The sequence below is a fragment of the Parapedobacter flavus genome, from assembly GCF_035818675.1.
GTDB classification, from domain to species: domain Bacteria; phylum Bacteroidota; class Bacteroidia; order Sphingobacteriales; family Sphingobacteriaceae; genus Parapedobacter; species Parapedobacter flavus.
This window is the reverse complement of the sequence record NZ_JAYKZZ010000006.1, coordinates 173,015-230,685: the sequence shown is the minus strand read 5'-3', so window position 1 is coordinate 230,685 and position 57,671 is coordinate 173,015. Positions and strand designations below refer to the sequence as shown.

Here is a 57,671-nt window from a genome sequence, read left to right as displayed (position 1 = left end):
GCACCCGACGGCCCGGCTCCGAAGACTAAGACATCAACCTGTTCTGAAATCATATCGATAAAATGGTGTACAAACCGTCCAAACTTAGACAAACTTGCATTTAAAAGCAAGTTTATCTAAGTTTGCAACCGCTTTAATTGTACGCATTTCCGACTAAATGATAGAACTAACGAACCCGATTGCCCTGGCCGATTTCCATGCGGTGCTTTTTGATGACGAAAAAATCAAATTAGCCGGCAGCACATCGGACAAGGTCAGCCAAAGTCACCATTTTTTACACGATTTTGCCAAGGACAAGATTATATACGGCGTAAACACGGGCTTTGGCCCCATGGCGCAATACCGTATTGCCGATGCCGACCAGACGCAGCTGCAGTACAACCTCATTCGGAGCCATGCCGCCGGCATGGGCGAGATCATGGATCCGCTCTATGCGAAATCCATCCTCCTGGCCCGGTTGCATACCCTCTCGCTGGGTTTCTCGGGGGTGCACCCCTCCGTGGTGGAACTCATGCAGGAGATGCTGAACCGGAACATCCTGCCGGTGATTTTCCAGCACGGTGGCGTGGGCGCCAGTGGCGACCTGGTGCAGCTGGCCCACCTCGCGCTCAACATGATCGGTGAGGGCGACGTGCTCTACCGCGGTAAGCAGGTACCTGCATCCCAGGCCTTTGCCAACGAACGTTTACAGCCCATGCAGGTGCACATCCGCGAGGGCCTGGCCCTCCTGAACGGCACCTCGGCCATGACGGGTATCGGTATCGTCAACGTCATCTTTGGCAAGCGTCTGCTCGACTGGTCAGTAGCCTGCTCGGCCATGATGAATGAGCTGGTGAGTGCCTACGATGACCACCTCTCCGAAACGCTTAACGCAGCGAAAAAGCACGATGGCCAACGGCAGGTGGCGGCGCGCATGCGCGAAATCATCGCCGACAGCAAGCTTATCCGGAAACGCCCCGAGCACCTGTACGACCGGAAAGTGGAGGAAACGATATTCAAAGATAAACTACAGGAATACTACTCCATCCGCTGCGTGCCGCAGATTTTGGGGCCTATCTGGGATGCCGTGCAGCACAGCACCATCACGCTGATTGAAGAGGTGAACTCGGCAAACGATAACCCCATCATCGACGTGGCATCGGCAAGCGTGTACCACGGCGGTAACTTCCATGGCGACTACATCGCTTTTGAGATGGATACGCTGCGTATCGCCATCGCCAAGCTAACCATGCTGATGGAACGGCAGCTCAATTACCTGCTCAACTCGTCGCTGAACGGCATCCTGCCGTCATTCGTGAACCTGGGCAAACTGGGGCTCAATTTCGGCATGCAGGGCGCCCAGTTTACGGCGACCTCCACAACAGCGGAGAACCAGACGCTGGCCACCCCCATCTATACGCACAGCATCCCCAACAACAAAGACAACCAGGATATTGTGAGCATGGGCACCAACTCGGCATGGCTCACCAAGCGCGTCATCGACAACGCTTACGAGGTGCTGGCTATCCAGTTGCTTACGCTCGTGCAGGCTGTCGACTCGCTCGGCTGTACGGACCGCCTTTCGTCGAAAAGTAGCAAGATTTATGCAGACATCCGGTCAATTGTGCCTATCTTTAAAGAGGATATGGTACTCGCGCCTTACCTGGCGGCGATAAAAGACCATGTAAAAGCAAACGACTGATGGACGGCAAACGATATGCATTGGTGACCGGCGGGTCGCGCGGCATCGGCAGGGCGATATGCGTGGCCCTGGCCCGCGATTTGGGCTACCCCGTCATCATCAACTACCAATCGAACAGCGAAGCAGCAGCGGAAACCCGCAGCCTGATTGCGGCAAACGGCGGCGAGGCTGAACTGTTGCCATTCGACGTGAGCAACCGCACCGAAACCCAGGCGCAGCTGGCCACATGGAAAGCAGCGCACCCCGATGATCGCATTGAAGTGATTGTGAACAACGCGGGCATTACGCGCGACGGACTATTCATGTGGATGGAAAGCGAAGATTGGGATGCCGTGCTCCAAACGAGTTTGAATGGTTTCTACAACGTTACCAAGCCGCTGATCGAAGATATGCTACGGCAACGTTACGGGCGCATCATCAACGTGGCCTCCGTATCGGGCGTGAAAGGCACACCGGGGCAAACCAACTACTCCGCGGCGAAAGCCGGCCTTATCGGCGCCACCAAGGCGCTGGCGCAGGAGGTGGCCAAGCGCAAGGTAACGGTAAACGTGGTGGCACCGGGTTTCATCGAAACCGACATGACCAGCACACTGAACACGGAAGAATTGAAGAAATTAGTCCCGTTGAACCGCTTTGGGAAAGCGGAGGAAGTAGCCGATCTGGTCTGTTTTCTCGCTTCGAAAAAAGCATCGTATATTACGGGGGAAGTGATTAATATCAACGGAGGGATTTATTCGTGAAGGAACGTCGCGTGGTCATCACCGGAATGGGCATCTACTCTTCTTTAGGGAAGAACCTGGAGGAAGTGCGGGATTCCCTATACCACGGCCGCTCGGGCATCGTGTTTTCGCAAGACCGTAAGGACTTCGGCTACCGCTCGGCGCTGATGGGCGCGGTGGTGCGGCCCGACCTTACCAAAGCGTTGTCGCGCCGGCAGCGCATCAGCATGGGCGAAGAAAGCGAATATGCGTATGTAGCTACGCAGGAAGCGCTGCAGCATGCCGGAATAGACGAAAGTTTCTTCGACGAGCGCGTGGTGGGGCTGGTGTATGGCAACGACAGCGTATCGCAGGCGGTGATGGAATCCATCGATATTGTGCGGCAGAAGAAAGACACCACCTTGGTGGGATCGGGGGCGATTTTCAAATCGATGAACTCATCGGTGACGATGAACCTTTCGACCATTTTCCGCATCCGCGGCATCAACATGACCATCAGCGCGGCCTGTGCCAGCGGCTCGCACGCCATCGGCCTCGCTTATTTGTTCATTAAACAGGGACTGCAAGACTGCGTCATCTGTGGCGGCGCCCAGGAGACCAACAAATATGCCATGGCCAGCTTCGATGGCTTGGGCGTTTTTTCCGACCGTGAAGACGACCCCACCAAAGCATCGCGCCCATTTGATCAAGACCGCAACGGCCTGGTGCCGGGAGGTGGCGCGGCCACCATCATCTTGGAAGACTACGATACGGCGGTGAAGCGCGGCGCCCCGATTCTGGCCGAAGTGCTCAGCTATGGCTTCTCGTCCAACGGCGACCACATCTCTACGCCCAACGTGGAAGGCCCCACCGAAGCCATGAAAATGGCCCTGCGGCAAGCGGGCCTCTCGCCGGCCGACATCGAGTACATCAACGCCCATGCTACCTCTACGCCCATGGGCGATGCCAATGAAGCGCGCGCCTTGACGCAACTGTTCGGGTCGGGGCCCATGGTCAGTTCCACCAAGTCGATGACCGGCCACGAATGCTGGATGGCGGGCACCAGCGAGGTCGTTTATTCGCTTCTCATGGCACGGCATGGATTCATCGCGCCCAACATCAATCTGGAACAAGTGGACGAAACAGCGAGCGGTCTGAGTTTGGTAAAAAATACCATAAACCAAAATTTTAATGTATTTTTGTCAAATTCTTTTGGATTCGGCGGAACGAACTCCGCATTAATTGTAAAAAAACGGTAACAGGGCATCCATGAGCAGGGAAGAGATTATTGATATTACCAATCGGTTTTTGATCGAGGAGTTCGAGGTGGAGTCCGACGTGATCCGACCCGGTGCGGACTTGAAGGAATCATTGGATCTGGACAGCCTGGACTACGTGGATTTAGTGGTCCTCATTGAGTCCAACTTCGGCATTAAGCTGGAAAGCAAGGATTTTACCAACGTAAACACATTCGACAACCTATACGACTTAATCGGCAGCAAGATACATGCGATTGCCTAATCACAACCAATGGCTGAATGGGAAGGAAAATCGAGGGGTACCGTTTCCGGATACAAAATATTTATTTTCCTGATTAAGCACACAGGGATATCCGTCGCCTATTTCTTACTCATCTTCGTTTCCCTTTATTATTTCGTCAGCTCGCCGCACCAAACGGCATCGATATACCGCTATTTCCGGCACCGCCACAACCAGGGGTTCTTCCGCAGCATCATCAACACCTACCGCAACTACTTCGTTTTCGGGCAGACCATCATCGACAAGATTGCGATTACGGCAGGCCTGGAACATAAATATACCTATGAATTTGATGGCATCGACCACATCCGGCAATTGGCCAAAGACAACAGCGCGGGCATATTGATCAGCGCCCATGTGGGTAATTTCGAGGTGTCGCAATATTTTATGGGCGAATTTGACAAGCAGATCCATTTGGTGACCACCGATGAGGAGCGGCGAGCCATCAAGTCGTACCTGGCCAACATCATGGCCAAGCCCAAAACGGAGTTTATCGTGGTGAAGGACGACCTGTCGCACGTGTTCGAAATCAACCGGGTTATCGACGAGAAGGGGATGATCTGTTTCACGGGCGACCGCTTCGTGGAGGGGAGCAAGACGATGACGGCCAACTTCCTGGGGAAAGAAGCCCATTTCCCGGCGGGGCCGTTCCTCATCAGCTCGCGGTTGAGTACGCCGGTGCTTTTTGTGTATGTGATGCGGGAGCGCAATCGCCATTACCACCTGTATGCGCGCACGGCTACATTTACCCACCGCGATGCGCAGTCGTTGCTGCAAGCTTACGTGCAGAGCATGGAACATATATTAACGAAATACCCACTGCAGTGGTTTAATTATTACGATTTTTGGAAACCATGAAGCGCGTTTTAGTTGTTTATTATACCCAAACAGGGCAGCAGAAGGAAATCCTGGATCGGTTGCTGTCGCCCCTCGTCGCCGATGCGGAGGTCGAACTGACGTACCATCGCATCACGCCCGTTTCCGACTACCCCTTCCCGTGGGATGGGCACAGCTTCTTCGACGCGTTTCCCGAATCGTTCTTGCAGCTCCCCTGCGAACTGGAGCCTGTTGATGAGACTATCCTGCAACAGGATTACGACCTCATCGTGCTGGGCTATCAGGTGTGGTACCTTTCGCCATCGATTCCGTTCAACGCGTTCCTGAAAAGTGAGGCTGCCAACCGGCTACTGCGGGGTAAGCCGGTCATCACCGTCATCAACTGCCGTAACATGTGGGTAATGGCGCAGGAAAAAGTAAAACGCCTCTTGCATGCTGTCGGCGCGGACCACGTGGGCAACATCGCACGGGTAGACCGCCACCTCAACCACGTGAGCGTGATTACGATCGTGCACTGGATGATGAGCGGCCGGAAAGACGCGTACCTGAGCATCTTCCCCAAACCGGGCGTCTCGGACAAAGATATTATGGAATCCGACAAATTCGGGGGGCCGATATTGGCGCACCTGAAGCGTGGCGATTACCGTACGCTGCAAACGGAGCTGCTCGAACGGGGAGCCGTGATGATCCGCCCGGTGCTCGTATTCACCGATAAACGGGCCAATACGCTATTTGCCAAATGGGCCAAGCTCATCCGCAGCAAGGGCTTGCCTGGCGCAGCCGCGCGGCGGCCATGGCTCAAAGCGTTCAACTACTACCTGCTTTTCGCCATATGGATACTCGCCCCGATTGTCGGTTTATTATTTTTAATACTACATTTGCCGTTCCTTTCTTTCATTAGGAAAGAAACGAAGTACTATAAGTCTGTTCATTTTAAAATGCCCCGGTAATGCCGACCGTATATATCAATGCGATTGCCACCTTTCTACCCAATGATCCGGTTTCGAACGACCGGATGGAAACGGTATTGGGGGTGATCAATGGAGCGCCCTCACGGGCACGCGCCATCGTGCTGCGCAACAACCGGATTATCTCGCGGTATTATGCCATCGGCACCGATGGAAAACCCACACACACCAATGCGGAACTCACCGTGGAAGCGATAAATCGCTTGGTCGAACAATCGGGGGTTTCCAAATCGGCCATCGATGTGCTGTCGTGTGGCACGTCCACGCCCGACCAGCTATTGCCCTCGCACGCCAGCATGGTGCACGGGCTATGGAAAAACAAGCCGATGGAGCTGAATGCCGCTTCCGGCATCTGCACCTCGGGCATGAACGCGCTCAAGTATGCCTACATGACCATCGCCACCGGCGGTGCCCAGCGTGCGGTGTGTACGGGGTCTGAGCGGGTATCCTCGTGGCTGCGAGCCGACAAATTCAACAACGAATCCGAAAAGCTGGTGGCCCTGGAGCAAAACCCCATCATCGCCTTTGAAAAGGATTTCCTCCGGTGGATGCTTTCGGACGGGGCCGCCGCGATGCTGCTCAGCGACCAGCCGAACGACCACCGCACCTCGCTCGCCATCCGCTGGGTGGATGGGATATCTTACGCCCATGAACTGGAGCCCTGCATGTATGCGGGGGCCGTTAAGGTAGATGGCAAGCTGCTCCCCTGGAGCGATGCCTCGCCGGAAGCGTGGCTCGAACAATCGATGTTTGCCATCAAACAAGACATCAAGCTCCTGGAATCGTACGTCATCCCCAAAGGGGTGCAAAGCATCCAGGAAGTACTGCGTAAACACCGGTTGGATGCCAGCGAAATCGACCACTTCCTGCCCCATATCTCGTCTTATTTTTTCAAGGACCGATTGGTTGAAGCGTTTTCCGCGGCGGGTGTACACATCCCCGAAGAGCGGTGGTTCATCAACCTGGATAAAATCGGCAACGTCGGTTCGGCATCCAGCTACCTCCAGCTGGAAGAGCTTTTTAACACGAAAACCCTCAAAAAGGGCGAAAAAATACTACTATCGGTTCCCGAAAGCGGAAGATTTTCTTATGTTTACGCGTTGTTGGAAGTAACCTAATGTTATGGCACTCATCTCATCGCAAGAACAGATATGCAAATTCATTCCGCAGCAGCCCCCTTTTGTATTGGTGGATACGCTGGTTGAATACGAAGCTGACCGCATCGTGTCCGCCTTCGACATCCCCCAACAGCATGTGCTGGTAAACAGCAGGGGGATGCTCACCGAAGCGGGTGTCATCGAACATTTCGCCCAAACCATCGCGCTGCACCAGGGATATGATTATTTCACGCGTAACCTGTCGCCACCGGTAGGATACATCGGTTCCATCAAGGATTTTGAAGTACACCTCCTGCCCCGCGCCGGCCAGCAATTATCGACCACCATCCATATCTTGCAGAAAATGTTTGGCGTTACCGCCGTACGCGGCGAAGTGAGGTGCCAGGGGAACCTGGTTGCCGCGGGCGAAATGCGGACCGTTATAGCCAAGGAAGGTGAATAACGCCACGACCTTTCCAGCCATCGAAGCGCTTATCCCCCATCGGCCGCCGATGGTGATGGTAGACCGCGTGGTGAAGGTGGATGGCGTGGAAACCGAAACGGCATTTTCGATTACGTCCGACTGCCTTTTCGTGGCGGACGGGCGGTTGTCGGAAATGGGCATGCTCGAGAACCTGGCCCAAACGAGCTTCGTCTTCCTCAATTACTTTTTCGTCGAGCCCGACCAGGCGTTATGGGATAAGGGGAAGGATAACCTGGGGGTGATCAGCACCATCCTCGACCTCCACGTAACGGCGCTGCCCACGGTGGGGCAGGAACTGCACACCCATACGCAGACGGAACTTGTTTTTACCTCGGATTTTTTGAAGATTTGCAATATCCAAGGAACGATTACCGTGGATGGCGAAGTGGCGCTGCAAGCAACGATGAAGATGCTGCTGCAGACCAAAGATTCAGTGAGCGACAATGAACAAGAACGAAGTACCACAGGATGACGGCAGCCTGGCCAAGAAGCACGTGCACGAACTCTGCTACGCGGTAGATGAGCATGGCCGCTATACGGCGGTACCCAGCCGGGGGTGGGAGGCAAAGACCTTGGCCCTCAACGAGTCGCTGGAGCTCATCGACGAGCGGATAGCGGCAACTAAACAGGCCGTTGCGGCAGGCACGCTGAGCCCCATCGCCTATTACATGGAACTTCACCGCATGGACCTACCCCTGCTGGCCAGCTATGTGGGCATACACCGCTGGTTCGTGAAGCGGCACTTCCAGCCTAAACGATTCGGCAAGCTGAAAGCCAAAACGCTCCAGAAGTATGCGGATGTTTTTGGCATCACCGTGGCGCAATTGAAAGCGTCTACTTTAGTTGCTCCCCTCATTAGCTAACGCATTATTTGCATTTTCTCCTGTTTAACTTTAAATTTGTCTATAGTAATTTTATCAGCATGAGTACGCTTGAGTTAAAGGATGTATTAATTAGCCGTATCGCCGAAATTGACGATGTGCAGTTTCTTAAAGCGATAAAAACCATCTTGGATACAAAAACAGAAAGCCAGATGCTAGATTTATCTGCTGCTCAGATCCAAGAGATAGAGACTTCCCGTGAAGACATCGCCGCAGGTAGGTTTGTTGACCAGTCCGATCTAGACAATGAAATTGCAGCGTGGCTAAAGGGAAAATAATATGGTCCCATAAAGCCCGCATAAAACTTTATGAGATTATGGAGTTTTATGTAAAACGCAACGGAAACGCGGTCTATTCTGCTAAACTGTATAAGCTTTTCATTAAAAACACCAAACTACTTTTAAAACATCCTAAACTTGGAACCAAAACAACTCTTGAAGGGGTCAGGGGATTAATCGTCGGTGAATACATATTCTTTTATGAGTTTATCGATGAATCACTCGTCATCCACACATTGTGGCCTTGTAAGCAAAATCCGGATGACTTAGTTATAGAATAAGCTGCTAACGTCCTGCCCGCTGGCAGTAAGTCTTTCCCTCCACGGAGAAACTGAAAATTTAATCAGAAAGTTTAAAAGCTGTCTTCTTTGCAAAAGAAATCAAATCCCAAAACGTTAAACAACTACATGGACATACCTTTTGAACACCGCCAATCTGCCCATTGCGAAAATGGGGTCATATCCAACCTGTTGAACCATCAGGGCGTTTCCCTGTCGGAACCGATGGTGTTCGGTATCGGCAGCGGACTGTTTTTTGTATACCTCCCCTTCCTGAAGGTCAACTTCGCCCCCGGCTTCAGCTACCGACCCATGCCGGGAAGCATCTTCCGGAAGCTGGCGCGGCGGCTGGGCATCAAGGTTGTGCACCAGCGGTTTTCGTCGCCCGAAAAGGCGCAGGCGGTGCTGGACCAGAAGCTCGCCCAAGGTATTCCCGTAGGACTGCAGGTGGGTGTATACCACCTCACCTACTTCCCCGACGAGTACCGGTTCCATTTCAACGCACACAACCTGGTGGTGTACGGCAAGGGTGCTGACGGCTACCTCATCAGCGACCCCGTGATGGACTATACCACGAAGCTCACCGAGACGGAGCTCCAGCGGGTACGTTTTGCCAAAGGGGCGCTGCCGCCCAAAGGACACCTGTACTACCTGGAGCGGCTCCCCGAGCGGCTCGACCTCGAGAAAGCCATCCGCAAGGGCATCCGCCAAACGTGCAACGACATGCTGGCGCCAGTGCCCATCGTGGGCGTGCGGGCCATGCGGTGGGTAGCACGGAATATCCGCAAATGGCCGCGGACCATCGGCATCAAAAAAACGAACCATTACCTCGGCCAACTGGTGCGCATGCAGGAAGAGATCGGCACCGGCGGCGGTGGTTTCCGGTTCATCTATGCCGCCTTCTTACAGGAAGCCGGTGCGCTGCTCAACAACGGGGCCCTTGCCAGGCGATCGGAAGAAATGACGGCCATCGGCGACGCGTGGCGCGATTTCGCACTGGATATCTCGCGGATATACAAAAACCGGAAATCGGGCAGCGATGTCTACGAAAAGCTGTCCGACCAGCTCCTCGCCCTTGCCGATCGGGAGGAACGGTTCTTCAAGGCGCTGAAAGAAGATATTTAAGCAGCAACCTGTTGTAAAACAGTTGATTTTTGTTACCTTGGCTAGACTTTTTCGATCCGATGAAGCCTACTATGCACACTAACCCGGTAACGAAAGACTGGAATTTGTTTTTCAACGACGACCGGGAGGGGCTGTATACCTGTTTCACACTTTTTTACGACGACTTTTACCGCTTGGGCCTGCATTGGTACAAAGATGCGGAATTGGTGAAGGATTGCATCCACAACTTGTTCCTGGAGCTCTGGAAGACGTGGAATGACCGTGGGCATGTAGCCAACAAAAAGCAATATGTCATTACGGTGTATAAACGCATCGCATACCACACGTACTTAGCCTATACGCAGGCCACGGTGTGTTCGCCGGAACTGGCGCATTTCCAAACGGACCACGAATTACCCTATGAAGACCTCCTGGTTGCTTCACAAACCGAAGAACATCGCGCAAAGCTGCTACAGGCTGCGCTTGGAAAGCTCACCAAGCGCCAAAAGGAAATCATCCAACTCCGGTTTTACGATGGCTTGTCCATTTCCCAGATTGCCCAATCGCGTGGGCTGACCGAACGGACCGTCTACAACACGCTGCATAACGCCATCAAACTGCTGCGGGAATACCTGCTGTGTTTATTTTATATGCTCCTCTATTTCCAATAGACGGTGCGTCCGCCCCGGCCTTCACCGTCGAAAACACGGAAAGCCACCGTCCCTTCGGCGGCCAGTGGCTCGGTATAGCGCATACTCTGTTCGGTGGGCTCGCTGCCGTCTACGGTGTACCGGATGGCGAATCCGGGAAGTTGCACATTGGCATGGAGTTTCCCCGATTGCTCAACGACCCCTGCCGTAGGGATGCGGTAGGCGAAGCCGCCGGCGTAGTGACTTGCGCGGGGCAACTCCCGTTTTGCTACCGTATTTAAAAACACCGACCAATCGGCCGCGTATAACTCGTCCGCTTTGCCATCATCCGGTTCGGTAGCCCAGGCGGGGCTCGCCGCCCAGGCGCGCTCGGCAAGCCCGTAAAGCTTGGGCAGCAGCAGGTACTCCATCCGCTTGGGCGAGGTGATGATCTCACTCCATAGAGGCGCCTGCAGGCCGACGATGTTGGCCCGACCTTGGTCGGTAAGCTGCTCGCCGCTGGCTTGGGTAGCCAGGCTGCGGTAATAATCGTACGGAGCGAACCGGAACGGCTTTTCGACGTCCACATAGCCACCCCAGTACTGGCCGGGTTCATAGAAGCTGCTGTTATACGCCAAATCGATATAAAAGTTGGTGACGTTGGTCAGCACCACCTGGTAACCGGCATTGGCGAGGCGGTAGGCGAGGTCGACGTTATCGCCGAGGTTATTCCATACATCGGTATGGAAGTTCTCATTCGCAAAGCGGGGTTCCACCACCATCTTACGTCGCCCGTCTACCACCGCCTTTTTCATGCCGATCTCTTCCCATCCCGACAGGTACAGGCCGCGCGATTGCAGCATGTCGTTAATCCGGCCGAAAAAGTGATGCCATAGGTCGTCCACATGGGCAACGCCGGCTGCCGATGCCATCAGCTGATGTACGGCAGGCGATTTTTCCCACACCCCATCGGGCACCTCATCGCCGCCGAAATGGATAGTCTGTAAAGGCGCTCCAGCCTCTTTGTGCATGGCGATGAGTTCGTCGACCACCTTTTCCAGAAACGCATAGCTCGATGGCAATGCCACGTTGATGATGTTGTCGTCCCAATTCTGTATGGATCGGTATTCCGACTGGTCGTCGAGGTCGCGCAACAGGTATTGCGTGGCCGCGGCGGTGTCGCCCTTGGCGATAAAGGCGCGGTAACGGGCATCCATGGATTTTATCGCGGCCCGGGCATGACCGGGTGTTTCGATTTCGGGGATCACACGGATGTGGCGCTTCGTGGCGTACCGCAGCAGTTCGATATAGTCGGCACGGCTGTAAAATCCGCTTCCTGTTGCGCTGGCCACATCGGGGCCCGAACCATACGATGGCATCAGCCATTCCGCATCATCGAGCGTATGCCCTCGCCGGGCGCCGACTTCGGTAAGCTCGGGAAGCCCCAGTATCTCCAGCCGCCAGGCTTCATCTTCGCTGAAGTGGAAATGCATCACGTTCACCTTGTGGAGCGCCAACAGATCCAGTACTTTCATCACCTGCTCCTTGGTCTGGAAGTTACGCGCTACATCCAACATCACCGCACGATGTGCAAAGCGCGGCCCGTCGGTGATGGTAACCCCTTGCAGCGTGATCGACGCCTTCTTTTCGGCCCATGCCGACGAGGGTAAAAGTCCTTTGAGCGACTGGATGCCGTAAAATGCCCCTGCGGGGGTGGTGGCCTCGATGGCCACGCCGTTGGCATCGACCAGCAGCCGATACCCTTCGGGGTGGATGCCTTCCCGTTGATGGAGCACGATGGACGCGCCGACGGGCTCATCCACCAACTTCGGGGTTTGCGTGAGCACCATCGCCAGCTCGTCCTTTAGGTACGCGGCCTCATCGGCAAATGCAGTATCGGCGTTGATGGTCACATCCGCGGCGGTCAATGTAAAGGCGTCCGCCGTATAGGCATAGCTTAGGGGCGTGGGGAGTACCGGCGGCAGCTGGGCAAGGGGCAAGTCGGCAATATCGGCGTTTTGTTCATACACCTGCGTGGCCAGCACCATTTCCAAACTGTCGGCCTGTGCAAACGGCGCTACCGCCAAGGGTAAAGATACCCCAGCCGGATGGTCGTCAGAAACCAGGTAAAATCCTTTCGGGATATCGGTGAAGTTCCGTAGCCTTCGCGACATCACGTTGATGGCTACGGTGGCGCCGGGTGCCAGGGGTTGCCACTCCCCACGCGGATAAAACCGGAAGAAATCGCCGTTGACCAATTCAATACCGGCCACGGTGGTGTCCACATCGGCCACCCGTGCCACCCCCGTGTTGAAATAAATGGACCAGCCGGTGGCGCCCAGCGTATCGGCGGTGTTGTTGGTGATGGTCAGCATGGAATGGGTTTCGTCTGTCCCCTGAGCGGGCGAGGCCACGATTTCCCATTGCAGGGAAAGTGTGGTGTTGCTGTCGCTGGTGCTTTCGGGTGAACAGGCGGCTATCGCCATTAGGGCGAGCGTAGCAAGAAAAAGATTTCGATACATCATGTGTGCTTTTTATAGTTTCAACCGGATCCGTCGTTTTTCGAGTAGCCCTGTAATGGCAATGATAACGAGCGCGTAGAGCAATGATTTCGCGACGCCGACTGCTCCCGTGCGGAAAACCTCGGGCAGTTGCCAGCCGACATACCCCAACAGGGCATAGTGGATGTAGGGCAGCAGGTAACAGGTGAGGGTACTGGTGCCGGCCGGACTGATGAAGCGGTACCAACCCGCCCAATGCTTGATATCGACGATATAGACCATGAGCGCAAATGCGGCGACGCTGATGCCTGCGCAAATCAAGGCAAAAGAAGGCGTGGCCCAGATCTTGGAGATGTTCCACTCCTGGCGGGCCAGGAATCCCAATGCCAACAAGGCAACGGCAATCATCGCCGCACGCCCCATAAACGCAGGGAGCTGTGCTTTGTATCGTCGGTATAACAGCGACAGCAGGACGCCGCAGGCCGTCAGGGCGGGCAACGCGCCATCGCCAACGATCCATACCCATGCGCGGATCGGTTCCAGTCCATCAAAGAAGGTGGATTGTGCCCCCATATTGAACAAGATGAAGCCGACGAACACCCCCACCTGTGCCCACGGGTTGCCGCGGGTCCATAAAAAAAGTAAACTCACCAGCAGGTAACACCAGCCGATAAGTCCCAATATGCCCCACCAGTGCGGGCGCAGGGCCAGCCAGCTACCGGCGTTGCCACCATCCGTTTGGAACAGCAGTGCCAACGCCGCCAACCCCACGATGCCGAGCGTTTTAAGTACCCTGGCCTTTGTCGACCGTGGCGCCGGGTAATCCAGCCACACCAGAAAAAAGCCGACGGTGATGGCAATCTGCCACAGCCATTTCGGTAGCCAGGCGGTGTCTGCATAATGGGCCAGGTTGACATGGAAAACACCCATGATCAGGAGGGCGAGCGACCGTACCACGACATGGCCGGTGATATGCCATCGGCTATCGCCCTTTTTCAACCGGCTTTGTATGGCCAACGGCACGGAAAGCCCCACGATGAAGAGAAAAGCCGGGAAAACCACGTCGGCCAGCCCCAGGCCGTCGGCTTCGGCAGGCAGGTGTTCAATCCAGCCGGGAATGCCCATCAATGTCCACGTGTCGTTCACGAAAATCATCAACAGCATCACCAACGCCCGGTAGGCGTCGATGGATAGCAATCTGCTGGGAGGTGGCGTACTCATCTGTTGGTGTTATTGGCAAATTTATTGTAAAATTCCATAAATCGTGCCCATCAGCGACTTTTCACCCGCAACGTCATAGTCGCCCGCCCAAAGGTACACCCCTTTGAAACCATTATCTTTCACGTATTCAGCCTTCTGGGTAACCAGCGGAATCCCATTGAAATAGACGCCATGGGCCTGCTCAATCATTTCTTTGTTGTGCGCCTCGCTGTCGGCCGCCAGGATATCGCGGTAGGGAACATAACTATACGAACCCCAGCTGAGGTTATTGCCGTTGTCGTCTATTTCATTGTATTGCAAACCGAACGCGGGAATACCCAATACGATTTTCTCCTTGGAGATACCATGGTTAAGCCAGATAGTGGCACCATCGACCATAAACTGGAAAGGCGAGGGCTGGCCAAGCGGTGCGCCTGGCCCTACGGTCAGTCCGTTTTCAAAGCCCCTTACATTGAGCCAGTCGGCCGCCGACAGGTCGGGGTACTCCCAATGCTGCCAGCCGGTGCCCACGGTAACGGTGATCAGCGCATCGGCGGGCAACGCAGCGCGGAGGTCGGCCAGAAACGGCCCAATGGCCGCCAGGTTGGACGAGTAGGCGCCCGAATTGATATCGGTCATCATGATGTCCACGCCATCCATCCGGCGATCGGTTACGTAATTGACCACGTTTTGCACCACCAATTCCCGCGTTGCCGGGTTAGCAATAGCGCCACCGAAATCGTTGCTTTCGTACAGTGCCCAGCCATCGAGTCCCGTAAGGCGGCCGGCAATGCCCAACAGCACCGGAATGCCGTTGATATGCGCCCGCGCCACCACCTCATCGGCCGCTTGGTTCGTCTGCCCGGCCGTCACATCGAGCCCACCATCGGGCAGCACCCGCGCACACTGGAACGCCACGTGGGTTACCGTACCCCAATCGACATCGGCAGCCGTACCACCGTCAGACAGGTAGCTCATGGCTACCGACGTATAGGGTTTCAAGGTGTAGTCGGTAGGGTTTACCAGGATGGAAGAGGTACGGCTGGTGGTTTGATCGCCGTTGGACACTTCGAGGGTAATCGTGTACTCCCCGCCCCCATCGGGCGTAAACGCAAAGGCCGTATCCGTGGACACTTCCGTGCCGTCTACCTTCCAGCTGATATCCACGGCGGCGGCTGGCGAAAACAGCAACCCGGTGAAATTGGCCGTTTCGCCCTGCGAAATAATCATCGAGGGACTGGTAAACACCCCGGTACGGTCGAATATCCGTGGATGGAAATCGGTGCTATAGGTGGTATCTCCGTTTTTTTCGCAACCGGATGCTGCAACAAGCAGGAGCAATACCGGCATCCAAAAGTTCATTCGCTTATTCATGGCTCTTCTGTTCATATCGTTTATCAATTGATGGTTTCGTTGATGGCACGCAGCAGGGATTTATCGCCTTCGGCATCCTGCAGGAGCTGCCAGATCATCACGCCGCCGGCCCCGTTGTCCATGGCGTATTGTGTTTTTTTCCGGATGGTGGGTATGCCGTTGTAGTAGACCGTGCCACCGGCAGGAAGGGTTACCTCATCGTGCTGCTCGCTCCCCGGCCAGCGGACCACGATATCGCGGAAGAACAGGCTCTCGGGCGCCCCCTCGCCAAACCCGTATCCATAAAAGGGCAACCCGATGAAAATCTTTTCGGCGGGTATGTTCCTCGTGTGATGGAAGTACTCGAAATCATTGGTGGCCATGGCGTACGGCGAATGCGGACCGCCATTGGATGGATTCCATGGCCCGGTGGCATCGTACGACATCACGTTGATGAAATCGTAGTGGGCCAGTGTCTCGTCGGCAATCTGGTCGGCATTCCAGCTGGCCAGGGCCGCGGTCACCAGCTTATCCAATGGCTTCACGGCGGCAGCGACCTCTTCCACAAACGGCGCGTAGTGCTGGTTGATGAGGGCATTTTCCAAGTCGATATCCACCCCATCAAATCCATACCGGTTAATCAGATCAACGATGCCCAGCACCAGCTTGGCCCGTTGCTGTTTCGTCTGTAACAAGGTTTCGAGGTGCGGCGGCGGACTGCCCCCACCGATGGAGAAGAACACCCGCACATCGTGGTCGTGGGCGCGTCGCACCAGCCCCTCCAATTCGGCACCTGTTTCAAAAACACCGTTGGCGTAGGGGTTCAGGAATGCAATGTTCAGGTCGGTGATCTGTTGCCAATTGACCTGCGTTTTAGCCAGCGCCCAATCGGAGGCAAACACATAACCCAACACCCGAAGGCGGGACTGCTCGGCAGGCAAGTCCGGCTGGGGATTGCCCTTGCAGGAGGCTGCCAGCGTCAGCAACGGCAACGCGAGGCATAACAAGTGTATTATTCCGCGTCCCACCATACCCTCCCGTTCCATGAGTTTGTACCGCCAAGCCGTTCTACGGCCGCTTGATAGTTTACGCCATTTTGTTCCTGCTCGGAAAGCGGATATTCAAACCGCCGCGGAGTAGTCGTTGAGTTTGACTCGCCATTGACGGGTGATGGCAGCACCGGATAGCCGGTGCGCCGCCAGTTGGCATAGGCTTCGGGCCCGTTGAGGAATAAGGCAATCCACAATTGCGTATTGATGACCTCCAGTTCGCGGCTCGGGAGCAGCGGCACGCTCTGTATGAAATTATTGATCTCCGTGTCGCTGAATGTGGGCCCGCCCGTAAACAAGCTCAACTGTTGCAGCGCGGCGCGGACGCCGTTTTGGTAATGCGTTTGTGCATCGCCGAAACCGGCACCGAAGCGTTGTGCGGCCTCAGCGAGCAGAAATTCCACTTCGGCATACGTTTGGTGGAAGAACGGTGCATCGTTGCGGATCAGGAAATTAGCGGGCTGGGCTTTCTGTTCGTTATTGCTAACGGTATGCGTGCCCACGCCGGGCACCTCAATATCGAACGGATTCTTCCAGTCGTCCCAGATATAATCGGTGGGGTTTACCCCAACGGTGCCTACAACGGCGCGCACCTGCTCGGTAATATCCACCCGGTCGAACGGCCGGTAAGGCAGGTCGATGTAATACCGGGCGATGTGGTTTAAACGGGGGTCGTTGGAATTGCGCATCTGATTGATGAGGGTGGCCGACAGCCGCGGCACCACCTCATGCTGGTTGATACCCACCGATACGCCATTGCCCCGGATATCGACGTAATCATTCTGGATGTTCTCGTGGCGCATGATGCACATCTCCGCATTGCGCTCAAATATACCATCCGTGTAGGCGTCCTGGGCTTCGGCCTGCGCTTTGGCGGGGTCGCGTTTCACGAGCCGCATGGCCAACCGTAAACGCAGGGAGTTGGCAAACTTCTGCCAGGCCGCTATGTTGCCATCATAGAAGAAATCGCCCGTTACGGGGTCTTTCGCTGGGTCCAATTGGGCGGCCGCCGCTTTCAGCTCACTGAAGAAATCGTTGTAGATGTCTTCCTGTTTGTCGTATACGGGCCGGGTAATGCCGGTGTAGGCGGCGGTGCCCGCTTCGGTGTACGGAATATCGCCGTAGAGATCGGTGAGCCGTGCGAACATGTAGACCTTCATGATTCGGCACACGGCATTCAGGTTGGTTGATTCTTCCACGCCAGTGGTCCGTTGCACGGCGTCCACGATGTTGAGGATATCGTTTTGGTAGGTGTATTCCCAAAAGGATGATAGGTAGGGTACACTTTTGATGTACATCTGCCCGTACCGGTTGGCCCAGATACCGGCAAGGTGCTGAACCAGCGGCATGGTCATCACCGTACCGAGTTTCTCGTTGATTTCCAGATCGCCCGAAAAGCGGGCTTGCACCAGCGATAGCTGGAGGCTGGGATCGAGGTTGCTCGACCGTGTCGGGTCGATATTGGTATCGTCGAATTTCGTACATGCCGCCATGGATAACACGATGGCAACGATGGATACGCTCCGATAGATTAGCTTCTTCATCTGTATAACATTAAATGTAGACATATCCGTTGTTAAAATCTAAAATTGAGGTTAATGCCCCAACTGCGCCGCGACGGCAGCGAGCCGTATTCCAACCCCTGGCCGTTGCTGTTGTTGTAATTCGAATCGGGATCGATATTGGGCACCGACTTGTAAATGATGAACGGATTGCGGCTCACCACGGCGATGCTCAGGTCTTGGATGCCCCATTGCGACACCAGTGAACCCGGCACACGGTAACTCAGCGTGATTTCGCGCATCTTGAAGTACCCCGCATCATAGAGATAAGGGATGGCGATGCCATTGCCGTCGGTATAGATGTTTGACCAATACAGCGAAGGATCTACCGCCCGGGTATTGGGCGTATAGATGGGATTGCCTTGTGCGTCCGTGCCGGTCTGCACCACGCCCTGAGGCACATACCCCCGCACATTACCCATGGCCAGCCATTCGTCTTCGGTGGCACCTGCCGCTAAGCGCTGCTCTTCGGATTGGATCCACTCCTCGCGCCCTTCGAGCGTGGAGGTGAGGCTACCGCGCGTAGCCGCGAACAGGTTGGACATGGAAAACAGGTCGGCACCGAGTTTCATATCGACGATGGCCGTAAGGCCGAAGTTTTTATAATTCATGCTGGTGTACAGTCCGCCGGTCCATTTGAATGTCCCCTGCCCCAGCAATTGGCGCTCTTCGCTCACCACGGGTGTGAGGTTGTTGGCATTGAGGATGATGTTTCCTTGCGGGTCGTATTGGTAACCATAGCCGAGTATGGATCCATACGGCGCATCCGGCATGGCCACCACCGCCACGCCCATCCAGCGGGCGTCAGACAGCGTGAGGAAAGGTACCCCTTCGGCCAGTGACTCCACTTTGTTGATGTTGCGGGCCACGTTGAAATTCAGGTCCCAATGGAAATGTTCGTTGGATATGGGCTGCGTATTCAGCGCGATCTCCACCCCTTTGTTTACGATAACGCCGGCGTTGATGACCTGCGAGGTGAAACCGGAAGAAACCGGTATGGGTACGCGGTTGATCTGGTCGCGCGAGCGCTGGGTGTAATACGTGACGTCCAGACCGATGCGGTCTTGCAGGAATTTCAGTTCCAGTCCGGTTTCAAACGACCGTGTCCGTGTGGGCTTCAAGTTGGGGTTGGGCAGCAATGTGCTGGAGATATTGCCAATGGAACGGCCCATGAAGGAGAGCGGATTGAGGGCATAGTATAAATCCAACTGATAAGGATCGGTATCGTTGCCCACCTCGGCAGCCGATACACGCAGCTTGCCGAACGAGAGGATGCGTTTGTCTATCTTGAACGCATCGGAGAATACAAAGCTTCCCGACAGCGACGGGTAGAGGTAGCTGTTGTTCCCCTGGGGCAATGTAGATGACGCATCGTGGCGGATGGTCGCATCGGCATAGAGGAACCCTTTGTACCCGGCGCTCAGCAACACATAAGCCGAGTTGTTGTGTTTACGGTAATCATTCTCGATGACCGACTTATCCGCAAAGCTGTTGGGGCTAATCACGTCGGTCATGGTCATGTTGAGAAACTCCATGGTGCTGCCCACATTGCGGATGCGGGATAGGCTGGCCCCGAGCCTGGCCGACAGGTGCCACGCGGGCGATACCTGTTTCTCCATGCTTAAGAGCACATCCGACTCGGTGGTCGAATACCGCTGGTGGTTGGCGTTCAACCGGCCCGCAAGGGAACCGGGTGTGGTACGGGGGGTATATTTCTCGAAATCGAGGAAGGTCAGGTCGGTAGCCAGCCTGCCCTGGAAGCTCATCCAGCTGGTGATGGCATAGTTGAGCTGCAGTGCACCCATCAGCCGGTCTTTCTTGGTGTCATTGCTCATCTCATTGATGATCCAATAGGGATTCAACCGGTACTGGCCACCCCCCCAATCCACGTAGGTGCCCTGGGCATCTTTGTAGTAATCTTTGAAATAGGCTTGATCCACGTTGTTGGCCAGCCCGACGAAGTTGTTGCCGATATTGCCGGGGTCGTCTGCCAGTGCCGGGCGGTTGCTCACGTTTTCATTGAGGTAATAAGCGCGCGCTTCTACCGTGACCTTATCACCGAACTTTGAGGTACCATTAAAGGTGAATGAATTGCGTCGAAGCCCGCTACCGGGCACAATATCCTGGTTGCGCAGATCGGATACCGCTAAGCGGAACGAGGAGCGGTCGGTGGCATTCGTCAGCGACAAGCTATTGGTATAGGTGGCGCCTGTTCTGAAAAAGCCGCTGATGTTATCTTTTGCCAATGCATAAGGGCGCAGTTGACCATCAAAATAAGGGATCATGAGATCCGGGTCGAGGCGCGGACCGAAATTGGAAAACAGCGAGGTGCGCGCCTGGTCGACATCATTCACCAGGTTTTGGTTGCGGCCCTGCCCGTACAGCGTTTGGTAGCCATCGAATGTGGTCAATTGGTTTTCAAACGTCATGGTACTGTTGAGCTCAATGCCGAGTTCTTTGTTGGTACCGCCCCTTTTGGTGGTGATGAGGATAACGCCATTGGCCGCCCGACTGCCGTATAGTGCCGAAGCGGAGGGTCCTTTCAACACGCTCACCTTAGCGATATCGTCGGGGTTGAGTGCCGAAATGGCGTCGCCGAGGTCGTAGCCCGCCGCAAACTTGCCGCCATCTACCTGCCCGTAGTTGGAGTTATCCATCGGGATACCATCTACCACATACAGGGGTTGGTTGTTGCCGGTGATGGTGGTGGCGCCGCGGATAATGACCCGCGACGACCCGGCGGGACCACCCGCGGTGGAGTTGATAACCAATCCGGCTACGCGCCCGGCGAGTGAATTGATGACATTGGGCTCGCGCACCTTCTCGAGTTCGGCCCCTTCCACTTCAGAGACGGCGTAACCCAACGAGCGCTCTTCGCGGGTAATACCCAATGCGGTAACCACCGTTTCGTCCAGCTCGATCATCGCATCGTCCAACACGATTTGGAGCGGCGCAGCCATATCCGTCACGGCGACCGTTCGGGTGGTGTAGCCCATCATGCGGAACCGGAGTTCGTCGCCCACCTGGGCAGCAATGGAGAAATTGCCGTTGCCATTGCTTATGGTTGAGCTATTCAGCTTCACATTGATGACGGTTACGCCTTCAAGCGGTTGGCCGCGGCTGTTCCGGACCTGCCCGTTGAGAAGCTGTTGGTGCACGGTTCCGCTTTGCCCGTCCAACTGGATAATGACCATCTCGCCGCGTAAGCGGTACCGGAACGCCAGCTGCTGGGCCAGTTTATCCAGCAGTTCGTCGAGTTTGGCGTTGCGTACCTGCAGGGTGACGCGTTGGTTGACGTCCAATTCCAACGGGTTATAGGAAAACCGGATATCGGCGCGCTGCTCAATTTGTTCAAATACGTCGCCTATGGCCACCTGTTTCCAGGTGAAGGAAAAAAGCGATTCGGTCGACTGTGCATGGCCTGTGGCGAAGAGCGCCATGAACAGGGCGAGCACTAGTTTCGGGGATAGCCGGTATCGGCAAAAATGTAACATTCTCTTCATTGCTCGTTTACTTGGTTTAATACATGATTGGGTTTATATAGGGTTAAAGGGTCATGCGAAGCTGGTTCCCGTCCATCGTAAAGTGCACGCGGTTGGAAAAAGCGATGGCATCCAGCACTTCCTGTAGCGGCCGGTTGGCAAATTGGCCCGTAAAGGCGACCGTCTGGGCTACCTCATGCGCTGCCGTCAACGACACGCCGTAGGCATCATACAGTTTGTCTTTGATTTCCGCGAAATCAGCACCCTGGAAGGCCAACCTACGGGCTAGCCACGCGGTTACGTCACCGGGGTCGAATGGGTCGACCGTCAAGGGCCGGTCTGCGGTAACATGGGTCATCTGCCCCGGGTGAAGAATGGTAGACGCCATGGACTTCCCTGCTACGATATGGTCTACCTGTACCTTGCCCGAAGTGAGCATCACTTGTGGCTGGTGTTGATCCGTATAGTTCGTTACACGGAAGGAGGTGCCCAGAGCGGTGGTCATGGTGGATGCCGTACGCACGATGAATGGCTTCTCGGCATTTTTAGTGACCTCGAAATAGGCGTCGCCTTCGAGCCATACCACCCGGTGGGCCCCGTTGAAATCGTCGGCCACACGCAACTGGCTGGAACCGTTGAGGAGGGCCGTACTGCCGTCGGGCAGGGTGAACTGCTGGCGCTCGCCGGTAGCCGTTTGCACAACCGTTGCGGGTAGTGCCTGCTCCAATGCGAACGTGATGGCGCGGTCGACCACATGATCGCGGATAACGAACAAGTACGCGCTGCCAACGAGGAGCAGCGTGGCTGCAACAGCCAACCAACGCTTCGCACCGCGCGTAAGCGTGAAGATGGGCACCCGTTGGCGCGCAGCTGAATCGGCGGTTACCTCCATTGCGGCCTGGAGCCGGGTAAGTTGTTGTTGTTTTTCACCATCGTCTACCTTCACCGCCATGAGCTGCACCCATTTCTCGGCTTCCCGGGCCCGTCCGTTAAGCTCCGGGTGGCTCGCCAGGATACCCTCCCAGTACGCAACGTCCGCGTGGTCGGTACGTAAGCAGTAGTTTACAAACCGGTCGTCGGTCAGGAAATCGTCAATCGTGTAATTCGCATGGTCCATAATTATCGCGCATTAAGTAAGCGTGTTTCTTAGCTAGTGTGGCGTTTTCGTTTTTTTTACCAAAGAATTTTGAAAAAATATCGCTTTTCTGATTTTCACCCCTTTACCCCTGATCTCAACAACTTTCCTTATTTTCGCCCCATGGACGAAATCATCCGCATAGAAGCGCTGTCTAAACGATATGCGGGCAGCGACCGGTATGCGTTGAAGGACTTATCGCTTTCCATCGGGAAGGGGGAAATATTCGGCTTATTGGGTCCGAACGGGGCGGGCAAGACGACGTTGATTTCCACGCTGTGCGGGATGATCAAACCCTCGTCGGGCGAACTCTGGTTCGGCGCACTGAATTACCGGCGGCATGCCCGCCAAATCCAGCGGCAGCTCGGCGTGGTACCGCAGGAATATGCGCTCTACCCCACCCTTACGGCCGAAGAAAACCTCTATTATTTCGGGAGCTTGTATGGGCTTGCTGGCACCGACTTGTCCGGGCGCATTGCGGACGGGCTGCAACGCGTGGGGTTATCGGAGTTCAGGAAAAAACCCATCAAGACCTTTTCGGGTGGTATGCAGCGGCGGGTCAACCTGCTGGCCGGCATCCTGCATCAGCCCAACGTGCTCTTCCTCGATGAGCCCACCGTGGGTGTGGATGTGCACTCCAAAGAGGTCATCATGGCGCTGCTCCATGAGCTCAACCAGCAGGGAACCACCATCATCTACAGCTCGCACCACCTCAATGAAGCACAGCATTTCTGCACGCGGATCGCCATCATCGATGCGGGGCACATCGTGGTGGAGGGCAAGCCCGATGCGCTCATCGCATCCGTACCGGAAGCGACCACCCTGGAGAATGTATTTATACACCACACCGGCAGCCAACTGAGAGACTATGCGTAAACTGATGGCATCGGCATATAAGGAGGTGCTGCTGTTGCTCCGCGACTGGGGTGGACTGGCCATCCTGTTTTTTATGCCGGCGGTATTGATCATCACCATTACGCTTATTCAGGAAAGCACGTTCAAGGCGGTGGGCGAATCGACCCTGCCGATTGTGTTGGTCGACAACGATAGCGGCGAAATTGGCCGGATCGTCGCCAGCAACCTCCGCGAGGCGCCCAACATCCAAGTCGTGACGGAGGTCGACGGCAAACCCATCGACGACACATACGCCCGGACATTGGTGAGCGAGGGCCATTACCAGATTGCCCTGGTCATCCCCGAAGGGATCAGCAAGGAGCTGAACGAAAAGGTGAACCATAATGTCGACCGGATTCTTGGCGAATTAGCCGTGATGGATACCGACAGTGCCCCAGCCGAAGAAGAAAAGGAGTGGAAAACGCAGGAAATTACGATTTATTTCGATCCGGCGGCGGGGCAAACCTTCCGCAACGGCGTGAAAACCAATATTGAGCAACTCCTCGCCAAAGTGGAGGTCCAGAAAATATACGATGTATTCATCGACCAAATGGAGCTGGGTGAAGACCCCGGTTTGCTGAATGGCGAAATCATCTCCTTTAAGGAAACGATTGCCCAGAAGGGGAACGATGGCATCATCCCGAACGCCGTGCAGCACAATGTACCCGCGTGGATTCTATTCGGCATCTTTTTCATCGTAGTGCCGTTGGGCATCAACCTAGTGAAGGAGAAAAACCTCGGCACGTACATCCGGCTGCGCACCAGTCCGGTATCCTATGCCATCATCCTGGGCGGCAAAATACTCACCTATACCGTGATCTGCCTCATCCAGTTTATGCTGATGCTGATGATTGCTAAATACGTTTTTCCGCTGATAGGCCTCATCGAATTTGATCCGGGTGGGCAATTCCCGTTGATGTTGCTGATCGCCTTCGTGGCCGGCCTCGCGGCCATCGGCCTGGGCATCCTCATCGGTACCGTGGCCGAGACGCAGGAGCAATCGGCACCGTTCGGCGCCATCTTCGTCATCATCCTCGCTGCGTTGGGTGGGGTTTGGGTGCCCACGTTCATCATGCCTGAAATCATGCAGAAAATATCGGCATTTTCGCCCATGAATTGGGGGATTTCGGCCTTTTACGATGTCATTCTACGGAATGGTACGGCCGCAGACATTGCGCAACCGTTGGCTTACCTGCTCCTGTTCTTTATGGTCACGTTGCTGGCAGCCATCCTTTACGACAAACGAAACAAAACAAGCTGATGGATCCGATCCTCCGACACCGCACCCGCTTCCGTGTACGTTTCAACGAGACCGACCCGTTGGGTATCGTGTGGCATGGCCATTACATTACCTACTTTGAAGATGGTCGCGAGGCATTTGGGGAGGCCATGGACATCAGCTACCGCCATATCCGCGAGCAGGGTTACCTCGCACCCGTGGTGAAGTGCGTCTGTGAGTATAAATTGCCCCTGCGCCATGGCGAGTGGGCCGATATCGAAACCGTGTTCGTGAATAACGCAGCGGCGAAAATGACATTCCGCTATACCATATTCAATACCGAACAGCAAGTGGTGGCCACTGGCGAGACCACGCAGGTCTTCACCGATGTCGACGGCGAGCTGGTGCTCACCAACCCGCCGTTCTTTGCCAAGTGGAAGGCGAAACACGACCTATGATGCGGGATGAGGTATATATCGTCGGTGATGAGGTCATCTCCCCGCTGGGGATGGGCAGTGCGGTGAATTTCCAGCGGCTGCTTGACGGCCATACGGCCGTTGCACCCGTGATGGATGTGGGTTTATGCGACCACCCGATCCATGCCGCCCGGATGGATGATACGCAATGGACTCCCCTTGTCCGCGATGCCGGGCGCTATACACGATTGGAAAGGCTGTTCATTCTGGCGCTGCAACGGCTTATCGACAGACATGGCATTCCGCTGGACAAAGGTACGCTGGTGGTTCTCTCCACCACCAAAGGCAACATCGGGCTGTTGGGCAATCCGGCAAGCACGTTTCCGCAGCAACGGGCAACCATTCCCGCCATGGCAGGAGCCATCCAGCATTATTTCGGATTTGCCAATCCGCCCATTCCCGTTTCCAATGCGTGCATATCGGGCTCACTGGCCATCGCCGTGGCGCGGCGGCTACTCCGCCATGACCGTCGCTACCAACGGGCCATCGTGGTGGGGGGCGACGAGCTATCGAAATTCATCGTTTCGGGGTTTGATGCGTTCCAGGCGTTGGACGACGGTCCCTGCCGGCCGTTTGACCGCGATCGGAAAGGGCTGAACCTGGGCGAAGCCGTGGCCGCGGTATACCTTTCGACCGAACGGGTAACCGGCGCCATGAAGATCGCCGGCGTGGGCACCTTTAACGATGCCAACCACATATCGGGTCCATCACGTACGGGCGAGGGGCTGTACTTAAGCATCACGGAAGCCATGCGCGAAGCGGCCGCGGTAACCCCCGATTTCCTTTCGGCCCATGGCACCGCCACGCCCTACAACGACGAGATGGAGGCGATTGCGTTTGAGCGATGCGGGCTCTCGGCCGTTCCGGCGCACAGCCTGAAGGGCTACTTCGGCCATACCCTTGGGGCCAGCGGCCTGCTCGAAACGGTGATGGCCATCCACTCGCTGAAAAACAACGTGCTGATCCCGTCGCCCGGATTTGCGCACCAAGGCACCAGTCGACCGCTGAACATCATTACGCAGCGCACGCCGGGGCCACTCCGCGCCTTCCTCAAAACCGCCTCGGGCTTTGGTGGCTGTAACATAGCGACAATGATTCAAAACGGGTGACCTATGGAACGACATCCCAACCGCATCCGATCTTATTGCACCATCCGCGGGCGTACCATCCGCGTAGACGGCACTCCTTTTTTTGCCGCCGACCCGGCGACACCGCTTGGCGACTTCCTCAAGTCGGCCTACCGGCAACTGGCGATCGACTATCCGAAATTCCATAAAATGGATGGCCTCTGCAAAGCCATCTTTATCGCTGCGGAGCTCATCGCCCGCGAATCGGGCCCCTACGAGCGCCATGCCCCACTCGTTTTCGCCAACCGGTCGTCCAGCTATCTGTCCGACAGCCGGCATGCCAACGATATCTTCGGGGCGGAAGACCCCGTAGCCAGTCCGGCGACATTCGTCTACACCCTGCCCAATATTGCCCTGGGCGAAATCAGTATCCGTCACCAATTGCAAAGCGAGAATGTTTTCTTTATTTTTGACAGCTATTTGCCCGAGTTTCTGGTGCCATACGCCGACGCAACACTGGAAGGGCAGCATGCGGCAACCAGTGCGCTATGTGGGTGGACGGAGGTGACGGACGAAACGTGTGACCTGCTGGTATACCGCTTGGAACCATCGGGGGGGTGGCCGCATAAGGTGGAACAATTGAAAAGATTATACAACGAAGAAGATGAGTGAACTGACACAAGAGCTGAAAACTAAAATCATTGCGCAATTGAACCTGGAGGACCTGACCGTAGACGATCTCGACGATCAGACGCCGCTTTTTGGCGATGGGCTGGGGCTGGATTCCATCGATGCGCTGGAGCTCATCGTGATGCTGGATAAAAGCTATGGCATCAAGCTTTCGGACCCGAAGGAGGGCCGGAAGGTTTTTGAAACCATCCAAACCATGGCCGACTTTATCGAGGCCAACCGACCATGAGTGCACCTGACCGGATTGCCGTTTCTGGTATGGGAGCTATCTCGGCCATCGGGGAGGACGTCGCGTCCAACTACCGGTCGCTGCATGCATCCCGCCACGGCATCGGCTCTATCCGGCAGCTGGATACCCCCCACCGGGGTAAGCTGATGGTGGGCGAAATCGCCTTATCGAACGATCAACTGGCCGAAAGGCTGGGCATTGCCGCTGGCGATGCCTATACCCGCAGCACCTTGCTGGCCCTGCTGGCTGCGAAAGAAGCTGCTGCCGCCATCGATCTTGCCGACGGCTGTCGGACCGGTCTCATCTCGGCCACCACCGTTGGTGGCATGGATGCCACCGAGCGCTATTACGACGATTACCTAGCTACGGACAAACACCGGCATTTTATCCCTACGCATCCGTGTGGTTACGGCACCGAGCAGATGGCCCGGCACTTGGGGATAACCGACTACGTGACCACCATCAGCACCGCTTGTTCATCGGCAGCCAACGCCATCATGCTGGGCGCCCGGATGATCAAGGCCGGATTGCTGGACCGTGCCGTTGTAGGCGGCACCGACTGCCTGTCGCGCTTTACCATCAACGGATTCCATTCGCTCATGATCTATACCGACAGCCATTGCCGCCCGTTCGACGAGCACCGCAATGGGCTGAATCTCGGCGAGGCCGCAGCGTACCTCGTGCTGGAGCGCGCGGAGCGGGTTACGGCGCGCGCGGAAGCCCCCCTAGCCTACCTCAGCGGCTATGGCCACGCCAATGATGCGTTCCACCAAACGGCCTCATCCGACAATGGCGAGGGCGCCTATCTCGCCATGAAGCAGGCACTGGAGGTAGCTGGGCTGGATGCTGACGCGGTAAGTTACATCAACGCCCATGGTACCGCCACCCCCAACAACGACCTTGCCGAAGGACAGGCGATGCTGCGCATCTATGGTACGGCCGAATCGCTACCAACCTTCAGCTCCACGAAAGCATTCACCGGCCACACGCTGGCCGCCGCCGGCGCGATTGAGGCGGTGTTTTCCGTGTTGGCCTTACAGCATCAGGAGGTTTTCGCTAACCTGAATTTTTCGGAGCCCATCGCGGCGCTGGGTATCGTGCCGCAAACCGAGCTACTGCCAGCAACGATAAACCACGTGCTATCCAATTCGTTCGGATTCGGGGGCAATTGCGGTTCCCTGTTATTTTCATCTGCCCATGATTAAGCCTATCTATATCCACGGCATGGCTGGCATTTCCATACAGCCAACCACCGAACCCGGCTATTTTTTCGACAGCATATTGCCGTACACGCAAAACCCCGTACCGGCATGCGACCCTGATTATAAAGCACTGATCCCCGCGCTACAGCTGCGCCGGATGAACAAAAGCATGCGGATGGCCATTTTCACTTCGCAGTTGGCTTTGCAGGACGCCGGCCGGACCACCGTGGATGCCGTGATTACCGGATCGGGACTGGGTTGCCTCCGCGACTCGGAACGCTTTGTGGAGGCCCTATTGGCCGATGAGGGGCAATCAATGAACCCCACGCCGTTTATCCAATCGACCCACAACATGGCTGCTGCGGCGATTGCGCTGGCCCTCAAATGCAAGGGGTACAACATGACCTACGTCAACAACGCCAATTCTTTCGAGTCGGCGCTGCTCGATGGCATGTTGTACCTGGGCGAGCACCCCGAGGCCACGATCCTGTTGGGGGGAGTGGATGAACTGGGGGAGCGCACCACCACCTTTTGGGACATGGCGGGTTACCTCAAGCGCGATGCACCGGCTATACCGACGTCGCTAACCGACCCGACACCCGGCGAAATCGTCGCCGAGGGCGCCACGTTTTTCGTCGCATCCCGGCAGCCGGGCCCATCGCCCATTGGGAAAGTCACCGCCGTGGAGACACGCCTCGAGACCGACGACCACACAGCCTTTGTCGGTAATTTCTTGCAAAAAAACGGCCTGGATGCCGATGCGATCGATGCCGTACTGCTGGGGTATAACGGCGACGCGCGCTACGACGGCATCTACCAGGAGGTGACGCAAGCGTTGTTTACCGGGATACCCGTTGTGGGGTTCAAGCACGTGCTGGGCGACTACGATACCGTGATTGCCGCGGCGCTGGCATTGGGCCTACAAATGCTCCGTGAGCAACGCATCCCGTCAGCACTCCAATTAAGCGGACCGCAGCCACAACGGCTCACCCGCCTGCTGGTCTATACCCAACGGCGCGGCGGGAACCACGGACTAATGCTGGTGGAAAGATACCATCAACGTAGCGACAACCGGCAGGTGGTCTGAAGCTGTAGTTCCGACAATGGCATTACTCTCCACAACTGAAAAATCTACATGCCCTTTCGTGAACAGAAAATCGATTTGCCGGGTGGGCTGTGTCGATGGTATGGACAGGCAGTCGGTGCAAGTAGGCTCATAGCCTGCTGATTGGAGCAGTTGCAAAGGGGCTGAACCCGGTTTCGCATTGAAATCGCCTCCGATAATCACCGGGTGCGGGGCATTGGCGAGCTCGTTGTTAATCGCTTTGACCTGCAATAACCTATCCGCTTCGCTAAGGCCGAGGTGTGTACTCGCCACCGTAATGGTACGTTCCTCAGAAAGTTTGACGTCGGCAATTAGCACCCCTCGCTGCTCGGAGCGCCGGCCTTCAACGGCTTCGTGGGGCAGCAAGACCAGTTTGCTGTTTTCCAGGGGGAACCGCGAAAGTATACCGACTCCGTAGGCACCACCACCGTAATCAATTGTTTTGCCGAAGGCGTAGTGTTTTAGGCCCGTTCCGATGGATAATGCGCGGAGTTGGTCCACGTCGTTCGAGCGGTCGGTTTTTTCATCAAGTTCCTGCAAAAGGACGATATCATTTCCAGCAGACATAATGACCGCGGCAATACCATCGACGTCGGGTTGGGTATCTTCCCCAGGCACATACGGGGCACAGTGGTGCACATTATATGTCATTATCCGAATGTTTAAGCGACCGCTATCGATCGTGTCGGCAACAGATGTATCGGTTTCGGAACTCGGGGCATGTTTACTGCAACCACCCCACGTGGAGGCAACGATCAGTAAGAGCAACATATAGTTAAGCATGTGTTTATTTTTTTCGTTATTAAGTAAGCCAGCATCCCATGGTCTGGATGCTGGCTGTACTACCTTACTCCCAATGCGGGTTTTGAGTTATTTTGGGATTCTTTATTCGCTCTGAATTTGGAACAGGCCACAGATAATGTTTCGCCGGGTCAAAATTGCGTCCTCCACCTTGTGCCACAGACCGCTCGTAAACAATGTCGCCGTGTTCATCCACACCGTTGTCTGCATAGGGATTACCACCCAACTCGGTCATTACAATTTCAAGTTTCGGGCCGGTTACGGGAAGTCCCATGCGCTCACCTTCTTTCCAGCGGTAAATATCGAACAGACGCATGCCTTCAAAGGCGAGCTCCACGTGACGTTCCCGACGGATCTCGGTTTCCACATCCATATTCCACGCCGCAAGTTCATCGAGGCGCATGGGGTGCATGCCAACACGCTCACGGAGCTCGTTGATTGTTTCGTCGGCCACCGATTGGTCGAATTGCCCCAGTTCGAACTTGGCCTCCGCATAAATCAGCAGGATTTCGGCATATCGTAACACAATGATATCTTTATGATCACGGTTCGTATTCAGCGCAACATCCGGGTCATTGTATTTTGTGAAATAGAAACCGGTCATGCTGTTCGCACCATTGCGATTGTTATTTTTCAGACTGGCAAACCGCGGTAGTTGGAAAACCGGCGTAGCCGTGACATTATCTCCGGGTGTGCCGTCATTGCCACCTACCCACTCGCTACCGGGCTTTAGAATCGTCATGGCCATGCGGGGATCGCGGTTCTGCCAATAATTCGCATAGGTAGGTTCGTCGCGGTTGTACAGCGGTGATAGTTCCACACTGGCATTATCACGGTAGGTATAGCCTCTTACGGCCGGCATACCGTCCGTACAGAGATAATCGTCGACCAGCAGCTTACCGGGGTTGAAACGCACGTAGTCAACCGGCTTGCAGGTTTCGCCGCTGAGGTTGTGCATGCGTACGTCCTCTTTGTACAATGCCGAAATGATGGTCTCCCGGTTGGCTGGGTTCTCCGAAATGTCGCCTTCGATTTGGAACAATTCGTGGTAATCGTCATAAAGCCAGTATTGGTTGGACTGCATGACTTGAAGGGCTGCATCCGCGGCAACATCCCACAGTTCATTTTGCAAGGCCAATCGTGCTTTTATCGCAAGTGCCCCCCATTTATTGATGCGCCCCAGGTCTTTGCCGCCGGGGATTTCCTCACCCAGCCGCTCGATGGCCCAGTCCAGATCGGCCAGTACCCATTGCACGACATCGGCTTTTGCTGTCCGCGGCCCATAGAGCGCTTCATCTTCTCCGGTAAGCACCTTGTCAATAAGGGGCACATCACCGTACAAGCTGGTCAGAAGAAAGTAGTTGAAAGCACGCAGGGCAACCACCTCTGCCGCATAGCGCTCTTTTGTTGCCTGGGGAACCGGTGCCCGGTCGTAGTTTTGGAGGAAGTTGTTGCAATGGAAGATATTCGCGTAGCTATTATTCCACCAAGTGGAAACGGGAAATCCATCGTTACTATGCTGACCCCCGGATACTTTGTTCAATCCGCCCGAAACGGCACCCCAGTAACCGCTTTCGGCACATCCTTCTCCGAGGTTGATAAGATCCTTGTTGAGGACGTCATAACAGCGGAAAGTGGCTGCCGCAAGTTGCTCTTCCGTTGCCCAGAACGTTTCGTTGGTAACCGCATCCAGCGGGAATTTATCTAGTTTGTCGTTGCATGAGCCCAATAGGCAAATCGTGAGCAGGATATAGCTATTTTGCTTTATATAATGTAGTAATTTCATGGCGTTGCATTATTTTAATGTGAGCGATAAACCGGCAATAATCGTTTTCACCTGCGGATAGGCGTCTCCCGATGTCGACCGTACCTCGGGATCATAGGCATAAAAGTAGTCGGATTTCGTGAACAGGTTATCTGCGGAAACATATACCCGGAGTCTGCTGAGCCGTACACGCGATGCCCATTTATCCGGCAACTGATAACCCACCTGCACATTTTTCAAGCGCAGGTAGGACGCGTCTTGGACCCAGTAGTCGGAAAACTCACGGTTGTGGTTCTGCGTATAATAAAGTCGGGGATATTTCGCGCTGGTGTTTTCCGGCGTCCACCGGTCGAGGTGGTACCGCTGTGGTATCGAATAGTCATTGATAAAGGCGTGGATAGCCTCGTCATAGAGATAACCATCAATCTGCCCAACACCTTGCAGGAAGAATGAAAAGTCAAACGCCCGCCAATTAAATTGTCCCCGGAGTGAATACGTGTAGCGCGGATACGGGTTGCCGAAAATGGCGCGGTCGTCGTTATCGATTCTGCCGTCGGGTACACCGTCCGGCCCGCTGATATCTCGGTATTTGATGTCACCAGGCTGGGTAACGGCCGTATAGGAGCTGATTGTAGGAAATGAGGGATCCGTGTAGCGTTGGATCGCTTCATCAAATCCACCGAAATCGGCGGCCGTAGCCAGCCCATCCGTAAGGTATCCGAAATAGGCGTTTAGCGGGTCACCCTCACGGATCAGGTTGTTGCCAAGCACCGGGGCACTTTTACCCAGTGCGATGACTTCGTTCTGTACATCAGCGAGGTTGGCCGTGAAGCTGTACCGGAGGTCACCAATGTGATCGTTCCAGCCAACGGCGATTTCCCAGCCCTTACTTTCTACCTTCCCCATATTGACTAGGGGCAAGGCTGATGTGCTGGTAAAACCAATGGTAGCCGGGTAGACCGGCTGCAATAATGCGTTATTGTTGTGCTTGATAAAGTAATCTCCAGTGAACGTCAGCCGGTTATTGAGTAGTTGAACATCGAGTCCGATATTGGTCATGCGCAAGCTTTCCCAAATCAACTGGCTGTTCCCCAAAGCCCCTTGTGCAAAGCCAACATTACGACCATCCCCTATTGGGTACGCATTTTCGATACGAGAGATCGCCGTAAGGTAAGGGTAATAGTTGCCGTCGCTGCCGACATTTTGGTTACCGAGTTCACCATAAGATCCGCGGATTTTCAGGAGCGACAACCAAGGGGCCTCTTCGAGGAACGATTCGTTGCTGATTACCCAACCCGCCGAAAAGGAAGGAAATGTACCCCAGCGCCGGTCCTTGGCAAAACGCGACGTGCCATCCCGCCGGATATTAGCCTCAAACAAGTATGTTTCCCGGTAGTTATAATTGATACGGCCAAAAAATGAGGCCAGTGCCCAGTGGGTTTCTGTGCCACTATTCTGGATGTTTTCCGTGCCGAGGTTGATCTGCTCAACGCCATCCATCAAGATATTCTGACGCGATGCCCCCAATGAGGAAATGAACCCATACTCCTGTGCATAGCCAGCCAATCCACGGAAGTAATGGTCCCCTATATTTTTTTCATAGGTAACGGTGGTATTGAGCAACTCGTTGAGGTTGTCGCTCTCGCTCAAGGAAATGGTATTGCGCAGATCGGCATTCCCGGGATATTCGGAACCGTCCGATAGGTATCGGTACATAGCTGCGTTAAACTCTTTGGTTCGGTAAATAGAGTTAGTGAAGCCATATTGGGCCGACACATCCAACCCATCGATAATATTGAGCACCGCTTTGACGTTGACCGACGGGGTTTTCGAGGTAAACCGGTCATAACCGGAATTATGAGCGACGTCAACGGGGTTACGGACCGACCCGTATGCATAATGGTTAGATGTTTGCCAACCATCGGTGGCTTCGTCGTACCAACGCACAGGCAACAGTGGACTGGCACGCTGGGCCAGCCGGAATACGCCTGCGGTGCCGGCCAGTGCGTTTTCATGGCGGTCGAATTGGATATATCCGATATTTCCATCGATTTTCAGCCGGTCAAACAATTCCGTATTAACGCGCAGACGCATGTTGTTGCGGGTACCATCATAGCTGTTTCCTACGATTAAACCACCTTGCTGGAAATGCCCGTAAGACAGGAAATAGCCCGTTTTCCCTTTCCCTCCTTGCACACTGATTTGATGATTTTGTTGTGGCGCATTCCCCTTGTATATCTCATTGATCCAGTCGGTGTTGTTATAGTCGTTGGGCGATGATCCGGCATCGTAGGCCGTAAAAGCGTCTTCTGTGTAGAGGCGCCCTAGACCAGCGTTCACACGTGCCTCGTTGGTGAGGGTCATGAACTCCCTTCCATCAACCAGTTCAGGAAGCCGTGTAGGCGTTTGGACGCCATAATGCCCGTTGTAAGTAAATACCGGAGTATCGAATTGTCCGCCGCTTTTGGTGGTAATCAATAATACACCATTGGCCGCACGCGCGCCGTAAATAGCCGATGAAGAAGCGTCTTTCAGCACACTGATGCTTTCGATTGCATCGGGATTAAGCATATCCAACCCACTGTAGGGAATACCATCAACTAAAATCAAGGGGTTGCTGCCACTGTTCAACGTAGTTAAGCCCCGCACGTTCATGCTGGTGTTCCAGCGACCGGGCTGACCAGAACCGACCTGTATAGTAAGACCGGGAAGTGCACCTTGGATGGCCGATTGGACCGTGGCAGCCGGGCGGCCCTCAAATACCTCGCTGTTTACCGTGGCAACGGACCCGGTCAGATTTACACGTTTTTGGGTGCCATAGCCCACCACAACCACTTCCGACAAATTAAGCGGTTCGGGCGACAAGCGGATATTAACGTCAACCCGGTTAGCCATCGTTATTTCCCGCGACTGATAGCCTGTATAGGAAACCACCAAAACAGCCCCTTCGGGTGCAACATCAAATGAAAAACGGCCGTCTTCGTCGGCTACCGCTGTCTGCGGGGTACCTTTGATACGGATGGTGGCTCCCGACAAAGGTTGGCCCTGTTCATTCAATACAGTACCGGAAAAGGCGGACTGTTTAACGGGGATAGCTCCTGCATGTATTGGTTGTGGTACAGCGTTGCGTGGGGTGGGCTTTACCAAGATGGTTTTATCCTTGATGGTGTAGGTAAGTCCGTGTTTTTGAAGCAGACCACTAAGCACCTGTTTGAGCTCACCCTGTTCATGGACAGTGAACTTGTTGTCGGCCGGTATTGCACCGTCTACAAATAGAAAATTATAGCCGGTTTGTTCGCGGATAGATTCGAAGATCGTTTCCATGGATACGTTCTGTTTGTTTATGGAAATGGTCTGACCGTATAAAGTGGTAGCCTTCAACTGGACGCATGATACAACTAGGAGAACGGCAATGAGCTTCATGATTAATAGACTATTAATTAATGAAATCCGTATGTGACGGATAATCGGCCTTTTCCAATAGAAAGGCCCAAACAATGCATGATTCATCGTATATTTGTACTGGTTTATGTAAGTTATAGACCGCCATCACGTGTTGACAAGTGCTGATGGCGGTTGTTACTGAACTACTGAATGTAACCGCAATACGCTAATATTTCGGTTGACGGTCCGCTTGGAATCTGATTCCGGGCGGATTTTTTTATGAAGGATAATCGTTATGCCATGGCGGTGCTACTTTTAAGGTTAAACATACTAAGGCTTTCTTATTACTGTGACCGTACGGCCCTGAATATCAAATTGCATGTTGCTAATCTCTTCGAGCATCGCTAGCACATTGCCGATCGGCAAGTCGCGAGAAACATAGCCCGTGAGTTGTTGGTCTGTTATTTTGCCGACATAGGCAATATCAACGTCATACCAGCGGGCAATCTGCTTCATGACCGCGCCTATGTCTAATCCTTTAAATCGGAACAGGTTGTTTTTCCAAGCTACAGCTGCCGCCGTATCGGCCTGGTTAATCCCTGGCCTGTCGGACCCGTTGATGAGGACGGCCTGCTGGACCGGCTGGATGGGATAGACGTACTGCCCCACGTGGATGTGGATACTGCCCTCCAATAGCGTGGTCTGGGTCTGCCCATCGTCTTCGTAGGCACTTACGTTAAACTGGGTGCCCCGCACTTCGACCGACTGGTGTTCGGTGCTCACGGTGAAGGAAATCTTTTGGTCTTGTTTGTCCCGCCGTTCGGCAATATCGAAAAAGGCCTCGCCGCGAAGTTCCACATGTCGACCCTCGGAGGAAAACATAGAAGGGAACCGTAGCGATGATCCCGCATTTAACCAAACCAGGGAGCTATCGGGCAGACGGATTTTGTACTTGCCGCCATTGGGTGTGCTGATGGTATTCCAATCGAGCGATTCGGCATCGAGTGCAACACCGATGGAGCGCCCGTTGGGGTAGCCGAGCTCGGTACCGACAATAACCAGTGTTTCCTGATCAGGTGCTAGCTCAATGGTCTGTCCATCGGCTAGTGTCAGGAAAGCCCTGTCGGCACCGGGTACGATAGGCTGCGTATCGGCAAGCTGCGGGCCATCGCCATGCGAAACGAACCGGTAATATCCCGCCAATGCAGCAAGCACCACTATAGCAGCAGCGGCGCTGGCCACGAAGCGTCTCATCTGGCTTCTTGGTCGCTGTATCCGCTGTAGCAATTGCTTTTTCAGTCGTGTACGCAACGCTTCCTCATCGGTATCGATACCCTCCCACAGCAAGGGCCCCTCATTTTTGGAAAGGAGCCACCTGTCCAACTGCGCCTGCTCTTCAGGCGAAATGGTACCGTCAGCCCATTTCTCGGCTAATTCCCTGATCCTATCGTCCGCTGGTTCATCCATGTCACACGTTTTTGTATTAATATAGTGTGTAGAACCAAGCGGTTACCCTTGGTCGGTACCGTACTTATTTCAGAAAAGAAATGGAAAAATCAAAATTGAAATTAACTGTGAAAGCGAAACCCGAAGTTTCTTTAAGGCGTTGGATAGGTGCCCTTCGACGGTTTTTGGGGATAGCTCTAGGCGCTGCGAGATTTGGTTGATGGATAATCCTTGGTTTCTGCTCAATTTAAAAACCAACTTACACTTGTCGGGAAGATTATTAACGGCCTGCTCAATCTGTCCCTGACATTCTTCAACCAGCAAGGCATCCAGGGTACTCTCTGCGGTCGTGGAATAATCTATTCCTTCCAAGTCATCGAGCCGAACAATATGCTTCCGCTTTTTGGCGGCGGCTAGGTGCGCAAAAATTTTATATCGCACGATAGCAAAAAGATAGCGGGCTACATTGGTTTTGATATCGAGTTTTTTCCTCGATCGCCATAAGTCATAGAAGGTGTCATTTACGATCTCTTCTACGTCAGCTGCCACTGAGAGTTTGGATAACGAAATCAACAAGAGACGTTTCCAATACCTGTCGTAAAGCTCTCCCAGCGCTTGTTGATCGTCATGACTCAATGCGCCGACCAATTCTTTATCGCTTAATGCTTTGTAGTCCATGTTCTAATAAAACCGCGTAGCAAAATAAGATTTACCGTTGGACTTGACAAGGTCAACGGCGAATATTCGTCAATTCCAGCAAAGTCAATAGCAAAATTAGCACTTGCGTATGAACTTAGGGTTAATTCACTGAAAAAAAAAACCATGAGGGTGACCCTGACAAAGACTCTTCCATAACACACAAAAAAACAATACCTAAAAGCTGAGGTCATGCGAAAGTTGTAACAACCTTCGCCGTTTCTCGTCCAAGAATGGTAAACTTGCATGATATTTTCACGATAAACATCGTGTAGTTAATCGTGTAGTTACTGTTAACATCGCATAGCACAATGAATAAAATCTTAATCCTCTCCGCATTCTTGGGTGCATCGCTCTGTGGAGGCAACCCTGCAATCGCCCAAAATCACATTGAATTCAAGGAATTTGAGCTTGACAACGGCCTAACCGTGGTGATGCACCGAGACAACACCACCCCTATTGTGGCCGTATCGGTGATGTACCACGTAGGTTCCAAAAACGAAAACCCCGAGCGTACCGGATTCGCTCATTTCTTTGAGCACCTACTCTTTGAAGGCACCGAAAATATCGGCCGTGGCGAATACATGAAAAAAATCGAATCCATCGGCGGTACACTCAATGCGTACACCTCGAATGACGTAACGTATTACCACGAAGTGGTGCCCGCAAACTACCTCGAAACTGCCTTGTATATGGAAAGCGAGCGGATGCTCCATGCCAAGATCGATAGTGTAGGTGTGGAAACCCAACGTAACGTGGTGAAAGAGGAAATGCGGCAGCGCATAGACAACCAACCCTACGGAACGATTTTGCAGGAAACCTTCAAACGGACGCACCTGGTGCATCCCTACAAATGGCCGGTAATTGGCTCCATGGACCACCTGAATGCCGCGACGCTCGATGAATTCATGCAGTTTTACAACACCTATTACGTGCCGAACAATGCGGTACTGTCTATCGCGGGCGATATCGACTACGACCAAACGGAGGAATGGGTGCGCGCCTATTTCGCCGAGATACCGGTAGGCACCGGCACCATCAATCGGCCAACGGTAACGGAACCGCGGCGCACGGCCGAAACACGCGATGTGGTGTATGACAACATCCAGCTGCCCGCCGTGATTCAGGCGTATAATCTGCCGCCCAAAAAACACAAGGACAGCCATGCGCTGAGCATGCTCTCTACTTACCTGACCGGCGGGAAAAGCTCGCTACTAACCAAAGAGGTGGTAGACAAACAGCAGAAAGCGGTAGCGGTGGCTGCGTTTCCGCTGGATCTGGAAGACGGCGGTGTATTCTTGCTATACGGAATTGCCAACATGGGCGTACCGGCAGACTCGCTGGAGCACGCCATCGACGAACAATTGGAGAAAGTGATTGCCAACGGCATATCGGAAGACGATTTCCAAAAGCTGAAAGCACAGGTTGAAAACGCTGTGGTAAGCCAACACGCCTCCGTTGCCGGCATTGCGGAGAGTTTGGCCAACGCCAAAACGTTTTTCGGCGATGCCAACGAAGTGAATCGCGAAATGGATAAGTACAACAAGGTATCGCGCGCGGACATCCAACGTGTGGCGAAGGAATACCTGGGTAAAAACGGGCGGGTGGTGCTGTATTACCTTCCTAAGCCTGCCGACGGCGAATAAGCAGCCAATCCGAAGCAATGACCCTAAAAAAGACAACAATGAATAAGATCAGCATATATCTCTTGGTAGCCTTGTGCAGCACGGCAACCGCCTTTGCACAAGTAGACCGCAGCCAATACCCGGAGCCTGGCCCGGCCCCGCAGATCAATATCGGTGATCCCGCCACGTTCACCCTGCCCAACGGCCTTAAGGTGTTTGTGGTGGAAAACCATAAGCTCCCCCGCGTGACGTACTCTTTGGTGTTGGACCGCGACCCTATTTTTGAGGGCGACAAAGCTGGGCTCACGTCTTTCGTGGGCGACATGCTGATGGGCGGCACCGCCACACGCAGCAACGACGAGCTGGATGAGGCCATCGACCGTATCGGCGCCCGTATCAATGCATCGTCTACCTCAGCCAATGCATCGTCGCTGAAGAAATACAACGATCAACTGCTCGACCTCTTTGCCGATGTATTGTTTAACCCTGCCTTCCCGCCATCCGAATTGGATAAGCTGAAGAAACAGGCCATTTCGGGATTGGCGGCAGCGAAGGAAGACCCCAACAGCATCGTCGGGGTGGTGCGCAATGCAGTGATGTACGGCAAGGACCACCCCTATGGGGAGACCGAAACCGAGAAGACGGTGGAAAACGTGCAGGTGGACGATATCAAAAGCTATTACCACACCTATTTCAAACCGAATATCGCGTACCTGGCCATTGTTGGAGACATCACGGCCAAGGAAGCAGAGAAGCTGGTGAAAAGGTATTTTTCGGACTGGGAACGGGGTGATGTACCCAAACATGAATGGCCCGTACCCCAGGCACCCACCGGCAACAAGGTTGTGCTTGTGAACCGCCCGGCAAGTGCCCAATCGGTCATCAACGTGGGCTATCCCTTGGTGCTGAAACCCAATAATCCTGACGTGATCGGTGTATCGGTGGTGTCCGAGATTTTGGGGGGCGGCGCTTCGGCAAGGCTTTTCCAAAACCTGCGTGAAGATAAAGGATATACTTACGGTGCCTACGGCAGCATCAGCCCGGACGAACTCGTGGCGAGGTTAAACACCAGCGCCAGCGTACGCAATGCGGTAACCGATAGTGCTACGCAAGAGTTTATCCACGAACTAAAGCGCATCGGCGAACGTACGATTACCCAAAAGGAACTCGACCTGGCGAAGGCTTCCTTGGCGGGCAGTTTCGGCCGATCGCTGGAGCAGCCGTCGACCATCGCCCGGTTTGCCATCAATGCCGAATTGCAAGAACTTCCCGACGATTATTACCAAAATTACCTGAAAAACCTGGATGCCTTGACGCTCGATCAAGTCAATACCATTGCCGCCAACTATATCCATGGTGATAACCTGCAGATTACCGTGGTCGGTAAAACCGATGACTTTGCTGATCAGATGGCCCGCTTTGGCGACGTGCGGTATTACACGGTTACTGGCGACCCGGAAGTGAAGGTCGCCATCACCGATGCCAGCGTAACGGCGGGAGGCGTGATTGCGAAATACCTCGAAGCCATCGGTGGGAAGGAGAAGCTGGCCGCCGTGAATACCATCAGGACGGTTGGTGAGGCGGAGATCCAGGGCATGACCATCACCATCGAGGAGCTGGTGGATAAAACCAAGCAGATTGCGGTACAGAACACCAAGCTGGGGCCGCAGGTACTGTCTAAAGTTGTTGTGACGCCTGATAAGGTGACGGCAACAGCCCAGGGACAATCGCAGGAGCTGCCTGCAGAAGCCGCTGCAGCTTACCAATCGTTATTGCTTATCTTCCCCGAACTGACCTATGCCACGGATGATGACGTCGCATTGGAATTGGATGGTATTACGAAGGTAAACGGGGAAGACGCCTACAAGGTGAAGATAACCAAAGGAACGAATGCCTCTGTGGCCTACTACAGCGTAGCATCGGGCCTCAAGCTCAAAACGGAAAGCGAGCTTTCGGGCGAAATGACCGTTGAGGGGTATGCGACTTACGACGGTATACAGCTGCCCGAAACGGTCACCATTGTCAATAAAATGATGCCCATGCCGTTGAAAGCGGTGACCAAAACCGTGGTGATCAACGGCGACATCAGCGAGGAGGAGCTGAAGTAGGCTAAAACCGGATGAACTCGTCGAGCTGCTCGTTGGTAAACCGCAGGGTGTCTTCCCGATAGAGGTTACCCTGGTCGTTGAGCTCCTGGAAGATGTGCGGAATGTGGATGCGCAGGGGCATCACTTGCAGGCGCACGTAGTGGCACACGCCGGTAAAATGGTCGACCCCACGCACGTTGCCGTATTTACCGCTTGACAGCCCCACCAACGCCGCCTTTTTGTTGAAGAAGCTGTTGGGAAACTGGCAGGCATCAACGAATGTTTTCAGTATGCCGGGAAAGCTCCCGTTATATTCGGGGATAATAAAAATAAATTTTTCGGTCGCCGTAACCTGGTCTTGGTAAGGCTGGAACGTAACGCTTCGGTTTTTATACATGTCTGCCCCGATAAAATCGGTCGACAGGTCGGCGAGCGAAAGAATGTGCGAATCGACGCCCCGTTCCGTAAGTTTCTGCTGATAATAAGTAGCCAGTTTGAACGTATTACTATGTGGGCGGTTCGTACCGGATATGATGGTTATCATAATGGATTAAATTAAAAAAGCGTATCTTAGCCCGTCGCTTTCAGTACGCGCTGAAACGCCCAAATGTACGAATAAAAGGATATTTTCATCACCCATGGGTAAAATCATTGCAATAGCGAATCAAAAAGGAGGGGTGGGTAAAACAACGACCTCCATCAATTTGGCAGCCAGCTTAGCTGTGCTTGAATATAAGACGTTGTTGGTCGATGCCGATCCGCAGGCCAACTCGACGTCGGGAATCGGCTTTGACCCCCGGACGGTCAAAGCCAGCGTATATGAATGCCTGGTAAACGACCTCAGCCCACGCGAGGCCATCCAGCATACGGATACCCCCTATCTTGATCTCCTGCCGGCACACATCGATTTGGTGGGCGCCGAGATCGAGATGATCAACCTCCACGAGCGCGAATTTAAAATGCGGCGCATTTTGGCTGAGGTAAAAGATGAATATGATTTTATCGTCATCGATTGTTCACCGTCGCTGGGCCTCATCACCATCAACGCGCTATCGGCTTCGGACTCGGTCATCATCCCGGTGCAATGCGAATATTTTGCGCTGGAGGGGCTGGGAAAGCTGCTCAATACCATCAAGATCGTGCAGAACAGGCTCAATACCGCGCTGGAGATCGAAGGCATCCTGCTGACGATGTACGATGTGCGGCTGCGGCTTTCCAACCAGGTGGTCGAGGAGGTACGTACCCATTTCAACGACCTCGTTTTCGATACCATCATCCAGCGCAACACGCGGCTGAGTGAGGCACCGAGCTTCGGTATTGCTGTCATCATGCACGATGCGAACTGCAAAGGGGCCATCAATTACTTGAACCTGGCGCGGGAAATCCTCGAGAAAAACAATCTTAATAAAGAAGAAACAGCACACGTAAGCGTATCGTAAACCATGGCAGCACAACAACGGAAAATAGGTTTGGGGAAGGGATTAAGTGCATTGCTTGATGACTCGGAAGAGGTAACGCACCGATCGACGGAAAACAAAGGGGTGGGCGATGTGAAAGCACAGCGTAGCACGGCTGGCATCAGCGCGGTAGCGATTTCCCAGGTCGTTGTCAATCCGTTCCAGCCCCGCACGGATTTCGACGAAGAAGCCCTCCGTGAGCTGGCAGACTCCATCAAACTCCAGGGATTGATCCAGCCGATTACCGTACGCCAGGCCGACCGGGGCACCTACCAGCTCATCAGCGGTGAGCGGCGCCTCCGTGCGGCCAAACTTGCCGGCCTTACCGAGATACCGGCCTACGTGCGCACCGCCAATGACCAGCAGATGCTCGAAATGGCGCTCATTGAAAACATCCAACGGGAAAACCTCAACGCGATGGAAGTGGCTTTGAGTTTCCAACGGATGATTGAGGAATGCAACCTGCGGCAGGAGGAACTTGGCGAGCGCGTGAGCAAAAACCGGTCGACGGTAACCAACTACTTGCGGCTATTGAAGCTTCCGCCCGTTATACAGGCAGCCATACGCGATGGACAGCTCAGTATGGGCCACGCACGGGCATTGATCAACGTGCCCGAGATCGACAAACAGCTTTATATTTACCGGGAGATTGTCAAAAAGGGACTTTCTGTACGGAAAACCGAGGAGTTGGTCCGCGACATGCAGGGGCTCTCCAGCAGGGGAACGACCAAAAGCGCGAAAAGCACGCCGCTGTCTTTCCAATACCAGAAGGTAGAAGACGACCTGGCATCGAAATTCTCCACGCGGGTGCGGCTGAAGGCACCCGATAAAAAAGGAAAGGGTGCCATCGAAATCCCCTTCCATTCGGAAGACGACCTGAACCGGATTCTCGAATTATTGGATTGGTGATGAATCGATTGTTTATGATCTTGCTGTTCGCTTGGGTATCCGTTGGCACGGTGTGTGCCCAGGAGCCCGACAGCCTTCAGCGTGATAGCATCCCAAAGCCGGTGGACAGTTTAGCTGCGGCCGCAGTGGACACCACTGCCGGCGAAACCCGAAGGGAACGGCGGCAGCGGGAAAAGCGCGAGCGGGAGGCGGCAGAGCAAGAGCAGGTGGTGTTCAAGGATTCGGCCCGGTTGGCCTTGGAGGCCATGTCCAACAGGCCCTGGAAGCAATCGCTGATGGTACCCGGCTGGGGGCAGATCACCAACGGCGGCTGGTGGTGGCTCAAAGTACCCGTGATCTACGGTGGCTTCGTGGGCGCGGTACTGGTGTTTGAGTTCAACAACCGATACTACCACGACATTCTTGGGGAAGTACAATATCGCCTTAACAATAACCACGCTATTCCACCGGAATCAAAATACCCGCACCTTGGAGCGGGCAGCCAGATTACGGATTACATGATCAATGCGAAGGATTACTATCGGCGCAACCGCGATTTGACCATCTTGGTTACGCTGGGGTGGTGGGGATTACAGGCCGTGGAAGCCTATGTGAACTCCATGCTCAAAAACCGATGGGAAATCGATGACGACCTGGCGTTCAACATTGCCCCTACGCTGTTGGCGACCCCCGGCTCTTCGTGGGCATACCGCAACCAGCCCTATACAATTGGTGTGAAGGTAGATTTTAGGTTTTAGACAGTAGACAGTAGACAGTAGACAACAGACAATAGACGACCATGAACATCGCATTACTTGGATACGGCAAAATGGGGCAGCTTATCGAGCGTTTCGCCCAAAAGCGCGGGCACCACATCCACCTGGTTGTGGATGAAAACAACCGCGAGGATATCGTGGCGGCCGACTTGGATGGTGCTGACGTGGCGATCGATTTCAGCAGGCCCGAAGCGGCGATCGCCAACATCGATCTATGCTTTGCTGCTGATGTACCCATCGTGGTGGGCACCACCGGCTGGTATGACCAACTCGACGCCGTAAAAAAACGGTGCCTGGATAGTAACAAAACACTGCTCTATGGCTCTAACTTCAGTATCGGGGTCAACGTGTTTTTCCATATGAACAAATTGCTGGCAGCCGCGATGAACCCGTACAAGCAATACGACGTGCAAGTGGAGGAAATTCACCATACACAGAAGCTGGACGCGCCAAGTGGTACGGCCATTACCATTGCTGAAGGCATCATCGACCATAGCGACGGAAAGACCGGATGGATAAACAACCTCATCGGTGAGGGCGACGAAGCCGTACCAAAAGCAAACGACCTGCTCATCGAAAGCCACCGCATCGACGAGGTACCGGGAACCCACACGGTGCTCTACAGCTCGGAGGTGGACCAGCTGGAATTTAAACACACCGCCCATAGCCGTGCAGGCTTCGCATTAGGAGCGGTGGTTGCGGCAGAATGGGTGCAAGGCCGGACGGGATTTTACCAAGTGACTGAAATGTTTAACTTTCATCTATAATAACTTGTTCTTCAGCGGCAGATGAGAGATCGATAACTGCGAAGCAATCATGAGCACCGATGAAAGCAGATTGCTGCGAATAAACTTGCTTTTATATACATACTTAGCGTAGCGATCTCATTGATGCCAAAAAAAATAACAAAAATATCAATAGTTTATCTAAGTTTGGTGATCGCATTTAATAGAAAGCTAATAATCGTTTACAACACAAAAACCTAACATATATGGGATATATCGTTTTTGCCATCATCCTTGTCCTTGTCCATTTCGGACTTTGGAAGCTCTTTGTAAAAGCGGGCCGCAAAGGCTGGGAGTCGCTGATACCCATCTACCGCGAATACGTCATCACACGAATTACGGGGCACCCCGGATGGTGGATTGCGCTGCTGCTTATCCCGATTGTGAATATTTTCATCTTTTTCGGCCTCTACCTCGACTTGGTCAAATGCTTTGGTAAACGCCGGTTTTGGGAGTATGCGGCTACCGTAGTATTTCCCTTTGTGGTGCTTCCGTGGTGGGGCAACGACCCGAAGGTCGTGTACCTGGGCCAGTCGGCAACGGCCGAGTTCAAGGAAAAATATCCGTACAAAAAATCCGTTGGCCGTGAGTGGGCGGATGCCATTGTATTTGCCGTGGTGGCCGCCACATTGATCCGGGGATTTCTCATTGAAGCCTACATGATCCCAACGGGATCTATGGAGAAAAGCCTGTTGGTGGGCGACTTCCTGTTCGTGAGTAAACTGAACTACGGCCCCCGGGTGCCGATGACCCCTGTTGCCTTTCCCTTCGCCCACCATACCATGCCGCTCGTGGGCGGCAAGGCCTATTGGGAGGGCATAAAAATCGGGTATCACCGCCTACCCGGCTTCCAGGAGATTGAGCGCAACGATGTCGTGGTGTTCAACTACCCCATGGAAGCGGATGCGCCCTTCAACCGCCCCATTGACAAACGGGAGAACTACATCAAGCGTGCTGTAGGTATTCCGGGCGACACCATTTCATTGCGCGGAGCGGCCGTATTCGTTAACGGGGAACCTGGATTCGAACCGCCACATGGCCAAATGGATTACTATGTCTATACCGATGGTACGGGGCTTAATCCGCAACGGCTGCTCGACATGCGTATCAGTTACAATCCCTACGCACGCGAGCCCTACCAACTTTACCTTACCGAAGAGGCGTATGAGGAAGTAAAAAGCTGGGCCAACGTGACGAAGATCGTTCCCAACATCAGGCACCAGGATGCGAATGAACCGGGCGTGTTCCCCAGTGACCCGCTGTACCATTGGAACATCGATAACTTCGGCCCACTGATCATTCCTAAGAAAGGATGGACGGTGAGCCTGGATAGCTTGACCATGCCGCTCTACGAGCGCGCCATCCGCGTGTATGAAGGCAATGAGCTGGAAAGCCGCGACGACGGCATCTACCTCAACGGCGCCAAAACAGATAGCTACACCTTCAAAATGAATTACTACTGGATGATGGGCGATAACCGACACAACTCGGAAGATGCACGGACATGGGGTTTCGTACCCGAAGACCACATTGTGGGTAAAGCACTGTTTGTATGGCTTAGCTGGGATAAAGACGGCACATTCTTCGACAAGATACGTTGGGAGCGGATTTTTATGGGCATTAAATAAAGGATAGCCCGTCGAAGAGGACACCTCATAAATTGGCTATTGCAGCTCCGTCTTATACCGCCTAATGGTTTCTTCCAAGCCTAGGTATAGGGCGTCGGCAATCAATGCGTGACCGATGCTCACTTCCAGTAACCCGGGGATGTGCTGGTTGAAGTACCGCAAGTTGTGCAGATCGAGGTCGTGCCCCGCGTTGAGCCCTAATCCCCCTTGCTGGGCCACCTTTGCCGCCTCGAGGTAAGGCGCCAAGGCCTGCTCAGGACTATTCAGGCAGTCATGTGCGTACGCTTCCGTATACAGTTCCACACGGTCGGCACCTGTTTCGGCAGCGGCTTCCACCATCGTGGGATCCGCATCGACAAAAATGGATACCCGGATCCCTTCGCCCTTAAACAATGCGCACATATCTTGTAGGTACGACCGATGTTTAAGCGTGTCCCAGCCGTGGTTGGATGTGATCTGCCCCGGATCATCGGGCACCAACGTAACCTGTGCGGGTTGAGCGTCTAATACCAACCGCACGAATTTCTCCTCGCGGCTGTTCCCCTCGATATTCAACTCGGTACGGATGGCCGCCTTTAAATCAAATACATCTTGGTAGCGGATATGCCGTTCATCGGGCCGGGGGTGCACCGTGATGCCCTGCGCGCCGAACTGCTCGCAGGCCAGCGCAGCCTCCAATACGTTGGGGTTATTTCCCCCGCGCGAATTGCGCAGCGTTGCGATTTTATTGATGTTGACGGAAAGTCTAGCCATGATGATTGTTTTTTGTCTAGCAAAGATATAAACTTTGATAAATTGAAAACAATTTATCAATTTCTTCGCTGCCATTAAAAATTTTTACAGCGGAAATTTATTAAATTGCCCGGGATATGGACTTGCAGAGCTTCGACTTCAATTTCCGGTTACTAGATATAGTCGACATCCTTCTGGTGGCGGTGATTCTCTATTATGTCTACAGCCTGATACGCGGTACCATTGCCGTCAACATCCTCATCGGCCTCGGACTTATCTATGTCATCTTCCTGCTCGTTAAGCAATTCAACATGCACCTGCTCACCGAGATTTTCGGGGGCTTCATCAGTGTGGGCTCACTAGCACTTGTCGTGGTCTTCCAGCAGGAGATCCGGCGATTCCTCATCCACATCGGCAAGAATATATCCGTAAGGCGGAAAAACTTCCTTTGGTCTGTTTTCGTGAGCAAAAAGACGGCCGAGCACGATCACCATGCTCATCTCAAACCCATTATCGATGCCTGCCGCAGCCTGTCCAAATCATACACGGGTGCGTTGATTGTATTCGCTAAATATTTCGACGAAGAATATTACCAAACCAGCGGTGAATACATGGACGCCCACCTGTCCAAACGATTGCTCGAGAGTATATTCCAGAAAAACAGTCCGCTGCACGACGGTGCGGTGGTGATTGTCGACTTCAAAATCATGACGGCAAGCTGCGTGCTTCCCTTGTCGGAAAGCGAAGACCTACCGCTCCACTTCGGGCTCCGGCACCGTGCGGCCATTGGGGTTACGGAGGTGAGCGATGCCGTGGCGGTAGTCGTCTCGGAAGAAACGGGCGAAATATCGTTTGCCAAGGACGGCAATGTCAACATGAACATCAGCCACGAGGAGTTGGAAGAACTGCTGAATGCTTCCCTTTAAATGCACATAGCCCCCACACTTGGTGCAGGGGCTATGCGATGATCTCAACCTACCGATTTGTAATTATTTCTTGGCTTTCGCAATCACTTGGCCATTGAGTTTCACGTACTCTTCGTTGTTCTGTTGTTTGGCAATTTCGACACCTTCCGTGGCAGTAGCAATCGCGCCTGCCTTATCGCCCGCCTTTAATTGGATAAGGGCTTTCCAGTACTTGATGTAAGGTGCGGGGTTTGGCGCCTTATCCGCCTCATTGACCCACTCAAGTGCCTGCTGGATGTCTTTATCGTTCTTATAATAGTATTGTGCAGCTTGGAAATACGGCTTCTTATCGCCTTTCATCGCTTCGGCTATGGAGGCTGTGATTTCGGCATCCTGGTCGACTACCAGATCGAATCCGACCGTTGTCCGCTCCCACGCAATATTGAGCCGCGCGCCTTTCGGATGTACATCGGAAAACGAGATGGTAAACGTTTCCAAGGGCTTAGCCAGCCGCTCGGCTTTCACATCAAAACGCAGCAGGTCTTCTTCCTGTTTGTACGTATAGGCGCCCCACTGCTCGCTGTTTTTGCTGAGGATGATGGTCCAATTTTTCTTGCCCGGAATGGTCAGCAACCCGTAGGTACCGGCTTCAACTTGGCTACCGGCTATCGTTACAGGTCCGTCAAACGTGACGATGGGAATACCGTTTGCTCCGGTACGCCAAACTTCATCATAGGGTACCAGCGCACCGAAAACCTTCCGGTCATTTTTATTCGGCCTACTGTACTTCAATGTGACGGTACTGATACCCAAGCCTTGGGTGACGGTCTGCGCGCTGCTCGCTGGCGGCAATTTCACTTGGGCTTCTGCAGGTTGCCAACCCACGGCAACTGCTAGAGCAATCAAGGCGGTCGTAAATATTGTTTTCTTCATGTTACATGTTGTTGGTTACAAGGCTCGAATGTAAGCATATTCGCCAAGCATCCGCCAACATTACCGAAATATTACAATTGGCGCATAATAGCGGAAAGGCACATCGCGTTAATAGGGTATTATTTATTTCACCAAAGTCCTGTTTTCCTGCACCGATGAACATGGTGCAGGAAAATCAGGCACCATATTTCTAGTCACGGGCTTTAGGCCTACCCACCTTATGCCCACTTACAGCATAATAGAGAATAAACAGGTAGCACGGAATGGTAACCCAATAGGCTTGGTGTGGGGTGAAGTGGTCGGCCAGTGCGCCATACGCCAACGGTATGATCGCACCGCCGGCAATACCCATGATGAGCAGCGATGACGCAGCTTTGGTGAACCGGCCTACACCGGCGAGGGCTAGGGGCCAGATAGCAGGCCACATCAACGAGTTTGCCAATCCAAGTAACGCGATAAACAACACGGAGGTGAAACCGGCAGTAAAAATCGCGCCAAATGAAAATAGTAACCCTAGAATGGCACAGATAACGAAAGCCTTTTCTTGCTTAATGTATTTTGGAATGGTAATGATACCGATAACGTAACCAATAACCATCGATACCATCGTTGCAGTGGTAAAAAACTTGGCCTGCGTAAGGGATATCCCTTCGCTAGCCGCATAGCTAACAATCGTATCGCCGGCAATGACTTCCACGCCCACGTATAAAAACAAGGTGAGCACACCCAGCAATACGTGCGGAAACTCAAATACGCTTTTCTTACCGGTATTTGATGCGGCCACGGTTTCATCTTCGGCATCGGTATCCACTTCGGGGAGTGACGATTTGAAAATTACAATTGCCAGCACCACCAGTACTGCCACAATCCCTAAATAAGGAACGATGACTTTCGCCGCTAAGGCATCCAGTTCCAACGCACGTTGCGCGTCGGTTAAGGCGGCAATTCGCTCGGTGAGCCCGTCCGCATCACTCAAGAGAAAGAAACCCAACACCACCGGTGCCAGCCCACCAGCAAACTTATTACAAATACCCATGATACTGATCCGCTGAGCAGCACTTTCGGGCGGTCCGATAATGGTAATATACGGGTTTGATGCCGTTTGGAGGATAGCTAGACCGCCACCTTGCACAAACAATCCGATCAGAAACAACACGTAGGTCCTACTCATCGCAGCAGGGATAAATATCAGGGCTCCTACAGCCATGACCACCAAGCCGACTGCCATCCCGTTTTTGAACCCGAAATACCGAAGCGTCGCCGTAGACACCGGTGCCATGAGCAGGTAGGCAATGTAAAAAGCAAACGTAACGAGATACGATTGGAAGTGGTTAAGCTCGCAGGCTATCTTCAGATAGGGGATCAATACCGAGTTTAACCAGGTAACGAATCCGAAAATAAAAAATAAAGCACCGATGATAATCATCGGACCCATCGTGGATCTGGGGGAGTTGGAATTTACGCTCATTGTTGATTAGTATATTTGTAGTTTCACGTACTGCAAGACTATAAAATAAAATCTACATTTGAAACAAAAAAGATTATGCAATCGGTTGTTTAGGTTCGATATGCCGAAATAGCAAGATGCTGCGTGGTCTAAAAACACCCTAAAATAGGAAACGTCCCGATCAATCGGGACATTTCCTACACCTAAACCGTATCATAAAACCATGGAAATGGTTTCGTAGATACTATAACTACAAAATGGGTTGAAAAAGGTTTTTTATTTTATGTTTTTTTTATTCAACAACCTCACAGGCTCACAAACTCACAACCTCACTCCCCACCCAAATAACGCTCACGGATAATATTCCGATGATGATTGAGGTGGCCCGCAAGGATATACATAAATGCCCGCACACTGGTTAACCGTTCGGAGGCCAGGCCTTTCCGCGCCAGTTCATGCTCGTTGAAATGCTTGAAGAGCTCGAGGTTTGATTGCCTTACCCATACAAATTCTTCGGAAAAACTTTCCAACGACCGCTCATTGAAGCGCGCATTGGCCACGAAATCGTCTGGTTCAAATCCGATTAGCTCTTTGGTATCGTTCCGGCCGAATCGCAGTGCACGATAGGCCATTACCCGTTCGGTATCGATTACGTGCCCCACCACCTCTTTGATCGTCCACTTGCCCTCGGCATAAGCAAACTCCGACTTGCCTGCCGGTATACCGGCCAAAAATTCGGGAAATGCGGTGATCTGCTCGGTGAGGAGCTCCATCACATCACCGCTAACGGTATCAATATAGGCGGAATAGATGGCTGGGTATTCATCAGATCTGAGCGGGTTCATACGTTTGGCTACTTGGTAATACGATTCTAAATGTGGTTCCTTTATCAATCTCCGATTCTCTGACGAAAATCTGTCCTTTATGGTATTCAATCATGCGCTTGGTAAGGCTCAACCCTAGCCCCCACCCCCGTTTTCTCGTGGTGAACCCCGGCTGGAAAACTGCTTCAAACTGGCTACGGGGTATCCCCTTTCCGGTATCGCTAATATCTATAAAAATTTGTTCTTTGGCAATATTTTCTGAAATAACGATATCGATGCGGCCCGCAGACTCGATGGCATTTGCAGCGTTTTTTAACAGATTTTCGAGCACCCAGTCAAATAAGGGAACATTTAACATGGCCTCCGCCTTATTCTCGCCCGAGACGTTAAAAATAATCTTGTCGCTGGTCCGTACCTTGAAATAATTGACAAAATCGACCACCGTTTTGTACACTGCCTGGCTCTTCAGTACCGGCGTTGATCCAATTTTGGAGAAGCGGTCGGCCACGACTTCCAAGCGTTTCACATCGCTTTCCATCTCATTCAGCAACGGATCGTTTTCGGCCTCAAATTTGGCCCGCACCAGCTCCAGCCACGCCATCAGCGAGGAAATCGGTGTGCCTAACTGGTGGGCCGCCTCTTTGGCCAGCCCTACCCACACGAGGTTCTGCTCCGACTTACGGATGGAGTTGAACACCGTATACGCGATAGCCAGGAAAATGGCAATGAGCGTGAGTTGAACATAGGGGAAAAACCGCAGTTGGTTTAACAGCAGCGAATCTTTATAATAAACAAACCACTGTCCGTTATTTGGAAGGTTGATGATAATCGGGGGGTGGCTTTTCTTCATAATGGCCAACTGGCGACTGAAGTAAGCCGGGTCGTACACTACGTTAGCCTCCACATCGGATGCCAATATATTGGTTTTGGTGGAATCCAGATCGCGCCAGTAAATGATGCTGTCCTGCACATCGGCAATGATCGCAGGCAGTGAAAGGCTATCGCGCACGGCGTAAATGAATGTGATCATCTCGTCGTCCACATCGGGCATCGTGATGATACTCCGGGTACTCATTGCCCAGACTTCCGCCTTGGTACGCTCGGATTTCGAGAGGTTCCTCACCAGGAAATTGGTATACAACAGCGACGCCGCAGCAATAAACGCTGCAAAAATCAACAACGCAAATTTCCAGCGCTGCTGGTTATATTGGTAAGGATTCATCTATGGGGGTGTCCCTCTAATTTCGGCCAAAATACATAATTCCCCGCAGATGGTGGTTTTCGGCTATAAATTTATCTAATTTTGCCCCATGGATCAAGACAGGAAGGTAAGGGTGCGCTTCGCACCGAGCCCCACCGGGGGGCTGCACCTGGGTGGGGTGCGCACAGCTTTGTTCAATTACTTATTCGCGCGCCAGCATGGTGGCTCGTTCGTACTTCGCATCGAAGACACCGATCGTACACGCTTCGTGCCCGGCGCGGAGGCATACATCCAGGAGTGCCTTGCCTGGTGTGGTATTGAACCGAATGAAAGCCCCGACCACGGAGGCGATTATGGTCCTTACCGCCAAAGTGAGCGCAAATCGGATTACCGGCAATATGCCGAGCAGCTCGTTGCTGATGGGTATGCATATTATGCATTCGATACGGCCGACGAGTTGGATACGCAGCGTAAACAGCAGCCCAACTTCAGGTATAGCCACGAAAACAGGCTGCAGCTACGCAATTCGCTCAGCCTCGCTCCCGACGAAACCCAGCGGCTGCTGGAGGCGGGCCACCCCCATGTGATCCGTATCAAAATACCGGTCGATGAAACCATTAACTTAGACGACTTGATACGGGGAACGGTGAGCTTCGAATCGGCATTGATCGACGATAAGGTACTGCTCAAGGCAGACGGCATGCCCACGTATCACCTCGCCGTGGTGGTAGACGACCATCAAATGGCCATTAGCCATGTGTTCCGCGGCGAAGAGTGGCTACCTTCGGCACCTGTGCATGTGCTCCTATGGGAATACCTGGGGTGGCTGAATGCCATGCCGCAGTGGGCCCACCTGCCGCTTATCCTCAAACCCGATGGCAATGGCAAGCTGAGCAAACGGGATGGCGACCGGCTGGGTTTCCCGGTTTACGCCATGAACTGGCACGACCCCGAAACGGGCACCGTCACCCAAGGATTCCGCGAATTGGGCTTCCTCCCCGAAGCTTTTGTCAACCTGCTGGCCCTCTTGGGGTGGAATGATGGTTCCGACCAGGAGCTTTTCGCCCTCAACGAACTCATCGATAAGTTTTCGTTGGAGCGGATCAGCAAGGGGGGAGCTAAGTTCGACTTTGAAAAAGCGAAGTGGTTCAACCACGAATGGATCAAACGGAGCGATGACGACCGCCTCCTGCCGCAATTGACCGCCTTACTGGCCGAACATGGCGTACCGCACGTCGACGAGAAACAACTCTCCGATGTGCTGGCCCTCGTCAAAGACCGGCTCACATACGTTTCCGACTTCTGGGCGCAGGCGTCGTTCTTTTTCAAACGACCGGAAAGCTATGACTTGGCCGCGGTACTACCCCGTTGGAGCGCAGAAAAAACAGCGTTCTTCGCCGACATGACTGCCCGACTGGAAACCTTCGATCCGTGGCACAGTGCCGAGCTGGAAAGCTTCTACAAACTCGCTATCCAGGCATCGGGCATGAAGATGGGCGAGCTGATGCTGCCTTTTCGCATCATGCTGGTGGGTGGCAAATTCGGTCCGCATGTGTTTGATATCGCTGCCCAACTGGGCCGCGAGGAAACGGTGGCCCGCATGAAAGTCGGACTGGAAGCGTTTACCCAAGCAACTCCTTGATATCGTCGCGCGACAGTGACTTGATAAAGCTCTCCTCCGTGGTGATGAGCGTATCGGCAATGGTTTTCTTGCGGTTTTGCAGGGCGAGTATCTTTTCTTCGACGGTACCCTTGGTAATGAATTTATAGATAAACACATTGCGTGTTTGCCCAATGCGGTGCGTGCGGTCAATGGCCTGCTGCTCCACGGCAGGGTTCCACCAGGGGTCGAGGATAAAGACGTAATCGGCCTCCACCAGGTTGAGCCCCACGCCACCGGCCTTGATGGAAATCAGAAATAGGCGGGTATCTTTGTTTTCGCGGAACTGCCGCACCACCTCATTCCGGTTTTTGGTGGCGCCATCGAGGTATGCGTAACCGATACCATGTTTGTCGAAATACTGTTTGAACAGCACCAATTGCTTCACAAATTGGGAGAAAACGAGCACTTTATTGCCCCGCTGCAAGACCGTTTCTAGCGTGTGGATAGCGCTTTCGAACTTACCCGATTCGCCGTTGAAGGCGGCATCGACCATGGCCGGATGATTGGCCAACTGACGGAGCTTAGTAAGCCCCTGCAAGAGTGCAATCTGCGGTGGCTTTGCCTTCTCGTCGCCGAGGTTCTCCAATATGGCGTTGCGGTATTCGGATTTGACGCGCTCATAATATTCGGCCTGCTCTTCACCCATGGTACAATAGAACACCTGCTCTGATTTGGGTGGCAGCTCCGTAGCCACCTGGATTTTGGTGCGCCGCAGTACAAACGGCTTGATCATGGCTTGCAAGCGCTGGGCCTTTTCGTCGTCCTTCTTCTTCTCGATAGGCTGCACAAACTCCTGTTGGAAATAGCGATAGCTACCCAGCAAACCCGGGTTCAAAAAGGCCATCTGTGACCATAGGTCCGCCACGGAATTTTCTACTGGTGTACCGCTCAGCACCAGCCGATGTTTCGCCTTAAGTCCCTTTACCGCTTTGAACGATTTGGACGAGGGGTTTTTGATCAGCTGGCTCTCATCAAGGATGATATAATTGAAATAAAAAGAACTCAACAGCTCTTCATCGATGCGCGCGATGCCATAGGTGGTGATCACGAGGTCATAGGACTCAAACAAGGCCGGCTCCTTGGTACGGCCTACACCGGTGTGGACCAATAGTTGTAAATCAGGTGCAAATTTAGCAGCTTCATTTTCCCAGTTGTATACCAAGGAGGTAGGCATGATGATGAGCGACGTTGATGGGGCGGTATCCCTGTCGACCGTTTCTTTCTGTTGCTGGAGCAGCGCCAATGTCTGTACGGTTTTCCCCAGGCCCATATCGTCGGCAAGGCAGCCACCAAATCGATATTGCTGCAAGAAATGGAACCAGTTATACCCGGCTTGCTGATAAGGCCGCAACTGGCCCTTAAACCGCAGTGGGGGCGCCGCATCGGCGATGGTGTCGAACGTTGCCAGCTGTTCGATTTTCCGATCCATGGTCAGCGTGGTATGTTCGGAAATATCGTTGAGCAGGCCAACGTGGTATTTCTCCAGCCGGATGCCTTTTTTATCTTGTGAGAACTGGAAAAGGTGGTTGTACCGCGCAAACCACTCGTCCGGTATGGTGGCCACCTCGCCATTGGGCAGCACAAATTCCTTCGTATTCGTGAGGATGTGGTTGCGTAACTGGCTAAACGGCACTTCATACTCGCCAAAACGGGCGGTGGCACGTACGTCAAACCAGTCGTTATGCTCCTCAACAGCCAAATCGAGCTCGGTTAGGCCAAAGAAAAACCGCTTGTTTGGATCATCCTGGACGAGTTCATAGCCGCGCTGACGAAGCTCATCGTTCCGGTCGCGAAGCCAATCCATCGCCGACACCGCATCGGCGCCGTTCGGTATCGGTTCGAGGTAACTGAAAAGCGCACTGCCCTTATGCAGCCCCATGGCCAGCAGCTCCTGCATCCGGTTGTCTTCCCACTGCAACGACCGCTTGATGCGGTGAAACGTGTAATAATCGGTCGCCTCGTCGTATTCCATACGGACCGTTACCTTATGCTGACCACCTGATGCGAAAAGGTAGGGGCCATAGCGGAAATGCAGCTGTAGCTGCGAAATGCCATTTTCTACATACAGTAGTTTGACCACAGGCACCGCGTTATGCTGGTGCGTTTCAATGGTAAAACCTTCTGCATATACATGGTGCTTCTCAATCAGCCCACGCACAAAGGTTTCGAAATATTTATGCTCCGTAGCACGTCCTACGGCGATATAGCGCTTTTGCAGGAACGGCGACAGCTTCTTCCCCTCCAGGGGCTGGTCGAAATGGTAGAGCACATTTTCCAGCAACAGCCATGCTTGCTGATTAATAACCACCTTGGCATCTTTATACATAAACTCGATGCGGTGCCCGTTATATTTGATGGTGGGGAAGTACCGGGTTTCTTCATCGCTACGCCTGAAGTGGAACAATACTGAAGCGGGTTGCTCGGCTATGGCTATGGGTTGGTCGGCCGCGTACCCGTCTTTGCTCATCAGGAATAGGCGCTTGCCCCCAAGTAATCCGAGCGCCTGAAGCAGGCATGTATCGATCTTGGGCCGGATATAGTCGAGGAATTTATCGTCGAAAAATTTGGCGAAAAAATCGAGGGGGCGTATCGGCTTTTTATGGTAGCGTTTGATGACATTGGTTTGCTCCACCTGTTCCAATAGTTTAATCAGCTTGTAATCCACCTCGTCCAGGATCGCAGCATAGTCGACCGCCGTGTGACTGAAAACACGGCGGTGGGTCAGCGAATAGCCGCCATTGGGATTGAGCTGCACCACATGCGGTTCGATCAAATAACCCAAATAGGGGTGTTCGCAAAGCGAGTATATCAGTTCGTGCGGTTGTGTGGTATCAACTTGCTGCATTTCACAACGGTGGTATCAGAAAATAAAAAATAAAAGCTTCAAAGATACACAAACTAGGAGATAATAGACGCTTGGGCGATACGAATCTCGTGGTATTCGACCTTATTGTTCAGTATCGCCCGGATTGCTGATGAAGATTTTTCGG

52 protein-coding genes (2 of these 52 running past the window's edge) are annotated in these 57,671 nt (G+C 53.6%); 31 read left to right on the top strand and 21 right to left on the bottom strand.

Features of this window, described 5'->3' with window-relative positions:
- Positions 1-53, bottom strand: partial view of an NAD(P)/FAD-dependent oxidoreductase gene (locus U9S71_RS06710; RefSeq protein WP_326326201.1) — the 5' portion only. 1,171 nt of this gene lie to the left of the window's left edge; 53 of the gene's 1,224 nt are visible here — the first part of the coding sequence; it begins with the start codon at positions 51-53; the stop codon falls past the left edge of the window.
- Positions 54-157: 104 nt separating this feature from the next.
- On the opposite strand from U9S71_RS06710, the gene flxA reads away from it, so the two are divergent.
- The 14 genes from flxA (at position 158) to U9S71_RS06645 (ending at position 10,516) form a co-directional block, all read left to right on the top strand.
- A complete protein-coding gene (gene flxA / locus U9S71_RS06705; protein WP_326326200.1) occupies positions 158-1,681 on the top strand; it encodes a flexirubin biosynthesis tyrosine ammonia-lyase FlxA in 1,524 nt (507 codons plus the stop codon).
- Positions 1,681-2,421: a flexirubin biosynthesis SDR family reductase FlxB gene (gene flxB, locus U9S71_RS06700; RefSeq protein ID WP_326326199.1), complete on the top strand. Its 741-nt coding sequence runs from the start codon at positions 1,681-1,683 to the stop codon at positions 2,419-2,421. Before flxA ends, flxB begins: the two co-directional genes overlap by 1 nt.
- Entirely contained in the window at positions 2,418-3,638 is a 1,221-nt protein-coding gene (locus U9S71_RS06695) for a beta-ketoacyl-[acyl-carrier-protein] synthase family protein (RefSeq protein ID WP_326326197.1), read from the top strand. The genes flxB and U9S71_RS06695 overlap by 4 nt, the downstream gene beginning before the upstream one ends.
- 10 nt (positions 3,639-3,648) lie before the next feature.
- A complete protein-coding gene (locus U9S71_RS06690) occupies positions 3,649-3,900 on the top strand; it encodes a phosphopantetheine-binding protein (protein ID WP_326326196.1) in 252 nt (83 codons plus the stop codon).
- 9 nt (positions 3,901-3,909) lie between these two features.
- Positions 3,910-4,776, top strand: coding sequence for a lysophospholipid acyltransferase family protein (locus tag U9S71_RS06685; RefSeq protein ID WP_326326194.1), 867 nt, complete (start codon positions 3,910-3,912; stop codon positions 4,774-4,776).
- Complete coding sequence (locus tag U9S71_RS06680; RefSeq protein WP_326326193.1) at positions 4,773-5,705, top strand: hypothetical protein; 933 nt, start codon at positions 4,773-4,775, stop codon at positions 5,703-5,705. The genes U9S71_RS06685 and U9S71_RS06680 overlap by 4 nt, the downstream gene beginning before the upstream one ends.
- Entirely contained in the window at positions 5,705-6,841 is a 1,137-nt protein-coding gene (gene darB / locus U9S71_RS06675; protein WP_326326191.1) for a dialkylresorcinol biosynthesis protein DarB, read from the top strand. Before U9S71_RS06680 ends, darB begins: the two co-directional genes overlap by 1 nt.
- 4 nt (positions 6,842-6,845) lie before the next feature.
- Positions 6,846-7,283: a hotdog family protein gene (locus U9S71_RS06670; protein WP_326326190.1), complete on the top strand. Its 438-nt coding sequence runs from the start codon at positions 6,846-6,848 to the stop codon at positions 7,281-7,283.
- A complete protein-coding gene (locus U9S71_RS06665; protein WP_326326189.1) occupies positions 7,276-7,776 on the top strand; it encodes a hotdog family protein in 501 nt (166 codons plus the stop codon). Before U9S71_RS06670 ends, U9S71_RS06665 begins: the two co-directional genes overlap by 8 nt.
- Positions 7,748-8,167: a flexirubin biosynthesis protein DarG gene (gene DarG, locus U9S71_RS06660; RefSeq protein ID WP_326326187.1), complete on the top strand. Its 420-nt coding sequence runs from the start codon at positions 7,748-7,750 to the stop codon at positions 8,165-8,167. Before U9S71_RS06665 ends, DarG begins: the two co-directional genes overlap by 29 nt.
- 59 nt (positions 8,168-8,226) lie before the next feature.
- On the top strand, positions 8,227-8,463 hold the full coding sequence (locus U9S71_RS06655; protein ID WP_326326186.1) for a hypothetical protein: 237 nt from the start codon (positions 8,227-8,229) through the stop codon (positions 8,461-8,463).
- A 38-nt stretch (positions 8,464-8,501) separates the two neighbouring features.
- Entirely contained in the window at positions 8,502-8,744 is a 243-nt protein-coding gene (locus U9S71_RS20995; RefSeq protein ID WP_436410305.1) for a type II toxin-antitoxin system RelE/ParE family toxin, read from the top strand.
- Positions 8,745-8,870: 126 nt separating this feature from the next.
- A complete protein-coding gene (gene darH, locus U9S71_RS06650; RefSeq protein ID WP_326326184.1) occupies positions 8,871-9,866 on the top strand; it encodes a BtrH-related acyltransferase DarH in 996 nt (331 codons plus the stop codon).
- Between the two features lie 29 nt (positions 9,867-9,895).
- Positions 9,896-10,516: an RNA polymerase sigma factor gene (locus U9S71_RS06645; protein WP_326326182.1), complete on the top strand. Its 621-nt coding sequence runs from the start codon at positions 9,896-9,898 to the stop codon at positions 10,514-10,516.
- Here U9S71_RS06645 and U9S71_RS06640 read toward each other — a convergent pair.
- Genes U9S71_RS06640 through U9S71_RS06610 form a run of 7 tightly spaced genes read right to left on the bottom strand, consistent with a single transcriptional unit; the run spans position 10,504 to position 22,738 of the window.
- Positions 10,504-12,999: a family 20 glycosylhydrolase gene (locus U9S71_RS06640; RefSeq protein WP_326326180.1), complete on the bottom strand. Its 2,496-nt coding sequence runs from the start codon at positions 12,997-12,999 to the stop codon at positions 10,504-10,506. The genes U9S71_RS06645 and U9S71_RS06640 overlap by 13 nt on opposite strands.
- A 9-nt stretch (positions 13,000-13,008) precedes the next feature.
- On the bottom strand, positions 13,009-14,196 hold the full coding sequence (locus U9S71_RS06635; protein WP_326326178.1) for a DUF5009 domain-containing protein: 1,188 nt from the start codon (positions 14,194-14,196) through the stop codon (positions 13,009-13,011).
- Positions 14,197-14,217: 21 nt separating this feature from the next.
- Positions 14,218-15,564 (bottom strand): glycosyl hydrolase family 18 protein, encoded by a 1,347-nt coding sequence (locus tag U9S71_RS06630; protein WP_326326176.1) that lies wholly within the window; start codon positions 15,562-15,564, stop codon positions 14,218-14,220.
- Positions 15,565-15,572: 8 nt separating this feature from the next.
- On the bottom strand, positions 15,573-16,574 hold the full coding sequence (locus tag U9S71_RS06625; protein WP_326326174.1) for a glycosyl hydrolase family 18 protein: 1,002 nt from the start codon (positions 16,572-16,574) through the stop codon (positions 15,573-15,575).
- Positions 16,541-18,121, bottom strand: coding sequence for a SusD/RagB family nutrient-binding outer membrane lipoprotein (locus U9S71_RS06620; RefSeq protein WP_326326173.1), 1,581 nt, complete (start codon positions 18,119-18,121; stop codon positions 16,541-16,543). The genes U9S71_RS06625 and U9S71_RS06620 overlap by 34 nt, the downstream gene beginning before the upstream one ends.
- Positions 18,122-18,153: 32 nt before the next feature.
- Positions 18,154-21,642, bottom strand: coding sequence for a SusC/RagA family TonB-linked outer membrane protein (locus U9S71_RS06615; RefSeq protein WP_326326171.1), 3,489 nt, complete (start codon positions 21,640-21,642; stop codon positions 18,154-18,156).
- Between the two features lie 43 nt (positions 21,643-21,685).
- On the bottom strand, positions 21,686-22,738 hold the full coding sequence (locus U9S71_RS06610; protein ID WP_326326169.1) for a FecR family protein: 1,053 nt from the start codon (positions 22,736-22,738) through the stop codon (positions 21,686-21,688).
- Between the two features lie 141 nt (positions 22,739-22,879).
- On the opposite strand from U9S71_RS06610, the gene U9S71_RS06605 reads away from it, so the two are divergent.
- Genes U9S71_RS06605 through U9S71_RS06570 form a run of 8 tightly spaced genes read left to right on the top strand, consistent with a single transcriptional unit; the run spans position 22,880 to position 29,620 of the window.
- Complete coding sequence (locus U9S71_RS06605; protein WP_326326168.1) at positions 22,880-23,632, top strand: ABC transporter ATP-binding protein; 753 nt, start codon at positions 22,880-22,882, stop codon at positions 23,630-23,632.
- A 4-nt stretch (positions 23,633-23,636) separates the two neighbouring features.
- Positions 23,637-24,911, top strand: a complete 1,275-nt coding sequence (locus tag U9S71_RS06600) for an ABC transporter permease (protein WP_326326166.1) — start codon at positions 23,637-23,639, stop codon at positions 24,909-24,911.
- Positions 24,911-25,327, top strand: a complete 417-nt coding sequence (locus U9S71_RS06595) for an acyl-CoA thioesterase (RefSeq protein WP_326326165.1) — start codon at positions 24,911-24,913, stop codon at positions 25,325-25,327. The genes U9S71_RS06600 and U9S71_RS06595 overlap by 1 nt, the downstream gene beginning before the upstream one ends.
- Positions 25,324-26,454, top strand: a complete 1,131-nt coding sequence (locus U9S71_RS06590) for a beta-ketoacyl-[acyl-carrier-protein] synthase family protein (RefSeq protein WP_326326163.1) — start codon at positions 25,324-25,326, stop codon at positions 26,452-26,454. The genes U9S71_RS06595 and U9S71_RS06590 overlap by 4 nt, the downstream gene beginning before the upstream one ends.
- Positions 26,455-26,457: 3 nt before the next feature.
- On the top strand, positions 26,458-27,084 hold the full coding sequence (locus tag U9S71_RS06585) for a hypothetical protein (protein WP_326326161.1): 627 nt from the start codon (positions 26,458-26,460) through the stop codon (positions 27,082-27,084).
- Complete coding sequence (locus tag U9S71_RS06580; protein ID WP_326326160.1) at positions 27,077-27,331, top strand: phosphopantetheine-binding protein; 255 nt, start codon at positions 27,077-27,079, stop codon at positions 27,329-27,331. The genes U9S71_RS06585 and U9S71_RS06580 overlap by 8 nt, the downstream gene beginning before the upstream one ends.
- Complete coding sequence (locus U9S71_RS06575) at positions 27,328-28,536, top strand: beta-ketoacyl-[acyl-carrier-protein] synthase family protein (RefSeq protein WP_326326159.1); 1,209 nt, start codon at positions 27,328-27,330, stop codon at positions 28,534-28,536. Before U9S71_RS06580 ends, U9S71_RS06575 begins: the two co-directional genes overlap by 4 nt.
- Complete coding sequence (locus U9S71_RS06570) at positions 28,529-29,620, top strand: beta-ketoacyl synthase chain length factor (protein WP_326326158.1); 1,092 nt, start codon at positions 28,529-28,531, stop codon at positions 29,618-29,620. The genes U9S71_RS06575 and U9S71_RS06570 overlap by 8 nt, the downstream gene beginning before the upstream one ends.
- Here U9S71_RS06570 and U9S71_RS06565 read toward each other — a convergent pair.
- The 5 genes from U9S71_RS06565 to U9S71_RS06545 all read right to left on the bottom strand — a co-directional run bounded on the left by U9S71_RS06565 (position 29,567) and on the right by U9S71_RS06545 (position 37,712).
- Positions 29,567-30,421, bottom strand: a complete 855-nt coding sequence (locus U9S71_RS06565) for an endonuclease/exonuclease/phosphatase family protein (protein WP_326326157.1) — start codon at positions 30,419-30,421, stop codon at positions 29,567-29,569. The genes U9S71_RS06570 and U9S71_RS06565 overlap by 54 nt on opposite strands.
- A gap of 64 nt (positions 30,422-30,485) precedes the next feature.
- Positions 30,486-32,225, bottom strand: a complete 1,740-nt coding sequence (locus tag U9S71_RS06560; RefSeq protein ID WP_326326156.1) for a RagB/SusD family nutrient uptake outer membrane protein — start codon at positions 32,223-32,225, stop codon at positions 30,486-30,488.
- A gap of 9 nt (positions 32,226-32,234) precedes the next feature.
- Positions 32,235-35,528, bottom strand: coding sequence for a SusC/RagA family TonB-linked outer membrane protein (locus tag U9S71_RS06555; protein WP_326326154.1), 3,294 nt, complete (start codon positions 35,526-35,528; stop codon positions 32,235-32,237).
- A 390-nt stretch (positions 35,529-35,918) separates the two neighbouring features.
- Positions 35,919-37,055, bottom strand: coding sequence for a FecR family protein (locus U9S71_RS06550; protein ID WP_326326152.1), 1,137 nt, complete (start codon positions 37,053-37,055; stop codon positions 35,919-35,921).
- Positions 37,056-37,124: 69 nt separating this feature from the next.
- Positions 37,125-37,712: an RNA polymerase sigma-70 factor gene (locus U9S71_RS06545; RefSeq protein WP_326326150.1), complete on the bottom strand. Its 588-nt coding sequence runs from the start codon at positions 37,710-37,712 to the stop codon at positions 37,125-37,127.
- A 329-nt stretch (positions 37,713-38,041) separates the two neighbouring features.
- Between U9S71_RS06545 and U9S71_RS06540 the strand changes: the two genes are divergently transcribed.
- Both U9S71_RS06540 and U9S71_RS06535 read left to right on the top strand, forming a co-directional pair.
- A complete protein-coding gene (locus U9S71_RS06540) occupies positions 38,042-39,376 on the top strand; it encodes a M16 family metallopeptidase (protein WP_326326148.1) in 1,335 nt (444 codons plus the stop codon).
- Between the two features lie 38 nt (positions 39,377-39,414).
- On the top strand, positions 39,415-41,463 hold the full coding sequence (locus U9S71_RS06535; RefSeq protein ID WP_326326147.1) for a M16 family metallopeptidase: 2,049 nt from the start codon (positions 39,415-39,417) through the stop codon (positions 41,461-41,463).
- A 1-nt stretch (position 41,464) separates the two neighbouring features.
- On the opposite strand, the gene U9S71_RS06530 is transcribed toward U9S71_RS06535, so the two are convergent.
- Positions 41,465-41,986 carry an NADPH-dependent FMN reductase gene (locus tag U9S71_RS06530; protein WP_326326146.1) on the bottom strand — a complete coding sequence of 174 codons (522 nt, stop codon included), beginning with the start codon at positions 41,984-41,986 and terminating at the stop codon, positions 41,465-41,467.
- Positions 41,987-42,080: 94 nt separating this feature from the next.
- On the opposite strand from U9S71_RS06530, the gene U9S71_RS06525 reads away from it, so the two are divergent.
- The 5 genes from U9S71_RS06525 (at position 42,081) to lepB (ending at position 46,976) form a co-directional block, all read left to right on the top strand.
- Entirely contained in the window at positions 42,081-42,881 is an 801-nt protein-coding gene (locus tag U9S71_RS06525) for a ParA family protein (protein ID WP_326326145.1), read from the top strand.
- A 3-nt stretch (positions 42,882-42,884) separates the two neighbouring features.
- The gene (locus U9S71_RS06520; RefSeq protein WP_326326144.1) at positions 42,885-43,808 is read left to right on the top strand and encodes a ParB/RepB/Spo0J family partition protein; all 924 of its coding nucleotides are present in this window, start codon (positions 42,885-42,887) and stop codon (positions 43,806-43,808) included.
- The gene (locus tag U9S71_RS06515) at positions 43,808-44,545 is read left to right on the top strand and encodes a DUF5683 domain-containing protein (protein WP_326326143.1); all 738 of its coding nucleotides are present in this window, start codon (positions 43,808-43,810) and stop codon (positions 44,543-44,545) included. Before U9S71_RS06520 ends, U9S71_RS06515 begins: the two co-directional genes overlap by 1 nt.
- A 41-nt stretch (positions 44,546-44,586) precedes the next feature.
- A complete protein-coding gene (gene dapB, locus U9S71_RS06510) occupies positions 44,587-45,330 on the top strand; it encodes a 4-hydroxy-tetrahydrodipicolinate reductase (protein ID WP_326326142.1) in 744 nt (247 codons plus the stop codon).
- A 224-nt stretch (positions 45,331-45,554) separates the two neighbouring features.
- Positions 45,555-46,976, top strand: coding sequence for a signal peptidase I (gene lepB, locus U9S71_RS06505; RefSeq protein ID WP_326326141.1), 1,422 nt, complete (start codon positions 45,555-45,557; stop codon positions 46,974-46,976).
- A gap of 36 nt (positions 46,977-47,012) precedes the next feature.
- Here the strand turns inward: lepB and U9S71_RS06500 are convergent, their stop codons facing one another.
- Entirely contained in the window at positions 47,013-47,729 is a 717-nt protein-coding gene (locus U9S71_RS06500) for a pyridoxine 5'-phosphate synthase (protein WP_326326140.1), read from the bottom strand.
- A 116-nt stretch (positions 47,730-47,845) separates the two neighbouring features.
- Here U9S71_RS06500 and cdaA point away from each other — a divergent pair, with 116 nt between their 5' ends.
- Positions 47,846-48,634 (top strand): diadenylate cyclase CdaA, encoded by a 789-nt coding sequence (gene cdaA, locus U9S71_RS06495; protein WP_326326139.1) that lies wholly within the window; start codon positions 47,846-47,848, stop codon positions 48,632-48,634.
- 63 nt (positions 48,635-48,697) lie between these two features.
- Here cdaA and U9S71_RS06490 read toward each other — a convergent pair whose 3' ends face one another.
- The 4 genes from U9S71_RS06490 to U9S71_RS06475 all read right to left on the bottom strand — a co-directional run bounded on the left by U9S71_RS06490 (position 48,698) and on the right by U9S71_RS06475 (position 53,039).
- On the bottom strand, positions 48,698-49,546 hold the full coding sequence (locus U9S71_RS06490) for a DUF2911 domain-containing protein (protein WP_326326137.1): 849 nt from the start codon (positions 49,544-49,546) through the stop codon (positions 48,698-48,700).
- 190 nt (positions 49,547-49,736) lie between these two features.
- Positions 49,737-51,014, bottom strand: coding sequence for a sugar MFS transporter (locus U9S71_RS06485; RefSeq protein WP_326326135.1), 1,278 nt, complete (start codon positions 51,012-51,014; stop codon positions 49,737-49,739).
- 308 nt (positions 51,015-51,322) lie between these two features.
- Positions 51,323-51,838 (bottom strand): DinB family protein, encoded by a 516-nt coding sequence (locus U9S71_RS06480; RefSeq protein WP_326326133.1) that lies wholly within the window; start codon positions 51,836-51,838, stop codon positions 51,323-51,325.
- Entirely contained in the window at positions 51,819-53,039 is a 1,221-nt protein-coding gene (locus U9S71_RS06475) for a sensor histidine kinase (protein WP_326326131.1), read from the bottom strand. Before U9S71_RS06475 ends, U9S71_RS06480 begins: the two co-directional genes overlap by 20 nt.
- A gap of 88 nt (positions 53,040-53,127) precedes the next feature.
- Here U9S71_RS06475 and gltX point away from each other — a divergent pair, with 88 nt between their 5' ends.
- Positions 53,128-54,660 (top strand): glutamate--tRNA ligase, encoded by a 1,533-nt coding sequence (gltX, locus tag U9S71_RS06470; RefSeq protein WP_326326129.1) that lies wholly within the window; start codon positions 53,128-53,130, stop codon positions 54,658-54,660.
- On the opposite strand, the gene U9S71_RS06465 is transcribed toward gltX, so the two are convergent.
- Both U9S71_RS06465 and U9S71_RS06460 read right to left on the bottom strand, forming a co-directional pair.
- Positions 54,641-57,526, bottom strand: a complete 2,886-nt coding sequence (locus U9S71_RS06465) for a DEAD/DEAH box helicase (RefSeq protein ID WP_326326127.1) — start codon at positions 57,524-57,526, stop codon at positions 54,641-54,643. The genes gltX and U9S71_RS06465 overlap by 20 nt on opposite strands.
- A gap of 53 nt (positions 57,527-57,579) precedes the next feature.
- Positions 57,580-57,671, bottom strand: partial view of a helix-turn-helix domain-containing protein gene (locus U9S71_RS06460; RefSeq protein WP_326326125.1) — the 3' portion only. Its footprint extends 2,119 nt past the window's final position; only the last 92 of its 2,211 coding nucleotides appear in the window; its start codon lies off the right edge, out of view — the gene reads right to left on this strand; it ends in the stop codon at positions 57,580-57,582.

Excerpts from the sequence above, each read along its gene's own strand:
- U9S71_RS06535 (WP_326326147.1), top strand. The coding sequence starts at position 39,415 with ATGAATAAGATCAGCATATATCTCTTGGTAGCCTTGTGCAGCACGGCA.
- U9S71_RS06585 (WP_326326161.1), top strand. The coding sequence starts at position 26,458 with ATGGAACGACATCCCAACCGCATCCGATCTTATTGCACCATCCGCGGG.
- dapB (WP_326326142.1), top strand. The coding sequence starts at position 44,587 with ATGAACATCGCATTACTTGGATACGGCAAAATGGGGCAGCTTATCGAG.
- darB (WP_326326191.1), top strand. The coding sequence starts at position 5,705 with ATGCCGACCGTATATATCAATGCGATTGCCACCTTTCTACCCAATGAT.
- U9S71_RS06620 (WP_326326173.1), bottom strand. The coding sequence starts at position 18,121 with ATGAAGAAGCTAATCTATCGGAGCGTATCCATCGTTGCCATCGTGTTA.
- DarG (WP_326326187.1), top strand. The coding sequence starts at position 7,748 with ATGAACAAGAACGAAGTACCACAGGATGACGGCAGCCTGGCCAAGAAG.
- cdaA (WP_326326139.1), top strand. The coding sequence starts at position 47,846 with ATGGACTTGCAGAGCTTCGACTTCAATTTCCGGTTACTAGATATAGTC.
- U9S71_RS06580 (WP_326326160.1), top strand. The coding sequence starts at position 27,077 with ATGAGTGAACTGACACAAGAGCTGAAAACTAAAATCATTGCGCAATTG.
- U9S71_RS06480 (WP_326326133.1), bottom strand. The coding sequence starts at position 51,838 with ATGAACCCGCTCAGATCTGATGAATACCCAGCCATCTATTCCGCCTAT.
- U9S71_RS06530 (WP_326326146.1), bottom strand. The coding sequence starts at position 41,986 with ATGATAACCATCATATCCGGTACGAACCGCCCACATAGTAATACGTTC.
- U9S71_RS06555 (WP_326326154.1), bottom strand. The coding sequence starts at position 35,528 with ATGGAAACGATCTTCGAATCTATCCGCGAACAAACCGGCTATAATTTT.
- U9S71_RS06630 (WP_326326176.1), bottom strand. The coding sequence starts at position 15,564 with ATGAACAGAAGAGCCATGAATAAGCGAATGAACTTTTGGATGCCGGTA.
- U9S71_RS06655 (WP_326326186.1), top strand. The coding sequence starts at position 8,227 with ATGAGTACGCTTGAGTTAAAGGATGTATTAATTAGCCGTATCGCCGAA.
- U9S71_RS06540 (WP_326326148.1), top strand. The coding sequence starts at position 38,042 with ATGAATAAAATCTTAATCCTCTCCGCATTCTTGGGTGCATCGCTCTGT.
- U9S71_RS06565 (WP_326326157.1), bottom strand. The coding sequence starts at position 30,421 with ATGCTTAACTATATGTTGCTCTTACTGATCGTTGCCTCCACGTGGGGT.
- U9S71_RS06685 (WP_326326194.1), top strand. The coding sequence starts at position 3,910 with ATGGCTGAATGGGAAGGAAAATCGAGGGGTACCGTTTCCGGATACAAA.
- U9S71_RS06500 (WP_326326140.1), bottom strand. The coding sequence starts at position 47,729 with ATGGCTAGACTTTCCGTCAACATCAATAAAATCGCAACGCTGCGCAAT.
- U9S71_RS06625 (WP_326326174.1), bottom strand. The coding sequence starts at position 16,574 with ATGGAACGGGAGGGTATGGTGGGACGCGGAATAATACACTTGTTATGC.
- U9S71_RS06595 (WP_326326165.1), top strand. The coding sequence starts at position 24,911 with ATGGATCCGATCCTCCGACACCGCACCCGCTTCCGTGTACGTTTCAAC.
- U9S71_RS06680 (WP_326326193.1), top strand. The coding sequence starts at position 4,773 with ATGAAGCGCGTTTTAGTTGTTTATTATACCCAAACAGGGCAGCAGAAG.
- U9S71_RS06475 (WP_326326131.1), bottom strand. The coding sequence starts at position 53,039 with ATGAATCCTTACCAATATAACCAGCAGCGCTGGAAATTTGCGTTGTTG.
- U9S71_RS06670 (WP_326326190.1), top strand. The coding sequence starts at position 6,846 with ATGGCACTCATCTCATCGCAAGAACAGATATGCAAATTCATTCCGCAG.
- U9S71_RS06575 (WP_326326159.1), top strand. The coding sequence starts at position 27,328 with ATGAGTGCACCTGACCGGATTGCCGTTTCTGGTATGGGAGCTATCTCG.
- flxA (WP_326326200.1), top strand. The coding sequence starts at position 158 with ATGATAGAACTAACGAACCCGATTGCCCTGGCCGATTTCCATGCGGTG.
- U9S71_RS20995 (WP_436410305.1), top strand. The coding sequence starts at position 8,502 with ATGGAGTTTTATGTAAAACGCAACGGAAACGCGGTCTATTCTGCTAAA.
- U9S71_RS06590 (WP_326326163.1), top strand. The coding sequence starts at position 25,324 with ATGATGCGGGATGAGGTATATATCGTCGGTGATGAGGTCATCTCCCCG.
- U9S71_RS06635 (WP_326326178.1), bottom strand. The coding sequence starts at position 14,196 with ATGAGTACGCCACCTCCCAGCAGATTGCTATCCATCGACGCCTACCGG.
- U9S71_RS06560 (WP_326326156.1), bottom strand. The coding sequence starts at position 32,225 with ATGAAATTACTACATTATATAAAGCAAAATAGCTATATCCTGCTCACG.
- U9S71_RS06610 (WP_326326169.1), bottom strand. The coding sequence starts at position 22,738 with ATGGACCATGCGAATTACACGATTGACGATTTCCTGACCGACGACCGG.
- gltX (WP_326326129.1), top strand. The coding sequence starts at position 53,128 with ATGGATCAAGACAGGAAGGTAAGGGTGCGCTTCGCACCGAGCCCCACC.
- U9S71_RS06570 (WP_326326158.1), top strand. The coding sequence starts at position 28,529 with ATGATTAAGCCTATCTATATCCACGGCATGGCTGGCATTTCCATACAG.
- flxB (WP_326326199.1), top strand. The coding sequence starts at position 1,681 with ATGGACGGCAAACGATATGCATTGGTGACCGGCGGGTCGCGCGGCATC.
- U9S71_RS06525 (WP_326326145.1), top strand. The coding sequence starts at position 42,081 with ATGGGTAAAATCATTGCAATAGCGAATCAAAAAGGAGGGGTGGGTAAA.
- U9S71_RS06520 (WP_326326144.1), top strand. The coding sequence starts at position 42,885 with ATGGCAGCACAACAACGGAAAATAGGTTTGGGGAAGGGATTAAGTGCA.
- U9S71_RS06545 (WP_326326150.1), bottom strand. The coding sequence starts at position 37,712 with ATGGACTACAAAGCATTAAGCGATAAAGAATTGGTCGGCGCATTGAGT.
- U9S71_RS06600 (WP_326326166.1), top strand. The coding sequence starts at position 23,637 with ATGGCATCGGCATATAAGGAGGTGCTGCTGTTGCTCCGCGACTGGGGT.
- lepB (WP_326326141.1), top strand. The coding sequence starts at position 45,555 with ATGGGATATATCGTTTTTGCCATCATCCTTGTCCTTGTCCATTTCGGA.
- U9S71_RS06690 (WP_326326196.1), top strand. The coding sequence starts at position 3,649 with ATGAGCAGGGAAGAGATTATTGATATTACCAATCGGTTTTTGATCGAG.
- U9S71_RS06515 (WP_326326143.1), top strand. The coding sequence starts at position 43,808 with ATGAATCGATTGTTTATGATCTTGCTGTTCGCTTGGGTATCCGTTGGC.
- U9S71_RS06640 (WP_326326180.1), bottom strand. The coding sequence starts at position 12,999 with ATGATGTATCGAAATCTTTTTCTTGCTACGCTCGCCCTAATGGCGATA.
- U9S71_RS06485 (WP_326326135.1), bottom strand. The coding sequence starts at position 51,014 with ATGAGCGTAAATTCCAACTCCCCCAGATCCACGATGGGTCCGATGATT.
- U9S71_RS06605 (WP_326326168.1), top strand. The coding sequence starts at position 22,880 with ATGGACGAAATCATCCGCATAGAAGCGCTGTCTAAACGATATGCGGGC.
- U9S71_RS06490 (WP_326326137.1), bottom strand. The coding sequence starts at position 49,546 with ATGAAGAAAACAATATTTACGACCGCCTTGATTGCTCTAGCAGTTGCC.
- darH (WP_326326184.1), top strand. The coding sequence starts at position 8,871 with ATGGACATACCTTTTGAACACCGCCAATCTGCCCATTGCGAAAATGGG.
- U9S71_RS06615 (WP_326326171.1), bottom strand. The coding sequence starts at position 21,642 with ATGAAGAGAATGTTACATTTTTGCCGATACCGGCTATCCCCGAAACTA.
- U9S71_RS06550 (WP_326326152.1), bottom strand. The coding sequence starts at position 37,055 with ATGGATGAACCAGCGGACGATAGGATCAGGGAATTAGCCGAGAAATGG.
- U9S71_RS06465 (WP_326326127.1), bottom strand. The coding sequence starts at position 57,526 with ATGCAGCAAGTTGATACCACACAACCGCACGAACTGATATACTCGCTT.